Raw genomic sequence first — 53,599 nt, forward strand, 5'->3', positions numbered from 1 at the left:
AACCCGGGGATACCCCGGGATTTATACATCGACGCGGTTTCCCCCCGGCTCGCGCCGCGCTTAGCCGGGCTACGGGTGCGGGCTGTAGCCCGGGTAAGGCGTTTACGCCGCAACCCGGGGATACTCCGGGATTTATTACATCGACGCGGTTTCCCCCCGGCTCGCGCTGCGCTTAGCCGGGCTACGGGGTTGTGCGGTCTGCGGGCGGTAGCCCGGCTAAGGCGTTTACGCCGCCAGCCGGGAATACCCCATCTTACGCTTCGTCGTGCTCTTCCCACGCCAGCGCGCGTTTTACCGCTTTCTTCCAGCCGCTGTAGCGATAGTTACGCTCGGTGGTTTCAATCCCCGGACGGAACTCGCGTTCGATGACCGCTTTCTCCTGCAGTTCATCCAGGTTTTGCCAGAAACCGACCGCCAGACCGGCCAGATAGGCTGCGCCCAGCGCGGTGACTTCGCGGACTTCCGGGCGTTCCACGCGGGTGCCGAGAATATCGGACTGGAACTGCATCAGGAAGTTGTTGGCGACCGCGCCGCCGTCAACGCGCAGGGCGTGCAGACGGATCCCGGAGTCAGCCTGCATCGCTTCCAGCACGTCGCGGGTCTGATAGGCAATCGACTCCAGGGTGGCGCGAATAATATGGTTGGAGTTCACGCCGCGGGTCAGGCCGAAGATCGCGCCGCGGGCATACGGGTCCCAGTACGGGGCGCCGAGGCCGGTAAACGCCGGAACGACGTACACGCCGTTGGTATCCTTCACTTTGGTGGCGAAATATTCGGAATCGAACGCGTCGCTAATCAGCTTCATCTCATCGCGCAGCCACTGAATAGAGGCGCCAGCCATAAACACCGCGCCTTCCAGCGCATAGTTCACCTCACCGCGCGGGCCGCAGGCGATAGTCGTCAGCAGGCCGTGCGTTGACGTCACCGCTTTCTCGCCGGTATTCATCAGCATAAAGCAGCCGGTACCGTAGGTGTTTTTCGCCATCCCCTCTTTCACGCACAGCTGGCCGAACAGCGCCGCCTGCTGGTCGCCCGCGATGCCGGCGATCGGAATACGCGTCCCGCCCTTACCGCCGATGTTGGTCTGGCCGTACACTTCGGAAGATTTGCGCACTTCCGGCAGCATGGCGCGCGGGATATCCAGCGCGTCGAGCATTTTGTCGTCCCAGTCCAGCTCGTGGATATTAAACAGCATGGTACGCGAGGCGTTGGTGTAGTCGGTTACGTGAACGCGTCCCTGGGTCATTTTCCAGATAAGCCAGGTGTCTACGGTGCCGAACAGCAGCTCGCCGCGTTTAGCGCGTTCGCGCGCGCCTTCGACGTGGTCGAGGATCCACTTCACTTTGGTGCCGGAGAAGTAGGGGTCAACCACCAGGCCGGTGGCCTTGCGGATGTACTCTTCCATGCCGTCGCGCTTGAGCTGTTCGCAGATCTCGGCGGTACGGCGGCACTGCCAGACGATGGCGTTATAAATCGGCTTTCCGGTTTCGCGCTCCCAGACGATGGCGGTTTCACGCTGGTTGGTGATGCCGATCGCCGCGATTTCATCGGAGCTGATATCGGCTTTTGCCAGCACTTCGACCAGCGTAGAGCTTTGCGATGCCCAGATCTCCATCGGGTCGTGTTCAACCCAGCCTGGACGCGGATAAATTTGTTCGAATTCTCGCTGAGAAACGCTGACGATATTGGCATCGTGATCCATTACCACGGCGCGGGAGCTGGTGGTGCCCTGGTCGAGCGCTACGATATATTTTTTGTCGGTCATAGTATGAGTCCCGTAGTCAGATTACAGCGAAGCTTTGTGTTGCGTCGTAGAGTGGGATGCGGCTTCTTTCTCTTCGACGACGCAGGTGTCGCAAGGCAGGTGGCGGCCAATCAGCTTGCGGTAGCAGAATGCGCCCAGCGCAGCACCGACGATTGGCGCACACAGCGGCACCAGGAAATAAGGAATATCTTTGCCGCCGGTGAAGGCGACGTTGCCCCAGCCTGCCAGCCAGGCGAAGGCTTTCGGTCCGATATCACGCGCCGGGTTCATGGCGAAGCCGGTCAGCGGGCCCATGGATGCGCCGATGACGGCGATCAGCAGACCAATCAGCAGCGGCGCCAGCGGGCCACGCGGCACGCCGTTACCATCGTCGGTCAGCGCCAGAATGACGCCCATCAGGATAGCGGTAATCACCATTTCTACCGCGAAGGCCTGCACAAAATTGATATGCGGATTCGGATAGGTGGAGAAAATGCCTGCCAGCTCGAGACTTTCGACGCTACCGCGCACCATATTGTGGGTATGTTCGAAATCGAAGAAAAGATTGTAATAAAGCCCGTAAACTAAAGCCGCAGCGCAAAAGGCGCCAGCGAATTGCGCAACGATAAATGGAACAACTTTACGACCGTCAAAGCAGGCGAACAGCCACAGCGCGATGGTGACCGCCGGGTTAAGGTGCGCACCGGAAACCCCTGCGGTCAGGTAAATCGCCATGGCGACGCCCAGACCCCAGATGATGCTGATTTCCCACTGACCGAAGCTGGCTCCCGCGACCTTAAGCGCAGCGACGCACCCAACGCCGAAAAAGATCAACAACCCGGTACCGAGGAACTCTGCGATGCACTGGCCTTTTAGTGTTGATGTTTGGCTCATAATCGAATCCTGAAGCGTAGTGATGATTATTGTATGTGTGAAGGTCGCAGGCGACCACGCTGCCATGTAGGCATAGTGTTAATTTATCGTTAACGAACAAAAACGAGAAATATCGAAATTCAAATGTGTGTACCACGTCAAGAAAATGAGCGTTTTCGCGCCATAAACGCGTGTTCGGCCTTTTGCGGGAGCGTTTCACCGCACATTTTTTTACGTGTTGATTAACAATTACGAAAAAGTACCGGGTAAAAGCGGCGAACGGACCAGGTAAAGGCTGAAAAGTGTTGCAAACCGCAATCTACGCGGGTTGTCGCTGGACAGGGGAGGCGGGGCTTCATACAATCGACTACATCACCACTGTAGTGCGCTAATTTTCGTTAAGGCGTCAACGCGTATACGAAACGGACGGTTTCTATCAACGCCTTGCAAGTTCAGGAGAGGTATGACGATGTCATTAGAAGTGTTTGAGAAATTAGAATCTAAAGTTCAGCAGGCGATTGATACCATCACTCTGTTACAGATGGAAATCGAAGAGCTGAAAGAGAAGAACAACACGCTGGCGCAGGAAGTACAGAGCGCGCAGCACAGCCGTGAAGAGCTTGAGCGTGAAAACGGTCAGCTGAAAGAACAGCAGCAGGGCTGGCAGGATCGTCTGCAGGCGCTGCTGGGCCGCATGGAAGAAGTCTGATGCTTCCCGCCCCCTCCCGTTCGGGAGGGGGCAAACTCTCCCCCGCTCTATATACTCACAAGTTATAGCCAATCTTTTTTTATTCTTTAATCATCAGTCCGCTTTCTGGCACGCTTAATCCATCACAACACTACATAAAGAGAGCGGTGCGATGAATAAGTGGGGCGTGGGGTTAACTCTGTTGCTGGCATCCGCCAGCGTTCTGGCAAAAGACATTCAACTATTAAACGTTTCTTACGATCCAACGCGCGAGCTGTACGAACAGTACAACAAAGCCTTTAGCGCGCACTGGAAACAAGAAACCGGCGACAACGTGGTGATTCGTCAGTCCCACGGCGGCTCCGGCAAACAGGCGACCTCGGTGATCAACGGCATTGAAGCCGACGTGGTGACCCTTGCGCTGGCCTATGACGTCGATGCGATTGCCGAGCGTGGCCGAATCGACAAAAACTGGCTGAAGCGTCTGCCGGATAACTCCGCGCCGTATACCTCAACCATTGTGTTCCTCGTACGCAAAGGCAACCCGAAGCAGATTCACGACTGGAACGATCTGATTAAACCGGGCGTGTCGGTGATTACCCCGAACCCGAAAAGCTCCGGCGGCGCGCGCTGGAACTATCTGGCGGCATGGGGCTATGCCCTGCACCAGAACAATGGCGATCAGGCGAAGGCGCAAGAGTTCGTAAAAGCGCTGTTTAAGAACGTCGAAGTACTGGATTCCGGCGCCCGTGGCGCGACCAACACCTTCGTGGAACGTGGGATCGGCGATGTGCTGATTGCCTGGGAAAACGAAGCCCTGCTGGCGACCAACGAACTGGGTAAAGACAAATTTGAGATCGTGACCCCGAGCGAATCGATTCTCGCCGAGCCGACGGTTTCCGTGGTGGATAAAGTGGTCGACAAGAAGGGCACTCGCCAGGTGGCGGAAGCGTATCTGAAGTACCTCTACTCGCCGGAAGGCCAGGAGATTGCGGCGAAGAACTTCTATCGTCCGCGCGATCCTGAGATAGCGAAAAAATACGCGAATGAGTTCCCGAAACTGAAGCTGTTCACCATCGATGACGTGTTTGGCGGCTGGACGAAAGCGCAGAAAGAGCACTTTTCCAACGGCGGCACCTTCGACCAGATCAACCAGCGTTAAATAGCCTCCCCTTATCCCCGCTTGCGCTGCGCTTAGCGGGGATACAACTCTTGTCGCCCGGACAGGCGTAAGCCGCGACCCGGGGCTTAGAAGTCTGGTAGCGCCGCCTCCGGGAAAACACACCGAACCTCTTCCTGTTTTCATTTGGTCATCAAACTGCGTTACTCTTCCGTTTCTGGCTGAGACAGGAAAAAATAATGCGAAGAGTACGATACCTTTTATTAGCGCTGCTGGTGGTCGTTGTGGCGGCGATGGCCGGCGGCTACTACTGGCTTCATTCCGGCAACCCTGATGCGTTGCGCAAAATTGTTCTGCAACAGTGCGTCCCCAATCAACAGCAGCACCAGAATCCCGCGCCCTGTGCGGAAGTGAACCTCAAGGGCGGCTATGTGCTGTTTAAAGACCGCAATGGCCCGCTGCAGTATCTGCTGATGCCGACTTACCGTATTAACGGCACCGAAAGTCCGCTGCTGCTTAATCCCCTGACGCCGAACTTCTTCTGGCAGGCCTGGCAGGGGCGCGAAATCATGAGCCAGCATCGTGGTTCCGCCGTATCGGATGACGCGGTCTCCTTGACCATCAACTCGCGCAGCGGACGCACGCAAAATCATTTCCATATCCATATCTCCTGCCTGCGTCCCGATGTCCGTACCCAGCTGGACAAGGACGCACCCGCTATCAGCAGCCGCTGGTTGCCGCTGCCCGGTGGACTACTGGGCCACGAATATCTGGCGCGTCGGGTCACTGAAACGGAGCTGGCGCAGCGCAGCCCGTTCCTGATGCTGGCCGAAGAGGTGCCGGAAGCGCGTGAACATATGGGCCGTTTTGCGCTGGCGATGGCAAAGCAGAGCGATGGCTCGCTGGTGCTGCTGGCCACCGAGCGTAACCTGCTAACGCTTAATCGCGCATCGGCGGAAGAGATTCAGGATCACAGCTGCGCAATCCTGCAATAGCCCCACCATATCTGGCGTTTACCTGTCTTATCGTCCGTCGTATTCTTGCTGAAAAAATCGACAGGAGACAGGTATGTCGCTCTGGTTGTCCCACCCTCTGTTCCTTCCTTCTATCATCGTCGGCATCACTATTCTCCTCTGGGCGACTTCGCTACTGCCGGAGTTTATGACTGCGCTGCTGTTTTTTGCCGCAGCGATGATCGCCAAAATCGCGCCGCCGGAGGTCATTTTCGGCGGCTTTGCCTCATCGGCGTTCTGGCTGGTGTTCAGCGGATTTGTGCTGGGGATCGCGATACGCAAAACCGGGCTGGCGGACAGGGCGGCCCGGTCGCTCTCGTCGCGGCTGACCGACTCCTGGCCGCTGATGGTCGGCAGCGTGGTGCTGCTCAGCTATGCGCTGGCGTTTGTGATGCCGTCCAATATGGGGCGTATCGCGCTGCTGATGCCGATTGTGGCGGCAATGGCCAGGCGTGCCGGCATTGAAGAGGGGACGCGCCCGTGGTTTGGCCTGGCACTGGCAGTGGGGTTCGGGACCTTCCAGCTGTCTGCCACCATCCTGCCCGCCAACGTCCCGAATCTGGTGATGAGCGGCGCGGCGGAGGGATCTTATGGTATCCATTTGAATTATCTTCCCTATTTACTGCTGCATACGCCGGTGCTCGGCTGGCTCAAAGGGGCTGTGCTGATCGCCCTGATATGCTGGCTGTTTCCCGGAAAACCGCACCCGCCGCGCGACATGACGCCGCTGCCGCCGATGAGCCGCGATGAGAAGCGCCTGGCGTGGCTGCTGGTGGTAGTGCTGACGCTCTGGGTGACGGAGAGCTGGCACGGCGTGGGGCCGGCCTGGACGGGGCTGGCGGCGGCGGTGATAACGCTGCTGCCGCGGGTCGGTTTTATCAGCGGCGAGGAGTTTTCCAGCGGCGTGAATATCCGCACCTGTATTTACGTCGCCGGGATTTTGGGGCTGGCTATCACCGTGACGCAAACCGGTATCGGCGGCGTGGTGGGGAATGCCCTGCTGCAGATTATGCCGCTGGATAAAGAGAGTCCGTTCACCAGCTTTCTCGCATTGACCGGCATTACCAGCGCGCTGAACTTTATCATGACCGCTAACGGCGTACCGGCGCTGTATACCACCTTCGCGCAGAGCTTCTCCGATGCCACCGGCTTCCCGCTGCTGAGCGTGATTATGATTCAGGTGCTGGGGTACTCCACGCCGCTGCTGCCGTATCAGGCGTCACCGATTGTCGTGGCGATGGGGCTAGGGAAAGTGCCTGCGCGGGCGGGAATGCTGCTGTGTATCGCGCTGGCGGCGGTAAGCTATTTGATTCTGCTGCCGCTGGACTACCTGTGGTATCAGGCGTTGGGGAAACTGTAGCGAGGTAAAAAAACCGGCTTGCGCTGTGCTGAGCCGGGCTACAAATATTGCAGATTTCTGGTCAGTAGCCCCGGTTGCGAAGCGCGACCGGGGATAGCCTTTAAAGCGAATTACGCTTTTTTCGCGGCTTCTGCTGCTTTAACGATCACCGCGAAAGCGTCAGCTTTCAGGGATGCGCCGCCAACCAGCGCGCCGTCGATGTCCGGCTGGGTGAACAGCTCTGCTGCGTTGCCCGCGTTAACGGAACCGCCGTACTGGATGATCACTTGTTCAGCCACTTTCGCATCAGCTTTAGCGATGTGGTCGCGAATGAATTTGTGTACAGCCTGAGCCTGAGCCGGGGTAGCGGATTTGCCGGTACCGATCGCCCATACGGGTTCATAAGCGATAACTGCGCCTTCGAACGCCGCCGCGCCCTGGGTTTTCAGAACGGCGTCGATCTGACGCGCGCACACTTCTTCCGTTTTGCCCGCTTCGTTTTCCGCTTCGGTTTCACCGATGCACAGAACCGGGATCAGACCCTGCTCTTTCAGTACCGCGAATTTCCTGGCGATAAACTCGTCGGACTCTTTGTGGTAGGTACGGCGCTCGGAGTGGCCGATGATGATGTATTCAGCGCCGATGTCTTTCAGCATTTCGGCAGAGGTTTCGCCAGTGAACGCGCCGGACAGGTTCAGGTCAACGTTCTGCGCGCCCAGGTGAATGTGGCTGCCCGCAGCGGCTTGTTTAGCCAGGTCGATGTACATCTCAGGCGGAGCAATGGCAACTGCACACCCGGTTACGCCAGCCAGTTCGGTACGCAGGTTCGCGACCAGTTCGTTTACCATGTGGCGGCTGCCGTTCAGTTTCCAGTTACCCATCACTAAAGGATGTCGCATTTTTATTCTCCACGCTTTAAAGCGAATTAAGGAATATAGCCGCCCCCGCGGGCAGCATGGTCTGTGAAACAGTATAGAGATTCATCACTGGAAAGGCTTTGCTTTTTGTCATTTATTGTTGTTTTCCAGCGTTTCAGATAGCGCCAGCTTAATCGGTTCAACAGCGAAGGTCAGCCCCTTTTCGCCGTTGTCCGCCACTACATAGCGCACAGCACCTTCCGTTTCGGAGAAGTAACGTTTGCCTTTTCCGGCGGTCAGCAGTTTCTGCAGCTTCTGCTGGCTTTGCGTCAGGCTGAGCGTGGGTACGAACGCGCGCATCACGGCGCTCATATACTCCTGGGCTCTCGCTTTCGCCGCTTTCTGCTGCGGCCCCTGAATCGGTAGCCAGGTGATCTGCATCGATTTAATTTTGAGCGTGCCGCGTTCAAGCGCGGTCGACGCGTAAAGGTTCTCATTGATCTTCGTGGCGGCGCGGGTCAGGTTTGCCTGGTCTTTGCTGGCGGCGACGGCGCGAAATTCATTGAGCGATAGCTTCGGGTTATCGTTGTTGAATTTTTCCCGAAACTCGCTGATGGAAATATCAAAGGCCGGCGCGCCGGAGAGAAGATAGGGCGCCGTAGCGCTGGCGTCTGACTCGGCGGACAACGCTTTTTGGCCGACGGATAATGCCGCCAGCCCAATTAAACATAAGGTTGCCCACTTCTTCATGCCCATCTTCCCTTTTTTTATCTGCTGACGATTAAAACGAGAACCGTCACGCTTGTCAAAAAGTCACGCCTTCAGGGTAAACTACGTCGGTGATGATGATAAGGAATAAAACATGACCCTACAGCAGTGGCTATTCTCAATTAAAGGGCGGATTGGACGTCGCGACTTCTGGATCTGGATCGCTATCTGGATAATGACCATGAGCGCGCTGTTCACGCTGGCCGGTAGTAACCTACTCAATTTACAGACGGCGGCTTTTATTCTGGTGTGTCTGCTGTGGCCGACGGCGGCGGTGACCATTAAACGCCTGCACGATCGGGGTAAATCCGGGCTCTGGGCGCTGCTGATGATTCTGGCGTGGATGCTGCTGGCGGGCAACTGGTCGATGCTGCCTGGGGTCTGGCAGTGGGGCGTCGGGCGGTTTATACCGACGCTGATTATCGTCATGATGCTGATCGACCTGGGCGCGTTTGTCGGTACCCAGGGCGCGAATAAATTTGGTAAAGAGACGCTGGACGTGCGCTGGAAAGCGGAATCCTGATTACCAGTAGTGTTCGGCGGTCATATGACCCGGCCGGCGACGCAGGTGCTTGCTCATCTGCCGGGTCTCTTTCAGCAGCTGCTGGGTGTCGCGCACCATCTGCGGGTTACCGCACAGCATGACGTGGCTGCTCTCGGCGTTCATCGGCAGGCCGACGGCCTCTTCCAGCGCGCCGGTTTCAATCAGGAACGGGATACGTCCCGTGAGCATGCCCGGCGCGGTTTCCCGGCTCACGACCGACTGGATGCGCAGTTTGCCCGCATAGCGCGCTTCCAGCGCCTGCATCTGCGGCAGATAGCTGAGGTCGGCGGCATAGCGCGCGGCGTGCACCAGTACCAGGTTTTTAAAGCGATCCAGGTCCTTCCCTTCTTCCAGAATTGACAGGTACGGGCCAATCGCCGTGCCGGTGGCGAGCATCCATAGGGTGTCGCAATCCGGTACCTCTTCCAGCACGAAGAAACCGGCGGCTTCGCTGACCACCTGGACTTCATCGCCCGGCTTCAGAGCCGCCAGCCGCGGGCTGAGCTTGCCCTCCGGAACCGTCACCAGATAGAACTCAAGATCGGGGTTGCTGGGGGCGTTGACGTAGGAATAGGCGCGCTGCACGCGTTCTCCGTCTACGTCCAGCCCCAGTTTGGCAAACTGCCCAGCGGTGAAGGGCGCAACCGGCGCGTGAACGGTGAGGCTAAACAGTGCATCAGTCCAGTTCTGTACTTTTACCACTTTGCCCGTAACCCAGTTTGCCATAGCGACTCTCCTCTCAATCCTGTTAACGTATCTTCACCGCGACGAGAGCAGATTTCCAGCCCGAAAAGGCTGGAAAGCTCTATTGATCAAATGTTTTTACAGGATGTGCAGCTGAATATCCGGGTCTTTGCGATCGAGATAATGAATCGATTGAATACGGCGGATGGTGCGGGATTTACCGCGGATCAGCAGGGTTTCGGTGGTGGCCATATTGCCTTTACGGGTGATACCGTCCAGCAGATCGCCCTTGGTGATGCCGGTTGCCGAGAAAACCACGTTGTCGCTGCGCGCCATATCGTCCAGGCGCAGCACTTTGCCTGCTTCAATGCCCATCGCCTGACAGCGTGCCAGCTCGTTTTCGCCGATGCGGCGGTTCTCTTCGCTGTCGCCCTTCACGTGGTGACGCGCCAGCAGACGGCCGTTCATATCGCCGTCCAGCGCGCGGATCACCGCAGCGGAAACGACGCCCTCGGGCGCGCCGCCGATACCGTACATGACGTCAACTTCGCTGTCCGGCATGCAGGTCAGAATAGAGGCGGCAACGTCGCCGTCGGGGATGGCGAACACGCGCACGCCCAGCTTTTGCAGCTCAACAATGACGTCGTCATGGCGCGGCTTGGCTAAGATGGTGACCGTTAATTCACTCAGCGGCTTATTCAGCGCGCGGGCGATGTTATGCAGGTTCTCCGCCAGCGGCAGGTTCAGATCGATGGTGCCCTTCGCTCCCGGGCCGACAATCAGCTTTTCCATGTACATATCTGGCGCATTCAGGAAACAGCCCTTATCGCCTACCGCCATGACCGCCAGCGCGTTCGCCTGGCCCATCGCCGTCATGCGGGTGCCTTCAATGGGATCGACGGCGATATCTACCGCATCGCCGTGGCCGGTACCGACGCGCTCGCCAATGTACAGCATCGGCGCTTCGTCGATTTCGCCTTCGCCAATCACGATAGTGCCGTCGATGTTGATCAGGTTGAGCATAATGCGCATGGCGTTGACGGCGGCGCCGTCGGCGGTATTTTTATCACCGCGGCCTAACCATTTGTAGCCTGCCAGCGCGGCAGCTTCGGTGACGCGCGAAAATTCGATGGCCAGTTCTCGTTTCATAATCCACTCATCTGAATAAAAATTATGCGCAGCGTGGCGAGATGACGTTCGCGCTACGCGTTGGAATAGCGTTCGGTTTCCGGCATCCAGCGCTCTATCAGCGCCTGTGCCTGCTGGGGATAGCGTTCGTGAATATGGCGGGCGATGCGCTGAACTTCCGGGATCATGGTCTGATCGCGCAATAAGTCCGCGACTTTAAATTCAGCGTTGCCGGTCTGACGGGTGCCGAGCAGCTCGCCGGGGCCGCGAATTTCCAGGTCTTTTTGGGCGATGACGAAACCGTCATTGCTATCGCGCAGAACCTGCAGGCGCTTCTGGGCGGTTTTTGACAGCGGCGATTTATAGAGCAGCACGCAGTGGGAGGCTATCGCACCGCGCCCGACGCGCCCTCGGAGCTGGTGCAGCTGCGCCAGCCCCAGACGCTCCGGGTTTTCGATGATCATCAGGCTGGAGTTGGGCACGTCCACGCCGACTTCAATCACCGTGGTGGCGACCAGCAAATGCAGCTCGCCCTGCTTGAACGCGCTCATTACCGCCTGCTTCTCGGCGGATTTCATACGCCCGTGCACCAGGCCGATATTCAGCTCCGGCAGGGCGAGCTTCAGCTCTTCCCAGGTGGCTTCCGCCGCCTGAGCTTCCAGCAGATCCGACTCTTCAATCAGCGTACAAACCCAGTAGGCCTGGCGACCTTCGTGAGTGCAGGCGTGACGTACGCGGTCAATAATATCGCTGCGTCGCGTATCCGGAATGGCCACCGTCGTAACCGGCGTTCGGCCCGGCGGCAGTTCATCAATGACCGAGGTGTCGAGGTCGGCATACGCGGTCATCGCCAGGGTGCGCGGAATCGGCGTGGCGGTCATAATCAGCTGGTGCGGGTGAAATCCCTGCTGTTGCCCTTTCTCCCACAGCGCCAGCCGCTGATGGACGCCAAAACGGTGCTGCTCGTCGATAATCACCAACGCGAGGCCGTTAAACTGGACCTGCTCCTGAAAGATGGCGTGGGTGCCGACAATCATCTGTACCTGTCCGCTGGCGATAGCCTCCTGCTGCGCCAGGCGCGCTTTGCCTTTTTGTTTGCCAGCCAGCCAGCCCACCTCAACGCCCAGCGGTTCGAACCAGCTGCGGAAGTTATTGGCGTGCTGTTCAGCCAGCAGCTCGGTCGGCGCCATCAGCGCTACCTGTTTGCCGTGGGCGATGGCGCGCAGGGCGGCAAGCGCGGCGACCAGGGTTTTACCGGAGCCCACGTCCCCCTGCACCAGACGCATCATCGGCACGTCCAGCGCCATATCGCGCTCGATTTCAGCCGTGACGCGCGCCTGCGCGCCGGTCGGCGTAAAGGGGAGGGAGGCCAGCAGCTTATCTTTTAGCGTGTCGTTAGCGCTGAGCGCGAGGGCGTGATAGCGCTGGGCGCCTGCCCGCAGCGCCAGCATGCTGAGGTTATGCGCCAGCAGCTCTTCCAGGATTAAGCGCCGCTGAGCCGGATGTTTGCCGCTTTCCAGCTCGCTAAGCTGTAACGTGGGCGGCGGGCGATGTAGCGTGCGCAAGGCGTCCGGCAGGCTCATCATCCCCTGCGCCAGCTCAGGCGGCAGTAGCTCGGCGATCGCGCAGGTTTCAAGCAGCTCCAGCGCCTGGTCGGTGAGCTTACGCAGCGTAGCCTGCTTGATGCCTTCAGTGGTGGGATATACCGGGGTCAGCGTTTCCTGTAAATCAGGGGTACTCATGTCGCCCTGAACCCGATATTCCGGATGGATCATCTCCGCCCCGTGCTTACCGCGCTTCGCCTCACCGTAGGCCAGCACGCGGCGCCCGGTTGCCAGGCTATTTTTCATCGCCGCGCTGAAGTTAAAAAAGCGCATGGTGAGGATGCCGGAGCCGTCGCTTATCTGGCAGGTCATCATCCGGCGGCCGCCGAAAGTGATGTTGCAGTTGAGGACTTCGCCTTCAACGGTGGCGTAAACGCCGGGCAGCAGTTCGCCGATGTGATACAGATGGGTGCGGTCTTCGTAGCGTAGCGGCAGGTGCAGAAGCAGATCCTGTACCGTATGCAGGCCGATTTTTGCCAGCTTACTGCTCTGGGCCGCGCCAACGCCCGTCAGGGAATTGAGCGGCACCGCATCCAGCAGACGGCCCTGCATGATTACTTCGCCGCCTGCATGGTGGCCCACCACGCGGCATCGGCTTCGACTTCGCCCTGCTCGTTGACGTGGGGGTAGGGAAGTCCCTTGCGTTTGGCGACCTTCGCCAGCACCGGATAGCCGCCTTCAAACAGCAGGCGCTGCTGGTCTTCTTCCGGCAGCATACTGTTCTCGCGCCGGTACATGCCGGCGTTCTGCCGCTGGCGCTGGGCTTCGTAGAGGATAAGCGCTGAGGCGACGGAAACGTTCAGCGACTGCACCATGCCAATCATCGGAATGATGATGTCCTGGTCCGCCAGGTCTAACGCTTCCTGCGTAATGCCGGTTTTCTCCTGCCCCATCAGGATACAGGTGGGACGGGTATAGTCGATTTCACGGAAATCGACGGCGTTATCAGAGAGATGGGTCGCCAGGATCTGCATGCCCTGGCCTTTTAAATGGGTGACGGCCTCGCCAATAGTACGGTGGGTTTTGACCTGTACCCAGCTATTGCTGCCGGCGGCCGCGGAGGCCATGGTACGCATACGGCTACCGGGCCAGATGGCGTGCACTTCATGCACGCCAACGGCGTCTGCGGTACGAATGACCGCAGAGACGTTATGAGGCTTATGGACCTGCTCCATGCAGACTGTCAGGTCAGGCTGGCGCCTGGCGAGCATCTCGCAGATACGCGCATAACGCTGTAAATTCATGATACTTCCATCCTTCGAATGACTCTTTAATCGCTGCGGATTACGCGGCCCATTCCTGGGCCGCTGTAAGCAGCGTTCAAATCTGCTCCCGGCAGATTTGTCATTCGCTTGCCGCCTTGACGCAATTCGAATGATTTTGTGGAAGAGCTAGTTTCGGTTACGGGTGACTTTTATTACATCCGGCATGACGCGAATTTTGCGCATGATATTCGCCAGATGCACGCGGTCGCGCGCGGTAAGGCGAATAAAGGCGCTGTAAACGCGGCCATCTTTCTCTTCCGTATTCAGGCTTTGAATATTGGAAGAAGCGGTGTTGATCGCCGCGGTAAGATTCGCCAGGGCACCCTGATGGTTGAACATATCCACCTTGATTTCGGTGATAAATTCCTGCGCCGTCTCTTTGTCCCACTCGACCGCCATAAATTTCTCCGGCTCTTTCTGATAGCCGCGAATGTTACGACAGGACTCATGGTGAATAACCAGGCCTTTGCCCGGGCTGACGTGCGCGATAATCGGGTCACCGGGGATCGGACGGCAGCATTTGGCGAAGGTGATCAGCACGCCATCCGCGCCTTTAATCGGCAGATGATTATGGCCGACAGGCGCTGGCTGTACAGGCACGGCGGTGGTTTCACCCTGCTGCAGGTTTTTTGCTACCACGACGCTCATGGCGTTGCCGAGGCCGATTTCGGCCAGCAGATCGTCAAGCGTGGTCAGCTTCATGCGCTCAAGTTCACGCTGAATGTTCTCGGGCGGGATCTCGGCCAGCTTGCGGCTACCGCCGAGGGCGTGATTGAGCAGGCGGCGCCCGAGGCTTACGGAGTCGTCGCGCTTAAGGTTTTTCAGCAGCTGGCGAATTTTGGCGCGCGCTTTCGAGCTGACGACAAAGTTCAGCCATGCGGCGTTCGGACGTGCGCCCGGCGCGGTGATGATTTCCACCGTCTGGCCGCTGGAGAGCGACTGCGACAGCGGATACGGCTGGCGGTCGACGCGGGCGCCGACGCAGGCATGGCCGATGTCGGTATGCACCGCGTAGGCGAAATCCACCGGCGTCGCGCCGGCGGGCAGTTCGACAATGCGCCCTTCCGGGGTGAAAACGTAAATCTCATCCGGGAACAGATCGGATTTCACGCTCTCAATAAATTCAAATGAACTACCGGCGCTCTGCTGGAGCTCCAGCAGGCTCTGCATCCAGCGCTGGGCGCGGATTTGCGCCGTGGTGCTGCTCTCGCCGCCGTGCTCTTTATAAGCCCAGTGCGCCGCCACCCCCATTTCCGCCATCTGGTCCATGTCTTCGGTACGAATTTGTACCTCAACCGGGACGCCGTGCGGGCCGATCATCGAGGTGTGCAAAGATTGATAGCCGTTCGCCTTTGGAATGGCAATATAGTCTTTGACGCGACCCGGACGCGGCTTGTAAAGGCTGTGCATCTGGCCAAGCACGCGGTAGCAGGTGTCGGAATCATGGACAATCACGCGGAAAGCGTAGATATCCATAATCGAGTGAAAGCGCTGCTCTTTGAGCACCATCTTGCAGTAGATGGAGTACAAATGCTTTTCGCGACCGCTAACGCGACAGGGAATTCCCGCTTCCTGCAGGCGACCTTCGATTTCGGAGAGGATCTTTTGAATCATCTCCTTACGGTTGCCGCGCGCCGCTTTAACCACCTCTTTAATGACGCGGTAGCGGTTAGGATACAGCGCCTCAAAGCCCAGCTCTTCGAGCTCGGTTTTGATGTGATGGATACCTAAACGGTGCGCCAGAGGGCTGTAGATTTCCAGCGTTTCGCGGGCGATGCGGCGGCGCTTGTCCGGGCGCAATGAGCCCAGCGTGCGCATGTTATGGGTGCGGTCAGCGAGCTTGATAAGGATGACGCGGATATCCTGCACCATCGCCATAATCATTTTGCGAAAGTTTTCAGCCTGGGCCTCTTTCTTGTCGCGAAACTTAAGCTTATCAAGTTTTGACACCCCCTCTACCAGTTCAGCAACGCTTTTACCGAAAAGCTGCTCCATGTCCTGGTAGGTGGCGGGGGTATCTTCTATCACGTCGTGCAGCAGAGCGGCCATTAGCGTTTCATGGTCGAGTTTCATCTCGGCCAGGATACAGGCTACCGCTACCGGGTGCGTGATATAGGGTTCACCGCTTGAACGTGTCTGGCCCTCGTGAGCGTCACGTGCAACGAGATAAGCCTGCCGAAGACGTTTAATTTGCTCTTCGGGCAGGTAGTTTTGAATCAGCTGATTCAGGCTTTCAAACAGATACAAGGGCGACCCGCAGTGTGATTAACGACGACCTTCAGCAATAGCGGTAACGGCTTGTAATTCAGCGGCTTCCTGCTCTTGCTGTTCCTGGCGCTCACGAACGTCGAGGATCTTGTTGTTGATCAGACCTTCTTCGATTTCGCGCAGTGCGATAACGGTAGTTTTATCGTTTTCTTCCGGTACCAGCGGATCCTTTCCGCCTACCTGCATCTGACGAGCGCGACGCGCGGCGACCAGTACCAGGTCAAAACGGTTACCAATTTTCTCTACAGCGTCCTGAACAGTTACGCGTGCCATACTTAAAATGCTCCACAGGTGAAGAAATGACTGGGCATGATACTGAATGTGGGTTCAGTCTGCCAACAGTTTGGTGATTAAAGCGCCATGTCGCTGCTTTTGGCGGCTCATGCGCAGACGTTCGGCGCGAATAATAATTTTCAGATCGCTCAGCGCGGTATCAAAATCATCATTCACAATCAGGTAATCATACTCCGCGTAATGGCTCATTTCTGCAACTGCCTGCGCCATACGTTTTGCGATAACCTCTTCGCTGTCCTGACCGCGGCCGCGCAGGCGACGATCAAGCTCATCTTTTGACGGCGGCAGGATAAAAATGCTGCGCGCGCCGGGCATTCTGTTGCGGATTTGCTGCGCGCCCTGCCAGTCGATATCGAGGAAGACGTCGACGCCGGTCGCCAGTACCTGCTCGATAGCTTCGCGAGAGGTGCCGTAATAGTTGCCAAAGACTTCTGCATGTTCAAGAAAAGCGTCTCTGCCAATCATCGTCCTGAATTCGTCGTGATTCACAAAGAAATAGTGTTCACCGTGCACTTCACCCGGGCGCGGAGCGCGCGTGGTATGCGAAACAGAAACCTGAGAGTCGTACAACGGTTGGGTTTTTAATAAAGCCTGAATCAGGCTGGATTTACCCGCGCCGCTAGGGGCGGAAACAATATAAAGCGTGCCTTGAGCCATGAGTGTCTTTTGTATGTGGTGGTCGAAATAGAGCTTACATACGAGCCTATTATACACGGCGGCACCGCGTGACGCAGTTCCTGTCACACTTTTTGCGTTCTTTCTTTCATTTTGCTTGCCGTTTCCCTGATTTCTCCGGGCGTTGCAGAAACAACGCAGAAAACCTGGATGCCTGCTCGCAGCGTTAAAAATCCCTCCTCGCGGACGAAAATACGCCTGCGGCACAATTGGTGACGAGAAAACAGGAGGGCATCGCGATGCAAAATGGAGTCTGGGCGCTGGTGCTGTGGATGCTGGTGGGAGACGGGCAGGCAGCCTGCCCCGCATGGCCGCAGGCCAGGGCCGATCGGGAGATTGAACGTCTCAGCCAGCAGATAACGGAATGGAAAAACGCCTACTGGCAGCAGGGGAGCAGTACGGTAAGCGATGAGGTCTATGACCAGCTTGCGGAGCGGCTGGCGTACTGGCGGCGCTGCTTCACCGGCGAGGCTCCCGCTCACGACGCGTCTCCTCCCCTAAAAGGGGAGGCCAGACATCCGGTGGCGCACACCGGCGTGCGTAAACTGGCAAATCAAGCCGACGTGGCGCGCTGGATGCGCGGTCAATCCGGCCTGTGGGTGCAGCCTAAAGTTGATGGCGTCGCGGTCACGCTCGTGTATCGGCAGGGGCGTCTGACCCAGGCGATAAGCCGGGGTAATGGCCTGGCCGGGGAAGACTGGACGGCCAGGGTCTTGCAGATCCCCTCCGTGCCTAAAGTCTCTGACGGCGTACTGGCGAATAGCGTTCTACAGGGTGAGCTGTTCCTGCTCCGCGAGGGGCACGTGCAAAAGCAGATGGGCGGCATGAACGCGCGGGCAAAAGTTGCCGGCATGATGATGCGCCAGCAGGCTGCGGCGGATCTTAATCAACTGGGTCTCTTTATCTGGGCATGGCCCGATGGGCCGCAGGATATGAAACAGCGGCTGGCGCTGCTGCGGCAGGGCGGCTTTATTTACAGCGCGCTTTTTTCGCACCCTGTCGCGGATGCGCAGCAGGTTGAACAGTGGCGCCAGCGCTGGTTCACTTCACCGCTGCCTTTTGCCAGCGATGGCGTTGTGGTGCGGCGGGAAAAAGCATCTCCCGGGCGCTTCAGGGTTCCGGGTCAGGGCGATTGGGTTATCGCCTGGAAATACCCGCCCGCCTCACGCGTCATGGAGGTTCGCCGTATCAGCTTTAGCATCGGGCGCAGCGGTAAAATAGCCGTGGTGGCGCATCTGGAGCCGCAGATGCTGGACGATAAGCGCGTGCAGCGGGTGAGCGTCGGTTCGGTATCCCGCTGGTACAATCTGGATATCGGTATTGGCGACCAGCTGCAAATCAGCCTTGCCGGACAGGGAATACCGCGCATCGATTCGGTCGTCTGGCGCACGGCTCAGCGTAATAAACCCCAGCCACCGGCGGCGCGTTTCAATGCCTTAACCTGCTATTTTGCCACGCCCGAGTGTGCGGAACAGTTTCTTTCGCGGCTGGTCTGGCTCTCATCCCGATCGGTTCTCGATATTGACGGCGTGGGAGAAGCGCTATGGCGGTCCCTGCATGACGCGCGCAGCATGGAGCATCTCTTTTCATGGCTGGCGTTTACGCCGGAGCGGCTGCAAGCCATACCGGGGGTCTCGACGCTGCGCGGGCAGAGGCTGTGGCACCAGTTCAATCTTGCGCGCGAACGGCCTTTTCTGCGCTGGATCCAGGCGATGGGAGTCCCTATACCGAAGACGGCGTTTGCCCGGCTGAAGGAGGATGACTGGCGACGGATGCAGGAGCGAAACGAAGAGCAGTGGCGGCGCCTGCCGGGGATCGGGGCGGAAAGAGCGCGGCAGCTGGTGACGTTCTTACATCACCCGGATGTTGCCGCACTGGCGAAGTGGCTAAGCGGGCAACGCGTTCCGGGATTCTGAAAGCATTAATGTGCGCTATGGTTGTAGTTAAATACCGGCAGGCCCAGCTTCCAGCGCAGCGCCAGCATGCGGGCGGTAAAGCCGAACAGCAGGGTGGAGATCACCACCACATCGTGGTTGCTGACGTAATGCTGAAGCGCGATGTATAAAATCGCGGCGGCGAATGACACTCCGGCGTAAAGCTCTTTCTGGAACACCAGCGGGATACGCTTGCAGAACATATCGCGCAGCACGCCGCCAAAAACGCCGGTGATGACGGCGGCAATGGAGGCGATGACCGGGCCCTGGCCCATATCCAGCGCGATCTGGGCGCCAATAATAGAGAACACGATCAGGCCGAGCGCATCAAGCACCAGAAACAGGCGGCGCAGATGCGGCATCACCGGCGCGGCAATCGTGGTCAGGACCGCAGCAATGGCGACAATAATGACGTACTCGGGGTGCTGCACCCAGCCCAGAGGATAGTGGCCGAGCAGAATATCGCGCACTGAACCGCCTCCGAGGGCCGTCGCGGTGGCAATGATAATGACGCCAAACGTATCCATACGGCGGCGCCCGGCAGCCAGCGCGCCGGTCATGGCTTCCGCCGTAATCCCAATCAGATAAAGAATATGAAGCAGCATAAATCCCCCACGGTGATGGCGGAAGGTTAACGATTTGTGCGCAAGATCACGATTGAGATTTTCTAAAGTGAATGAATTTAACCTGATTAAACTAATGCATGATCGATTTAAATCGGCTGAATTTAACGGTTCGTTTGTCATTTATTCATTTTTAGTGATTATAAAAAGTAATGTGAAAGCCGTCGATGCGTATCGATATTGAAAACGCGATGAATACCTGTTGTTTAACTCTCGACCTTTATCCTTTTATTTTCCTCCTTCAGGGCCTGAGAAAATGACTGCAGAAGCTGGCAATAAAAACTATCTCACCCGCCTGATTGCCGTTGTGCTGACGGGGCTACTTGCCGGCCTGTCAGGCATGGTTCTGGCGCTGATTTTACACGCGATTCAGCACCTGGCCTTTGGCTACAGCCCCGGGCAGATCGTGAGCGCGGAGTCATTTCTACAGGGCGTCACGGATTCATCCTGGCCTCGTCGCCTCTCGGCAATCGTCGCGGGGGGAGCCATCGCAGGATTCGGCTGGTGGCTCCTTGGGCGCTATGGGCAGAAGCGAGTCTCAATAGCGTCAGCGGTGGCAAATCCTTCGGTGGCAATGCCTGCGGGTACTACAACGATTCATGCCCTGTTGCAGATCGTCACCGTGGCGCTGGGCTCTCCGCTTGGCCGCGAAGTCGCTCCGCGGGAAATGGGCGCGCTGGGGGCAGGGATGGTGGCGCGTAAGCTGGGACTGCTGGCGGATGAAACCCGAACGCTGGTTGCCTGCGGCGCCGGTGCGGGCCTGGCGGCGGTGTATAACGTTCCGCTGGCCGGTGCGTTATTCAGCCTTGAGGTAATGCTGCTGTCGTTTAGCTGGGAGAAAACGCTGGCGGCGATTATCACCTCGGCGATTGCCGCGTGGACGGCAACGCTCGGGTTAGGCGAGGAATCGCAATACCATTTTACTTCCGACATCCTGCCGCATTCATTTCTCTGGTGGGCGATTATCGCTGGCCCCATTCTTGGCGCCGGGGCCTGGCTCTTTCGCAAAGCGACCAGCACGGCTCGCTCGCACGTTCGAAGCAACTGGCAGATGCCGGTTTTCTGTCTGCTGGCGTTTTCCCTGCTTGCCGCCCTCAGCCTCTATTTCCCCCAGCTTCCGGGAAACGGTAAAGGGCCTATGCAGCTGGCTCTCAGCGATGAACTGGGCTTTCCCGGGGCGGCGATGCTGCTGGCGCTGAAAATGGTGGTGATTCTGGCGGTGCTGCGCGGCGGCGCGGAGGGCGGGCTGCTGACGCCGGGGCTGGCGGTCGGCGGCCTGACCAGCCTGCTGCTGTGTATGCTCTGGCAACAGCTGCTTCCCGGCGGAGATTACGGCAGTTTTGCTCTCGTCGGCGCGGCGGCGTTTCTCGCTGCATCCATGCAGATGCCGCTCACGGCGGTCGCGCTGGTGATGGAGTTCACCCACATGGATCACAGCTATCTGGTCCCCACGCTGCTGTGCGCCGCAGGGGCATTTTTAACCTGCCGGATATTGGATAAGAACTATTCCTTCTGAAACGCAGCGAAAATAAAAGGCCATGATTTACCATGGCCTTTTGTCCGTGCGTGGGTTGGCGAGCGAAAAACCGTTACTCGATGTTCTGAATCTGCTCGCGCATTTGTTCGATCAGCACCTTCAGCTCAATGGCGGAGTTCGTCACTTCGGCATTGATTGATTTAGACGCCAGGGTGTTCGACTCGCGGTTGAACTCCTGCATCATAAAGTCGAGGCGGCGACCGACCGCTTCTTTCTTCTTCAGGATATTCCACGTCTCTTTCACGTGCGCTTCCAGACGATCCAGCTCTTCGGCGACGTCTATACGCTGCGCCATCAGCACCAGCTCCTGCTCGAGGCGGTTGTTTTCCAGCTGCACTTCCGCATCTTCCAGCTTGGCAACCAGACGCTCGCGCTGCCACTGCAAAATTTCCGGCATATGGGCACGTACTTTAGCCACCTCGGCCGTCACGCCATCGAGACGCTGTTCAATCAGCGCTTTCAGCGCCTGGCCTTCGGTTTCGCGGGCGACGATAAAGTCATCCAGCGCACCGTTCAACGCGCCCAGAATTTCGGCGGCAATGGCGTCCAGATCCTGTTCATGGGCCGACATCACGCCAGGCCAGCGCAGAATATCGACCGGATTGATTTCGCCTTCGTCGCTCTGCATTTTGACCCAGTTGGCGGCGTTAACCAGCTGCTTTGCCAGTTTTTCGTTAAGGATCAGCTCACCCTGCGCGCTCGGGTCCTGCTCAAAACGCAGGGTACATTCGACTTTACCGCGGGTCAGACGGGAGCGAATACGTTCACGCACCACGGGCTCCAGGCTACGGAACTGCTCCGGCAGGCGGAAGTAGGTTTCCAGATATCGTTGGTTTACCGAGCGCAGTTCCCACGCGGCGCTACCCCATTCACCCTTGATTTCACGCCGGGCGTAGGCGGTCATACTGCGGATCATAGACGTTCCTGTTTTTAAAGGAGAGTGGGGTGGATTATAGCTTTCGAGGCCTTATCAGGATAGGAATAAGCGCGCATTATCCGTATAATGCGCAGCCACATTCGTTTCAAGCCGGAGAACATCATGCGTCCAGCAGGCCGTAGCGCTAATCAAGTGCGCCCAGTAACCCTGACCCGTAACTACACAAAACACGCAGAAGGCTCCGTGCTGGTCGAATTTGGTGACACGAAAGTATTGTGCACCGCTTCTATTGATGAAGGCGTGCCGCGCTTTCTGAAAGGCCAGGGCCAGGGGTGGATCACCGCCGAATACGGCATGCTGCCGCGTTCTACCCACACGCGTAACGCGCGTGAAGCCGCAAAAGGTAAGCAGGGCGGACGCACCATGGAAATCCAGCGCCTGATCGCGCGTGCGCTGCGCGCTGCGGTTGACCTGAAAGCGCTGGGTGAGTTCACCATCACTCTGGACTGCGATGTGCTGCAGGCAGACGGCGGCACCCGTACCGCGTCTATCACCGGTGCCTGCGTGGCGCTGGCCGATGCGCTGAATAAGCTGGTCGCGGCCGGTAAGCTGAAAACCAACCCGATGAAAGGAATGGTGGCGGCGGTCTCCGTAGGCATCGTGAATGGCGAAGCGATTTGCGATCTGGAATACGTTGAAGATTCCGCGGCGGAAACCGATATGAACGTGGTGATGACCGAAGATGGCCGCATCATTGAGGTGCAGGGTACGGCGGAAGGCGAGCCGTTCACCCATGAAGAACTCCTCACCCTGCTGGCATTGGCCCGGGGGGGTATCGAATCCATTGTCACGACGCAGAAGGCGGCGTTGCAAAACTAGTTTTTAAGGCGACTGAGAAGTCGCCTTTTTTTTGTCCGTAGAAAAGTAAGATGAGGAGCGAATCCATGAAACCGTATCAGCGCCAGTTTATTGAGTTTGCGCTTAACAAGCAGGTACTTAAGTTTGGCGAGTTTACGCTGAAATCCGGGCGCAAGAGCCCCTATTTCTTCAACGCCGGCCTGTTTAATACCGGGCGCGATCTGGCACTGTTAGGCCGTTTTTACGCCGAAGCGCTGGTGGATTCCGGGATTGATTTTGACCTGCTGTTCGGCCCGGCCTATAAAGGCATCCCTATCGCCACTACCACGGCGGTCGCGCTGGCGGAACACCATGACCGCGATCTGCCTTACTGCTTTAACCGCAAAGAGGCGAAGACTCACGGCGAGGGCGGAAACCTGGTGGGGAGTGCGCTGCAGGGCCGCGTGATGCTGGTGGATGATGTGATTACCGCAGGCACCGCGATTCGGGAATCGATGGAAATTATTCAGGCCAACGGCGCTGAGCTGGCCGGCGTACTGATCTCTCTGGATCGTCAGGAACGCGGACGCGGCGAAATCTCCGCGATTCAGGAGGTTGAGCGCGACTACGGCTGTAAAGTAATTTCCATCGTGACGCTGAAAGACCTGATTAGCTATCTGGAAGAGAAGCCGGAAATGGCTGAACACCTGACTGCCGTTCGCGCCTATCGCGAAGCGTACGGCGTATAAACATCTGCCCGGCAGGCAACGGTCTGTCGGGTCGATTGCTGGCAAAACGGCCAGCCGAGGCGAGAAGAGCGCCTGGGTATCAATGCGGATAATGCCGGGCATTCCTGCGGGAAGAGATGCAGCCCTTCGGGCTGCACAGAGACCGGCGAGAATTATTTCAGCTGGGCGGCGACCAGCGGCCAGCGGGCGTCAAAATCGTCCGTCGGGCGATATTTAAACTCGCTGCGCACAAAGCGCGAGAGCATCCCTTCGCAGAATGCCAATAGCTGGCTGGCCAGCAGGGCTTCATCGACGGTATAGCCTTCGCCTTCGCGCATTTTCTTTTCACGCAACACCTGACGCAGCTGAACTTCAATGCGCTCGAACAGCTGATTGATGCGGTCCTGAAGCCGGTCCTGTTCAAACATCAGCGCATGGCCGGTCAGAATTCTTGTCAGCCCAGGATTACGCTCGCCAAACCCAAGAATCAACAGCACAATCAGACGCAGGCGCGCTGAGGTGTCTTTTTCATCTTTTAAAATCAAATTGATGCGCGTAATCAGGCTGTCTTCGATAAATTCAATCAGGCTGTCAAACATGCGGGTCTTGCTCGGGAAGTGCCGATACAGAGCCGCTTCGGATACGCCAACGGACGCCGCCAGTTTCGCTGTGGTAATGCGCTGACTTCCATCGCTGGATTCAAGCATTAGCGCCAGAGATTGAAGTATTTCTTCGCGACGATTCCTTTTCGCAGTTTGTTTTTCTGCCATGTTTTAAAATACCCCTGAAAAAAAGCACTTGTCAGGCAGGCACCCACAAAGCGACCGCAAGCTGTTGCCTGCGGTGATGTTATTGCATTAGTGCGCTTTGCGATGCTGGTTCCACTTCATCCTTCAGGCAGCCCTTTTGCCGGCAGCGCCCCGAAAGAGTTTTGTCTATCGCCGGGCTTATTGACGCCCTGAGTGACCGAAGCCGCCTTCGCCGCGATCGGTGGCGTCAAAATCTTCCACCAGGTTAAATTCTGCCTGCACAACGGGCACAAACACCATTTGCGCGATACGCTCGCCGGGTTCGATGCTGAAGCTCTGCTGGCTGCGGTTCCAGACGGAAACCATCAGCTGGCCCTGATAGTCAGAATCAATCAGACCGACCAGGTTACCCAGTACGACGCCGTGCTTATGGCCCAGTCCGGAGCGCGGGAGAATCACCGCCGCCAGAGAGGGATCGGCAATATGAATCGCCAGACCGGTTGGCACGAGGGTCGTTGCGCCAGGAGCCAGCTCTACGGCGTCATCGAGACAGGCTCGCAGGTCAAGTCCGGCGGAGCCGGAGGTGGCATAGGTCGGCAGCGGAAATTGCTGACCAACACGCGGGTCCAGAATCTTAACGTCGATTTTTTTCATCATAACGGGTAACGATCTCGTCGAGTAATAATTGGCCCAGGAGTTCCTTGCGCTCAAGTGGTAAGCGCTTATCTCCCTCCTGCCAGAAAAGGTGTAATGCATTGCTGTCGCTGTTAAATCCCTGATTTGGCTGAGAAACATCATTGGCGCAAATCAGATCAAGATTTTTGCGGGCTCGCTTTTGCCGTGCGTATTCTTCCACATTATTTGTTTCGGCGGCAAACCCAACGACGTAAGGGCGGTTGGCCTTAAGCGCGGCGACCCCTGCGACGATATCCGGATTTTTAACCATTTTCAGGGTTAATTCATCACCTTGTTTTTTGATTTTTTCTTCGGCGATGGCGACCGCACGGTAGTCAGCGACCGCCGCACAGCCAATAAAAATATGCTGCTGAGGCGCGCTGTTTTGCACCGCGGCTTCCATTTCCAGCGCGGTGGTGACATCAATTCTGTGTACAAACGGCGGCGTAGGCAGCGAAACCGGGCCGCTCACCAGCGTGACGTTAGCCCCGCGGCGCGCGGCGGCGGCGGCAATCGCGAAGCCCATCTTACCAGAACTGTGATTGGTGATATAACGCACCGGATCCAGCGGCTCGCGGGTGGGGCCCGCGGTAATCATGATGTTCAGATGTTGCAAATCTTTGACAGGCGAGAAATGCTGCGCGGCCATATCCACAATGGTCAGCGGGTCCAGCATCCGCCCCGGGCCAACATCGCCGCAGGCCTGGCTGCCGCTGTCCGGGCCCCAGACCAGCAGACCGCGGGCGGCAATGACGTCCAGATTATGCTGAGTGGCGGCGGCGCGATACATCTGCTGATTCATGGCGGGCACGACGGCGACCGGCGAGGGCGTAGCGAGACAAATCGTCGAAACGAGATCGTTGGCCATCCCTGCCGCGACGCGAGCGATTAGGTCGGCGGTGGCGGGGGCAAGAATGACCAGGTCGGCCCATTTCCCCAGCTCAATATGGCCCATCGCCGCTTCGGCGGCCGGGTCGAGCAGGCTGTCGGAAACCGGATAACCGGATACCGCCTGTAGACTTAATGGCGTAATGAAGGCTTTTGCGGCTTCCGTCATGGCGACGCGGACATCCGCGCCGCGGTCACGCAGGCGGCGCACCAGTTCCGGCGTTTTATAGGCAGCAATGCCGCCGCTCACGCCAAGAACGATCTTTTTACCAGCCAGACTCATCATGATTTTTTCCTGTTGCGGTACACCAGAATTCGCGCATCTTATCACAATCCTGACGGCATCGTGTGCCTCGCGCAGATACACTTTGCGAGGCGCTACGCAGGGATAAAACTTGCGTCTCGGCGGCGCAAAAAGGCTGTGCCAGGATAGCGCGCAGTGGGAAGGAGATGCCGCGATGGAAATACAAGAATCCCTCATGCCGAGGGAAAAGATGCAGCGCTACGGTATCGAAGTTTTGTCGGATATTGAGCTGTTGGCGCTATTTTTACGTACCGGTACCCGCACGCAGGACGTGATGACATTTTCGCGGGAGCTGCTACAGCGTTTTGGCTCGCTGTACGGCCTGCTATCGGCGGAGGAGTCGCAGTTTGCTGAGGTGGAAGGCATTGGTCTGGCGAAATATGCGCAGCTAAAAGGGATTGCTGAACTGGCGCGACGCTATTTTAGCCTGCGAATGACGGAAGAACCCTCGCTGGTTACCCCGTCGATGACGCGGGAATTTCTGCAAAGCCAGCTGGCCGACGAAGAGCGTGAGATCTTCATGGTGATCTTTTTAGATAATCAGAACCGGGTATTGAAACATAGCCGCCTTTTTTCTGGTACTCTTAGCCACGTTGAGGTGCATCCGCGAGAAATCGTACGCGAAGCCATCAAAGTGAACGCCGCCGCGGTGATCCTGGCACATAATCATCCATCCGGTAGTCCTGAGCCGAGCAAGGCCGACAGGTTGATTACCGAAAGAGTGATAAAATGTTGTCGATTCATGGATATACGTGTGCTGGATCACCTTGTTATTGGCCGCGGAGCGTACGTATCTTTTGCTGAACGCGGCTGGATTTAGCCCCGATCGCGCGATCCATCGGGATCTTTGTCTGTTCGGGACTTGAGCACATCGCCGAGTCAGCGTATACTACGCCACCTTTGAGAATCTCGGGTTTGGCATTTGGGCCTGGCAATCGAGAGTTCGCTTAGAACTGCGATGACCGGGCTGTAAAGCCTGACGAGGCGCCAATACCCCATACGAAGCTCGAGCTAATTTGATTTTTGGAGAATAGACATGTCCCGAGTCTGCCAAGTTACTGGCAAGCGTCCGGTGACCGGTAACAACCGTTCCCACGCACTGAACGCGACTAAACGCCGTTTCCTGCCGAACCTGCACTCTCACCGTTTCTGGGTTGAGAGCGAGAAGCGTTTTGTCACCCTGCGCGTATCTGCTAAAGGTATGCGTGTTATTGATAAGAAAGGCATCGATACAGTTCTGTCCGAACTGCGTGCCCGTGGCGAAAAGTACTAAGTACTTAGAGGAAATAAGTCATGGCTAAAGGTATTCGTGAGAAAATCAAGCTGGTTTCTTCTGCTGGTACTGGTCACTTCTATACCACCACGAAGAACAAACGTACTAAGCCGGAAAAACTGGAACTGAAAAAGTTCGATCCAGTTGTCCGTCAGCACGTTTTATACAAAGAAGCTAAAATCAAATAATTTTAGATTCCTTGTAAAGAAAAACCCCGCCTCGGCGGGGTTTTTTGTTATCAAGACTACGCTACCGTCTACACCGTTGGCGCTGGCGAACGTTTACCCCCTGCGCCAGGCGGAAGAGCATGCTGAACAATAATTGCCCTGAACCTCGTTGCTGAACGCGGTAAGATAGTGCATCCTGCCGTTTTTGTTCGAGAAAAGAATGCCTGAATTACCTGAAGTAGAAACCAGCCGCCGCGGCATTGAGCCGCACCTGGTGGGAGCCACCATCCTGCACGCCGTTGTGCGCAACGGGCGCCTGCGCTGGCCCGTTTCTGAAGAGATCTATCGTCTGAGCGACGTTCCGGTGCTCAGCGTACGCCGCCGCGCTAAATATCTGCTGCTGGAACTGCCCGACGGCTGGATTATCGTCCACCTTGGGATGTCGGGAAGCCTGCGTATCCTGAGCGAAGAGCTGCCCGCGGAAAAACACGATCACGTGGACCTGGTGATGAGTAACGGCAAGGTGCTGCGCTATACCGACCCGCGTCGTTTTGGCGCCTGGCTGTGGACCAAAGCGCTGGAAGGGCATCCGGTGCTGGCGCATCTGGGGCCGGAGCCGCTGAGCGATGAGTTCAACGCCGATTATCTGCAGGCGAAGTGCGCGAAGAAAAAAACCGCGATTAAGCCCTGGCTAATGGATAATAAGCTGGTGGTCGGGGTGGGCAATATCTACGCCAGCGAATCGCTCTTTTCGGCGGGCATTCACCCCGACAGGCTGGCCTCTTCACTGTCGCGCGAGGAGTGCGAGCAGCTGGTGAAAGTGATTAAGCTGGTCCTGCTGCGCTCCATCGAACAGGGCGGGACGACGCTGAAAGATTTCCTGCAAAGCGACGGTAAACCGGGCTACTTTGCCCAGGAGCTGCAGGTGTATGGCCGCAAGGGCGAGCCGTGCCGCATTTGCGGGACGCCGGTTATCGGCAGTAAACACGCCCAGCGGGCGACGTTTTATTGTCGCCAGTGCCAGAAGTAAAGTGCGGGGGTTGCCGTGAACCCGGCTTGCGCTGCGCTTAGCCGGGCTACAGGGCTGCGCTTGGTCCGGTAGCCCGGACAGATGCGCAGCATCGCCTCCGGGAAGAGCCTAGACGGCGCAGGATTACAGCTTCTTCAGCAGCGCCTGGTGAACGTTTGCCGGCAGAAAGTGAGAGACGTCGCCCTGGTGGCGCGCCACTTCTTTCACCAGCGAAGAGGAGATAAACGACCACTCTTTGCACGGCATCAGAAACACGCTCTCCAGCGTCGGCATCAAATGACGGTTCATATGCGCCAGCTGCATCTCATATTCAAAATCTGCCACCGCCCGCAGGCCGCGAATTAAAATATTCGCCTGCTGCGCGCGGGCAAAATTGGCCATTAAATCGCTGAAGCCAATAACCTCAACGTTGACCAGATGCGCCGTTGCCTGGGTGGCCAGCGCGATGCGCTCGTCGAGAGTGAACATCGGCTTTTTGCTCGGGCTGGCGGCGATAGCCAGCAGCACCTTATCGAACATGCTGGCCGCGCGGGTGACGATATCGATATGGCCGTTGGTGATAGGGTCGAAGGTTCCCGGATAGATCGCTTTTGTGCTCATAATGACACTTTCTCCGAGTAGCCGCGGCTCAGGGCCCACAGCTCGGTGTATTTATTAAACGTGTATTGCGCGTTGACCACCGCCAGCAGCCAACCTTGTTTCCCATCCAGAATGCCCCCGCGCAGCAGCAGCGTTTTCACAAAGGCGCCCAGCGTATGGCCGAAGATAGCGGCCAGCGAGGTCTTTTTGCCTCTCTGATGGCGCTCCTGCGCCCAGGCGGCGGCGTAGGCCAGCTGCTTTTGCTGAAAGCCGGAGAAATCACGGCAGGTCAGATGCAGCAGGTCGCCCGCGAGTTCGATAACCCGCGCGCCCTGGGCGTCGAGAGATTCGTGGACCAGATTATCGTTATAGCGGTAACGGTCGCGTTCGTACAGGCGCATCACGCGGTCGGGGTACCAGCCGCTGTGGCGCATAAAGCGGCCAAGGAAATAGTTGCGCCGGGCGATGCTGTATATCGCGCCGGTTTGCGGCGCGGCCAGCACGCTGCGGATAGACTGCGCAAGCTCCGGAGTGACGCGCTCGTCGGTATCGATCATCAGCACGTAGTCGCCGGTGGCGTAGGCCTGGGCGCGCTGGCGCTGAATACCGTAGCCCTGCCAGTCGCGATCGACATGCACCTGAACGCCCTGGCTGCGGGCGAGTTCGACGGTGTTGTCGCTGCTGCCGGAATCCAGCAGCACTATCTCATCGGCCCAACTTACCGACGCCAGACAATCAGGCAGCAGATCCGCCGCGTTTTTGGCAATCATCACGACCGAGAGTCGAGGCGACATTAGTGGCTCCGCTGCGGCAGATAGGGTTGCAATAACTGTAGCAGACGGGAAAGCGCGCCCTGGTTTTGGTGCAGAACTTCCACCGCATGGCGACCGTACCACAGACGGTAATCTTCATCGGTCAGCAGGTTAGACACCTGCGTTACCAGCGAGTCGGCGTCGGTGACGGTAATCAGTCCATCGTCCTGCTGCAGCTTGGCGCAGATATCTTTGAAGTTGAACGTGTGCGGACCCATCAGTACCGGTATCGCATGGGCGGCGGGCTCCAGCGGGTTATGGCCGCCGCGCTCCACCAGGCTACCGCCGACAAACGCGAGGTCGGCAATACCGTACAGCAGCATCAGCTCGCCCATGGTATCGCCAATCACCACCTGGGTACTGTTCGACGGGATTTCGCCGGTGCTGCGCAGGGTGTAGCTCATTCCCGCTTTCTGCACCATCTCGCGGGCGTCGCCGAAGCGCTCCGGATGGCGCGGGACAAGGATCAGCAGCAGGTTGGGGAAACGCTCCAGCAGCTGCTTATGCGCCTGAAGAATAATTTGTTCTTCGCCGTCGTGGGTGCTGGTGGCAATCCATACCTGGCGATGCGGCGCCCACTGGCGGCGCAGGGTGATGGCGCGAGCCGCCAGCTCTGGCGTGACCGAAATATCAAACTTCAGGCTGCCGGTGACCGCCAGCTGATTGCGTTTCAGGCCAAGAGCGATAAAGCGGCTGGCGTCTTCTTCATTCTGCGCGGCGATAAGGGTAATGCGGCTCAGCAGCCGACGCATAAATTTCCCCAGTTTGGCATAGCCTTTCGCCGAGCGTTCGGAGAGGCGGGCGTTGGCGATTACCAGCGGGATTTTACGCTTGTGCAGCGTGGCGACCATGTTCGGCCACAGTTCGGTTTCCATGACGATAACCAGCTTCGGCTGAACGGTATTGAAGAAACGGTTCATCGCGCCGGGCAGATCGTAAGGCAGATAGACGTGATGCACGTCTTTGCCGAAAGCGGACATGGCGCGTTCAGAGCCGGTTGGCGTCATGGTGGTGACGGTGATCGGCAGATAGGGGTAACGGTGGCGTAGCGCGCGCACCAGCGGAATCGCCGCCAGCGTTTCACCTACGGAAACGGAATGCAGCAGGATGCCACCCGGTTCTACCTTGTTCTGGCAGAAGCCATAACGTTCCTTCCAGCGTTTACGATAGGCAGGGGCCTTACGGCTGCGTAACAGCAGTCGCAGCCACACCAGCGGCTGAATGAGGTAAAGTAGGGCGGTATAAAGCAATTCCAAGCGATTTATCCGTATTTATGTTTTTGCGGGCAAATTCTAAGCATTTAACCCGCGTAAAGCTATCTCTTTGGCGGAAACTAAGGGATTCAGTATTAAGCCGCGTCGCGATAGCGCTTGATGCGCAGATAGCGGCGTCCAAGACGCCAGCGTAGACGGAACGTACGGGCGTTTTTCCAGATCAGGCGCCAGATACCGCGGTCAAAGAACTCTTTAATGATAATATGCTTTTTTGACTCATCTTTCATGCTATCGAAGGTATGAATAATTCCCAGCCCCTCTTTGGCGATCTGCCAGCGGCAGGCGGAAATATCGCGAACCTTGTCCGGATAACGCTGGTTGATGGCGTCCAGCATCTCAAGAATCTTCATATAGTGGCGCGCTGAACGCATCAGCGTGTCGTCGTTGTCCGGCTTATGCGACACCGATTCCGAGTGAATATAGTAATCGTAGAACTGCTCGCTGGTGTACTGCACGCGTTCTGCCGCCAGCAGCACTTCGGTGGTCCAGGGAATATCCTGATGGCGCAGGCCAGGCTCAAAGTGGAAGCGGTGGCTGGCGATAAACTCCCGGCGGTAGATATTCAGCCAGGTGACATGCAGGAACTTACGAGAATCCAGCGCCTGCTTTAACCAGACGTGGCCGGGCAAAACGCCGGTCGACTGCAGCCGGTCCAGCGGAAAAATAGGATGGATATCTTTTTTCGTCTCGTAGACGTAGCGGCCGTTGCAGGTGGCGACGTCTAGATTGCCCTTTTCCGCCATCTCCAGAAGCGTACGGTACATGCCAGGGTAAAGCTTATCGTCGATATCCGGGAAGGTCAGGTACTTACCCGTCGCCGCGGCGAGGCCGGTATTGCGCGCCACCGACACGCCCTGGTTTTCCTGCTCCAGCACGAGCACGTTTTGCAGGCGCTCTTTCCACTGGTCGATAACCGCAAGGCTACCGTCCGTCGACCCGTCGTTCACCAGGATCAGTTCATAGCTTTCCAGCTGCTGTTGCTCAAGGCACTCAAAGAATTGCGCAAGGAATTTTTCGCCGTTATAGACGGCGGCTACGATGCTTAGTAAAGGCGTTTGACTCATAACTCATTCGATCCTGGTTGAATAACGGCGTCAGGCGCTGCGCAGCTGACGATACTGCTGACAAATCGATGCCACGCTGAACTTCTCCAGCGCCGCTGCGTCGATGGCCGGCGGGCTATGGTAAATGCTTTGCATCGTCTGAGCCAGCGCCGGGCTGTTGAGATCCGCCAGGCCACGCGACAGCTCGCCGGTGAGGATCTCGGTCACGCCGCCCGGGCAGCGGGTGCTGGCGACCGGCGTATCCAGCAGCAGCGCCTCAACCACCACGTTGCCAAAGCCTTCGCTATCGGAGCTGAGGACCAGCATCCGCGCCCCTTTAATCCACGGCAGCGGGTTTTTCTGGAAGCCCTTAAACAGGACGCGATCGGCAACCTGTAGCTGCTGCGCCAGCTGGCGCAGGCGCTGCTCTTGTTCCGGTTTTCCCTGCCCCAGCAGCACCAGCGGCGCATCGATACCGCTTTGCGCATACGCCTCAATCAGGCGGTCGTGGCGTTTACCGGGATGAAAGCGGCCCACGTGGATAATATAGTCGCCGTCGGGGCGCTGGCTGGGTTCTTCGGCCGCGGCGCGCAGAGCGGGGATATCAAACGGGTTATAGATGGTTTTCAACTGGGCCGGGCGAATGGCGAACTGCTCGACCAGGTCTTGACCTACCGCATCGGAGACGGCGACGACGTTGCGTCCCCGGTAAACGCGCCCGATTTTCTGCTGTTTCAGCCAGCGGTCAAAACCGCTGCGGTGTCCGAGATAGGACGCGGAGAACACGCCGTGCAGGCAAAACCAGACGTTGCGCCCGTTCAGCAGGCGGCTGCGGGAGACAATGCGGTCGGTTTTATGCAGATTCGAGAGCACCAGATCGAAACGGCCCTGCTGTTCTGCTTTCTCGATTGCCGCATCAAGCTGGCGCGCGCGCCGGGACAGCTCCGTCAGCTTGCGCCACGGCTTGCGGCAGCGATCGGCGATGACCTGATAATCCAGCCCTTCCGGCAGCGGATAATCGCAGACGTCGCGCAGGGAAAAAAGCGATACCTGTTCACCCTGGCTAAGAAAATGCGCTGCCAGCGTCAGCACGACTTTTTCCGCGCCGCCGCCGGGCAGGCCGTCGATAACAAACAGTATGCGCATCGTTATTTCACCAAATCCTGATAGAGGGAGAGCAGCTGCGCCGAGAGGCGTTCGCTGGTGCAGGTCATGATGCGCTCGCGGGCGCGTTCGCCTTGCGCAGAGCCTAACGCCCGGGCGGGCAGGGCGCTAACCGACTCCTGCAGGGCCGGGATATCCAGCGCATCGCAAACGTAGCCATTGCTGCCCTGAACAATAAACTCCGCGCCGCCGCAGCCGGTAGTCGTAATCACCGGCAGGCCGCAGGCCATCGCTTCGAGAATGACGTTGGGAAACGGATCGTACAGCGTCGGCAGCAGCAGGCCGTCGGCCATCTGATAGAACGGCAGGGTTTCCGACTGCATGCCGAAGAAGCGCACCCGCTCCTCGCAGTTCAGCGTTTTCGCCAGCTGCTGATAGCGGCCCTGCTCTTTATCTTTGCCCACCACCAGCAGGTAGCGGTTGGTCGGCGCGATGGCGCGGATCGCCGCATCCAGCCCCTTGCGCTCAAAGCCGGAGCCGACGTAGATCAGGCAGGTCGCCTGGCGCGGCAGATTCCATTTGGCGCGCAGCGCGACAAAGGCTTCTTCCGTCGGCGGCAGAAAACGCTGGTTATCGATAGCGTTATAGATAACGTGGATTTTTTCCGCCGGCAGGCCGAAGTCTTCAATAATCTCGCGCTTAATCATCTCCGCGTTGCAGATAACGCCGCGCAGGTGCGCGTCCTGGTACATGTCGCGCTCGGCCTGCATCACATAGCGATGGTAGCGGTCGGCAAACAGCAGGCGGCTTTTCCAGCCGGGCAAAATGCGCGAGCGCTGCTGCAGCCAGCGGCGGTGCACGCCGTCTCCGGCGCGGTACAGGTCGCAGCCGGGGATACGCTCGTGGCTTTGCACCAGATCGAAGGCTTCGCGCTGCCACAGCTGGCGGGCGGCGTCGGCAAATCCTCGCTCGCGGCTGATCCGCCCCCATTTGCGCGGATTGCAGATGTGGATGTTCCACTCGGGCTTCACCGGCCCCTGCCATTCGCGGGTGATGACGTTCAGTTCAAGATCGCTGTCGTCGAGGGCTTCCAGCGCGCGGGAGACAAACCGCTCCGCGCCGCCGTCCGGGCGATACTTCTGGCGTACCAGAGCCAGCCTGAATTTACTCATGCCAGTACCTTTTTCGCCGCCGCGATAACCGCGTCGGTGGGGATTAAATCGAGAAAGCGTTCGTTGGTGTTGGTATCAATGTCGTCAGGATCGGGAATCGATCCGAAATCACCCGCCCAAATCACCTCGCCCTGCGCCTGCCATGGACGCCAGAAGGTGAGCTTGGAGGGGCCGAATAGCGCCACCAGCGGCGTACCGAGCGCGGCGGCCATATGCATCGGCACGGAGTCGACGCCGATAAACAGGCGGGCATGGTCGATGACGGACGCCAGCTGGCGCAGGGTGAGCAGCCCGGCGAGGGAGTGCAGGCGAGCATTGGGGCAGCCCGCCATAATGGTGTCGATCATCTGCTTCTCTCTGGCGTCAGGGCCGGAGGTCAGCACGACCGGGTAGCCTGCTTCAGAAAGCGCGTTTATCAGGGCGCTCATCCGCCCTTCGCGCCAGCACTTAAAGAACCAGCGGGAGGTTGGCTGAATGACGATATAGTTATCCTGAAATCCTGCCGGCAGCAGCGCGCGGCTGGCGCGCCAGTCCTGCTCGCTGTAGCCCATCGTCGCCGGCGCGTCAGCAATATCCAGCCCAAGCGGCGCCAGAATCGACAGATTCTGCTGCACGGTATGCAGCTGGTTATGCCGCTCGGTTGAGGCGAGGGCGGTATGGCAAAAACGCCAGGCCGGGTGGCGACGCTTCGGAAAGTCAAAGCCGATACGGATGGCCGCCCCGGTCAGTTTGGTGATGATCGCGCTGGGCCACTGATCGGCAAGATTGAGCACCATATCGTAGCGCTGCTGGCGGAGCATGCGAATCAGCCGCCACTCCATCTTCAGCTGATGGCCGGCGCCCTGTTTTTTCCAGCGCCGGTCAATGCCGTAAATGTGGCGGATATCCGTATTCGCTGCGAGCATATCCCGGGTTTCTTCATAAAGCAGCACATCCACGCAGGCGGCGGGATATTGCTGCTTAAGCGCGTGAATAAGCGGCGTTATCAATAACATATCGCCATGATGGCGAAGCTTAATAACCAGGATTCGCGCCGGGTTCACGCGGCCGGAAGTGCGGGTTTCAGGCGTCATTCTCTATTCTTCATTCAGGGGCAGGGCTCCGATTCTAGGGGATCAGATAGATTGAGAGAAGCCTTGTCTTGCTCTACCATGACCCGATACGTATGGCCTGAGGACGTTTTCGTGCACAAACCCGCATTTCTCATCACGATTGATACAGAGGGTGATAACCTCTGGCAAAAACATGACAGCATCACCACCGAGAATGCGCGCTATCTACCGCGTTTTCAGCAGCTTTGCGAAAAGTATGGTTTTAAACCGGTCTGGTTGACCAACTATGAAATGGCCATCGACCCGGTTTATATCGAATTTGCCAAAGATGCGATCGCCCGGGGAACCGCGGAAATCGGTATGCATCTCCACGCGTGGAACAGCCCGCCGACCGATCCGCTCACCGATGACGACTGGCGACATAAACCGTATTTGATCGAGTACAGCGATGCGGCGATGCGGGCAAAAGTCGACTATATGACCCGCCTGCTGGAGGACACCTTTCAGACCAAAATGGTCAGCCATCGCGCCGGGCGCTGGGCGTTTGACGAGCGCTACGCGCGTCTGCTGGTGGAGTATGGCTATCTGGTGGATTGCTCGGTTACCCCGAGGGTGAACTGGAAGACGGCGAAAGGCGCGCCGCAGGGCGACGGTGGTACCGATTACCGTCATTTCCCGCAGCACGCCTATTTTCTTGACGAGAATGATATCCGTCGTGAAGGGCAATCATCGCTGCTGGAAGTGCCGATGAGCATTCAGTACAAGCATTCCGCGTGGATGAATAGCCTGAAGCAGGGCTACGATCGCCTGCGCGGCAAAGTACGCTCGCCGTCGGTACACTGGCTGCGTCCGATGGGCGGCAACGTTGAGACGATGAAAAAAGTGGTCGAACAAACGTTGACTCAGGGTAATGACTACGTCGAATATATGCTCCACTCTTCAGAGTACATGCCCGGCGGCAGCCCAACGTTTAAAAACGAGCAGGATATCGAGCGCTTATATGCCGATCTGGACGCTTTTTTCAGCTGGCTGGCGCCGCAGGTGAAGGGAATGACGTTGGCGGAGTACTACCAACAGAAACTCACACAGCGATAAAAGATCACAACCAGGTACCGTATGCGTATCGTGAAGCAGTTTACGCGGAAGAAAAATGCCTTCTTCCGCGAAATTAAGTTTAATTTAATTAACTATCGTTACAGAAATAAAAGCGCACGCCAGCCCTTTAATTCCGCGAAGATTCAGCATGTTTTATTATTGCGCCTGGATGACAAAGTTGGGGATATGGTCGTAACGACCGGCTGCGCAAAGCTTTTAGCTGACCGGGGTTATAAGGTTTCGGTGCTTACCGGGCCGGTCTGTAAGCAGATGCTTGCCGGTGCGGATTTTCTTGAGCAGGTTTATTTATATCAGCCGCGGATGCCGTTAAACGCACTGCGTGCGGCAGGATTTGACGCGGTCGTTGATTTTGATGACGTGAAAACCTACGAGCGTTTTAAACTGCTGGCTGATTTACGCCCTGGCTGCGTTATCGGTTTTAATAAACAAGAATATAAGCTTTACGATCACTCCATCCCTTTTCTGGACAGCAGCAGCCATATTTCCGCGCGCTATAAAGCCGTCGCCAGGCTATTTGGTATAGAACACCCTCATTACCACTATCATCTGCCCGGCGATGCTTTTGAGCGGGAAAGAGTCAAAACACTGCTGGATCAGCACAAGGGGAGTCAGCTCTGTATTGCCATAAACCCGTTTACCGCCTCAACGGATAAAGACTTTTGCCGTCATCAGGTTTCTGCTCTGATTGAACGCTTATATACGCTCCCTTATAAAATCAGCGTCGTGATGGTCGGGCATAGCGAGAAAATTCGTCAGCTTAATCTGGAAACGGCGCTGCATCTGCCAGATAGCAATATTAATTCAGCGGTTGAGATTGTTCGCCACTGCGATCTGGTGATTACGGCGGATACCGCCATCGTGCATATTGCTCGCGCGTTCGACAAGCCCATGGTGGCGGTTTACAACAAACGTAAACTCAAAGATACCGGTTTGCCGGGCTATACCATTTGGGCGCCGGGTTATGACAAGGCCAGACAAATTGTCTGCGAAGAGACTAACGTCGCCGACATGACCATTGACGCGGTCTGGCCGGTCATCAAAGCGCAGGTGGATGCCCTGATCGCCGCTCGCCAGCAGGCATAAAAAAGGGCCCGCTGCGGGCCCTTCTCTTAGCGTTTCGCCTTCAGGCTGCCGCTCAGCGCGATGCCCAGCGGCAGCCAAAACAGCGGCCAGCTTTCGCGAGGGTTGCTGATGATAAACATGCCCTGCGAGGCCATAAAAATCAGCGCATAGATAAAAATCGCCAGCCCGTAGCGGCCATCCTGCTGTTTACGCCATGCCTGCCATAACCCTCCGGCAATCACCGCCAGCAGCAGCGCCAGGCCGATTATGCCGCCTTTCAACAGAGCACCAAGATAGACGCTGTGGGTGGTAGTGATATGCTCGCCGCTGTAGTTGGTAAAGTTCAGCTCGTAGTCAAAGCCCCGACCCAGCCACGGCTGGCTGGCCACTTCCTGGAGCGTATGGTGCCAGATACTCAAGCGCAATCCGCTTTGGGTGCCCAGCTCTTCAAAGCGCGCCAGCAGCAGGTCTCCCGTTGGCGTAAAGAAGAAAAGCGCGCCCAGAACCAACGCTAACGCGGCGACAATCAGAAGGTTGCGGCGGGTAAAGACGTGCAGGTGCAGGGTGCAAACAAACGCCACCAGCAGCGCGATAATCGGGCCGCGGCTTTGGGTCAGAAACAGCATCACCAGCATGATGGCCATCGGCACATACAGCAGGTGGCTGCCTTTCTCCTTCAGCAGCATCGCGCAAATAAGGATGCCGATACCGCAATAGCCCGCCAGGTCGATCACGTTGGTCGGGCCGGGATTCTCCGGCGAAACCAGGCGTTCCTTGAGGACCAGCGTGAAGTCGATCGCCATCGTCCAGACGGAGAGCACCGTGATCCCGGCCACGACGCTCAGCAGCGCCAGATGTCGGGTCCGGGGATGGCCAAGTAGCGTTGTCAGCAGCAGAAGATAGAAAATTAAATAGGTGCCATGGGTCAGAGGGGAATCGATATGCTGCGGCGTCTGCCCCCAAATATTGCTCAGCGCATAGTACACGCAGAATACCACCAGCAGGCTATAAACCGGCCACCGCTGGCGGATGCTTTCCGCTATTGCCTGACGGTTGTCTTTGTTAAGCAGTGAAAGCAAAAAGAGCAAAATAGATAAATGAAGGAGGTTATTTGTCCGGGTTGATACGCAGAAAATAGCGCTAAAAAACAGAAACAAAGTGAAGAAAACGGTGTAGCCCTGTCTGGCGTAATTACTTATTTTTAAAGTACTCATCAAAAGAAACCTTTTCGAAAATCGTTTCCGGAACCGCGCTTTCTAACGAGAAGTTGACGACCCGAATATGGTTTTGTTGCAGCACGTTGGCAGCGTGCGAAAAGGACGGCATGACCAGGTCATCCACCTTATTTGCCAGCCAGGAGGGGAGTTTATCCTGTTCCGTTTCGTAGAATCGCGGCTGGTTGAAATTACTCATATCCAGCCCGCTTATCAGAATGGTTTTAAATCCCAGCCACATCAGAATTTGCAGTGCCCAGTAGACCACGGTTCCGGCATCGAAAATGCCGTGACGAATGTCGGTGCTAAAGCAAATATCCTGCCTTTGCGGATGAAAGCGTAGCGCGGGGACGCCGCGCCAGGCCTGCTGTATCGCGTTTTTGGCGACTTTAGGCTGATAAATTTTATAACAGGCGTCTTCAATTAATGCCAAACGACAGCGAAGCTCTGCGCCGTGGCGGTCGAGGATTTTGGCGATACCGTGCATGGTGGTGAAGAGCACGAGATCGGGTTGGCTAATCACCGAACGGATCACGTCCGGTTTTTTATCGTAAAACTCCATATCCACGATGGTATAGAGCGAAAATTTAATTTTATCAGAGAGATGCCAGGCGCCGTTCACCCCCATCACCGGAATACTTTTCGGCAGCAGCGTAAAATCGATGCGGCGCGTAGAGGGGCCGGTGGCGGTCAGCAGCACCTCGCCCTGAGCGCTATCCTTCAGTTCGCTGAGATTGACCAGCGGAACCGCTTTCCCTTTGTATTTCAGGGTGCGGATTTCGCCGCTCGCCGCGCGCGTGATATGGGTAAACGGCCAGAGATTTTCGTTATGGCGAAAGGCGCGTCGATGCGTGTAGCGATAGATCTGCTTAAATAATGAACCCATTAAGCCAGTTCCTGAGATTTCAACAGTTGCCGAACCCGGGACGCGGGAATATCGCCCGTGCTGCTGCCGCTTTCCGGGCGCACCACGTGCTGATTTTTACCGTAGCCGCCAATCAGCCCCGGATCGGTCGGGCCGTACAGCGTGAAGTTCGGTTTATCGAGCGCGGCGGTGAGATGGCTCAGCCCCGTGTCGACGGAAACGACCCCGCGCGCGCCGGCCAGCACCTGGGCTACCTGCTCCAGGCTCATGCGCGGCAGGACGTCGACAAAATCGTGCCCTTCCGCCAGGCGTCCGGCCCGCGCCTCTTCATGGGGGGCGCCCCACGGCAGTTTGATGCGTACGCCGCTGTCGGCAAGCAGGGCGATAAGCGCCCGCCAGTTCTCTTCCGGCCAGTGTTTATCATCGCGCGTTGTGGCGTGGAGGAACACCAGATACGGCGCAGCGGACGGGTCAGCCTGACGCAAAAAATGGCGGGCGATCGCGTAGTCGCCCTGGGTTTCCGGCTTCGCGTAGCCGAGGCTTTTCGCGAACAGCTCGCGGGTGCGCTCAACGGCGTGCTGCTGTTTAGCGATATGGTGACGACGGTTGTAAAACAGGCTCGCCAGCGGCTCGCGGGCGGTCTGCCAGTCCATACCGTGCTTCACGCCGCGGGCCAGTCGGGTGACCAGCGCGGCGCTCTTCACCAGCCCCTGGGCATCGATGATAGCGTCGTACTTTTCCGCGCGCACGGCCTCGCGGAACGCCTTGCGCTCGGCTTTGATCGGCGCGGAAAACCACGCCTTACGCCAGCGGCGAATCGCCACCGGGATGACCCGGTCGACGCTCTCATGCCAGGAAGGGATCTGCGCGAAGCCTTCTTCAACCACCCAGTCGAAACGAATGCCGGGAAAGGCCAGCGCGGCGTCGCTCAGCGCGGGCAGCGTGTGCAGCACGTCGCCCATGGACGAGGTTTTTACGATCAGTACCCGCATCCGTCAGGCTTCCTCTTGTTCCGTTTTTTCCAGCAGCAGGTCGTTTAATTCTTCCAGTACGCGCTGCGGCGTAATGTCGATCAAACTCTGATGATAGCCTTCGGCGGCGTCGCCTTTACGCACTTTGTGGTAGCCGCTGATCAGGCGGATCACGCGCGCTTTGTGCGACAGCGGTGGAGTGAAGTCCGGGCTGCTGGGCCCGTAGAGCGCCACCAGCGGACGGTCCAGTGCCGCGGCGACGTGCATCAGGCCGGAATCGTTGCTGACCACCGCTTTACAGGCGGCGATCAGAATAACGGCCTGCTCAAGCTGGGTTTCGCCGGCCAGATTGCGGCACCATGCCTGCTGTTCGGTCGTGAGCGCGGCGAGGATTTCATTGCCCGCTTCGTGGTCTTTCGCGGAGCCAAACAGTACGATCTGAAAGCCTTCGTCGATCAGCTGTTTCGCCAGCTCGGCGTAGTGATAGTGCGGCCAGCGTTTTGCCGGGCCGAACTCTGCGCCGGGGCAGAAGCCGATAATCGGGCGCTCGGCTGAGAGATTAAACGCGCTGCAGGCCTGCGATTTTTCGCCTTCATGCACCTGCAGCTGCGGCCAGAGCAGCGGCTGCGGCAGATCTTTCGCGCAGCGCATCACGCCTTTGTCGTAGGCCAGACCGACGTAGCGTTCGACCATCAGCGGCCAGGCGTCTTTATCCAGCTTACGGGCGTCGTTCAGCAGGCCGTAGCGCATTTCGCCGAGCCAGCCTGTGCGATGCGGTATTCCCGCAAAGAACGGCACGAGGGCCGATTTAAACGAGTTGGGCAGCACGAAAGCGCGATCGTAGCGACGTTCGCGCAGGCTGTGCCCAAGCTTACGCCGTTCACCGATTTCCAGCGCGCCGTGGCCGAGCGGCATCGGGATCGCTTCGTTGACTTCCGGCATGCGCGATAGCAGCGGACGGCACCATGCGGGCGCCATCACGTCGATTATCGCCTGGGGATAGCGCGCCCTGAGCGTACGGTAAAGACTTTGCGACATCATCATGTCGCCCACCCATGACGGGCCAACCACCAATATTTTCATTCATTCCATCCTTCAAGCTGTCTCTGCGTTGGCTGCCTGCGTTCCCTCCGGTCACTGACTTTAGTCAGCTCCCGGAGAATCACTGAGTTGCCGCCTTGATACCGCTCGAATGATTTTATGAATTCGCATGATTGTCGCGATTGAGCCAGGCCATATATTCCGTTACGCCTTCGGCAACGGTCTTAAACGGTTTATCGTAGCCCGCTGCGCGCAGGTTAGTCAGATCCGCCTGAGTAAACGCCTGATAGCGGCCTTTGAGTTTATCCGGGAACGGAATGTACTCGATGCTGCCTTTCTGGTGATAAGCCAGCGTTGCGTCTGCAACGGCCTGGAAAGACTCCGCGCGCCCGGTGCCGAGGTTGAAGATGCCGGAAACGCCGTTTTCCCAGAACCACAGGTTCACCGCCGCGACGTCGCCGACGTAGACGAAGTCGCGCTTGAAGCCGTCGCTGCCTTCGAACAGTTTCGGACTTTCGCCATTATTCAGCTGGGTGTTCAGATGGAAAGCGACGCTGGCCATGCTGCCTTTATGACCTTCGCGCGGCCCGTAGACGTTGAAATAGCGGAAGCCGACAATCTGCGAGTTCGCTTCCGGCAGGATCTGACGGACGTATTCATCAAACAGAAACTTGGAGTAGCCGTAAACGTTGAGCGGCTGCTCGTATTCGCGGGATTCAATAAAGTCGCTGGTGCGGCCGCCGTAGGTCGCTGCGGAAGAGGCGTACAGGAACGGGATTTCACGCTCCAGACAGTAGTGCAGTACCTCTTTGGAATACTGATAGTTGTTATCCATCATGTACTTGCCGTCCCACTCCGTGGTGGAAGAGCAGGCGCCTTCATGGAAAATAGCGTCGATATCGCCGAACTCTTCGCCCGCCATAATCTGGATCAGAAAGTCTTCTTTATCCATGTAGTCGGCAATGTTCAAATCCACCAGATTGATGAATTTGGTCCCGTCTTTCAGATTATCTACGACCAGAATGTCGGTAATACCCTGGTCATTCAGCGCCTTAACGATATTGCTGCCGATAAAGCCTGCGCCGCCGGTAACGATGATCATAACTGTAACCTTTGAAGTTGGTAGTCCAGAGACAATCCGGACATGAATACTCCTATCATATCACTACATCGGAAAGGCTTCAGCCATTCGCCGATAAGGTAGAGAGGGACTCGTGATTTATGCTGCAAATAATTCATGCAGTAATGCATCATCTCGTATCAGCGTATAGCTTTAGGTAATATGTGCCAAATTTTGCCGAATCTGGAGAGTTGCAATGCGTGGGGATTTCTACAAACAGTTAACCAATGACCTGGATACCGCGCGTGCGGAAGGGTTGTTTAAAGAAGAACGGATCATCACTTCGGCGCAGCAGGCGGATATCACCGTCGGCGGCAGCCAGGTCATTAACTTCTGCGCCAATAACTATCTCGGCCTCGCGAACCACCCGGAACTGATTGCCGCCGCGAAAAGCGGGATGGACAGCCACGGCTTCGGCATGGCCTCCGTGCGCTTTATCTGCGGTACCCAGGACAGCCACAAAGCGCTTGAGAAGAAGCTGGCCGATTTTCTCGGTATGGAAGATGCGATTCTGTACTCCTCCTGCTTCGACGCCAACGGCGGCCTGTTTGAAACCCTGCTCGGCGCAGAGGACGCGATTATCTCCGATGCTCTGAACCACGCGTCGATCATCGACGGCGTGCGCCTGTGTAAAGCGAAGCGCTTCCGCTATGCCAACAACGATATGCAGGAGCTGGAAGCCCGTCTGAAAGAGGCGCGTGAAGCCGGCGCGCGCCATGTACTGATCGCCACCGACGGCGTGTTCTCCATGGACGGGGTGATCGCCAACCTGAAGGGCGTCTGCGATCTGGCGGATAAGTACGACGCGCTGGTGATGGTCGATGATTCGCACGCCGTGGGTTTTGTGGGTGAAAACGGCCGCGGCTCCCATGAGTACTGCGACGTGATGGGCCGCGTCGACATTATCACCGGTACGCTGGGTAAAGCGCTGGGCGGCGCGTCCGGCGGCTATACCGCCGCGCGTAAAGAAGTCGTCGAGTGGCTGCGCCAGCGCTCGCGTCCGTATCTGTTCTCCAACTCGCTGGCGCCGGCGATTGTCGCCGCCTCCATCAAAGTGCTGGAGATGGTGGAAGCGGGCAGCGAGCTGCGCGATCGTCTGTGGGCTAACGCGCGCCTGTTCCGTGAAAAAATGACCGCGGCAGGGTTTACCCTTGCGGGCGCCGATCACGCCATTATCCCGGTGATGCTCGGTGAAGCCACCGTGGCGCAGCAGTTCGCGCGCGAGCTGCAAAAAGAAGGTATTTACGTCACCGGATTCTTCTACCCGGTGGTACCAAAAGGCCAGGCGCGTATCCGTACCCAGATGTCTGCGGCGCATACCCCTGAACAAATTGAACGTGCGGTGGAAGCCTTTACCCGCATCGGTAAACAACTGGGCGTCATTGCCTGAGGGTGTGAGATGAAAGCGTTATCCAAACTGAAGGCGGAAGAAGGCATCTGGATGACCGACGTACCGGAACCGGAAGTCGGCCACAACGATCTGCTGATTAAAATTCGCAAGACCGCGATTTGCGGTACCGACGTGCATATCTACAACTGGGACGAGTGGTCGCAAAAGACCATTCCGGTTCCGATGGTGGTGGGGCATGAATACGTCGGCGAAGTGGTGGGTATCGGTCAGGAAGTTCGCGGCTTTAAGCTGGGCGACCGCGTTTCCGGCGAAGGGCATATCACCTGCGGCCACTGCCGTAACTGCCGCGCCGGGCGTACGCATCTGTGCCGCAATACGACGGGCGTCGGCGTCAACCGTCCGGGCTGTTTTGCCGAATATCTGGTGATCCCGGCGTTTAACGCCTTTAAAATCCCCGACAATATCTCTGACGATCTGGCGTCGATTTTCGATCCGTTTGGCAACGCCGTGCATACCGCGCTTTCATTCGACCTCGTCGGTGAAGATGTGCTGGTTTCCGGCGCCGGCCCGATTGGCGTGATGGCCGCCGCGGTGGCGAAACACGTTGGCGCGCGCAACGTCGTGATTACCGATGTTAACGAATATCGCCTGGAGCTGGCGCGCAAAATGGGCGTCACCCGGGCGGTGAACGTGGCGAAAGAGAACCTTAACGATGTGATGGCCGAGCTGGGCATGACCGAGGGTTTCGACGTGGGTCTGGAGATGTCCGGCGCGCCGCCGGCGTTTCGCACCATGCTCGATACCATGAACCACGGCGGGCGTATTGCCATGCTGGGTATTCCGCCATCGGATATGTCTATCGACTGGACCAAGGTGATTTTCAAGGGGCTGTTTATCAAAGGGATTTATGGTCGCGAAATGTTCGAAACCTGGTACAAGATGGCCGCGCTCATCCAGTCCGGGCTCGATCTGTCGCCGATCATCACCCACCGCTTTGGCATTGATGATTTCCAGCAGGGCTTTGACGCGATGCGCTCCGGCCAGTCTGGCAAAGTCATTCTCAGCTGGGATTAATTCCGCCCCGGTCAGGATGGTAAAAAAGCGCCCACGGGCGCTTTTTTGAGAGTTATCCTACAATTTTGTGATACTTAATCCACTCCGCACTTTTTCTAAATCGCTTTCTCGCCTATTCGTTTATACAGTCAGTTTAACCATGGTTTAACCCTATAAAGATTATGCTTAAACTTTCTGTATGCTTATTGACCTGTAATTCATCTCGCTTATTACGGGAGGTATTACCGCCGCTGCTCAGGGTGGCTGATGAATTTATCGTCATCGATTCAGGCAGTACGGATGCTACGCTGCAGATTTGCCAACAGTTCGGTCTCTCCGTTCACCATCATCCTTATACCGCTCACGGTACGCAGATGAATTATGCGACCTCTCTGGCCCGCCACGACTGGGTGCTGTGTGTGGACAGCGATGAGATCCTTGACGACGAGGTGGTGGCGGCAATTCTGGCGCTCAAGGCCGGCGATGAGCCGGACCCCGCCTGCGCATGGCGTCTGCCGCGCTACTGGTTCGTGCTGGGTGAAGAGGTGCGCACCATTTATCCGGTATCATCGCCGGATTTCCCGGTTCGCTTGTTTAACCGCTCCGTCGCTAGGTTCAACGATCGGCCGGTAGACGATCAGGTGGTTGGCTTTACGCACTCTGCCCGGCTACCGGGATTCGTGCGCCACGATACCTTCTACTCCCTGCATGAAGTGTTTAGTAAGCTCAATAGCTACACCACGCGGCTGGTTAAACACCAGAAAATCAGGCCGTCTCTTGCGCGCGGAGCGATCAGCGCGATTGGCGCTTTCTTTAAGTGGTATCTGTTCAGCGGAGCGTGGCGAAAGGGCAAGGTTGGCGTGGTCACCGGGCTTTACGCGACCTTTTACAGCTTTCTTAAATACTTTAAAGCCTGGTATGCCCATCAGGACAAGCCGGAATCCGCGGCGGATAAGCACACGGACTCCCGGACGATTTAGTTGGTAGGCTTATCCCAGCCCTGCCACTTCAGCTGGTAATACTGCACCAGCGTGCTCTGAGTGATGCTTTCGCTCAGAATGGTAAAGAAGCGGCTGGCGTTGACCGGCTCCGGCGGACGCTTAGATTTGCACTGTTTCACGCCGCGGAACGGATTGCGCGACGGCTGAACGGACGGCGGCGCGGTGTTCGGCGTTGAGGTATCCACCTGCGGCTCGTTGAGCAGGCTGCTCGGGCGAACCAGAGTGATATCCGGCGGCAGGTTATACACCATCTGCTGCAGCACGCGCACCGTCGTCGGGTGCGGGTGGCCGATAGCAATGGCGGAACCGTTGCGCCGCGCCAAAGCGATAGCGCGGTTGAACTGATAGCGGATATCCGCTTCGTTTTGGGTATCGTCGAGGAAAACCTTACGCTTAATCACCTTTACGCCGGTGCCCTGCGCCGCGCGCATGGCCTGGGTATTGCCGATGGTGACGCTATCGAGGAAGTAGAGATTGTAGCGCTCGAGCGCCTGCATCACCTTCTGCATGCCGAAGAGATTCGACGTCATGGCGCTGCCCATATGGTTATTCAGCCCCACGGCGTACGGAACCTTACCGTAGGCTTCACGGATAATGCGCTCTATCTCGCTGCTGTTCATATCCGGGCGGAGGGTGTCTTTTTCCAGCGGCTGTTTGCTGAGCGGCGCCATTGGCAGGTGGATGAGCACCTCGTGGCCGAGATTATGCGCTTTGGTCGCCATTTCTCGGGCGTGGGGCGCATTAGGAAGGACGGCAACGGAGATCGTCGCTGGCAGCGCCAGCACCTGGTTTTCCGTTTGTGGACGATAGCCAAAGTCGTCGATAACAATGGAGAGTTTGCCGGCAAATACCGGCGACGCCATAACCAGCGTACCGGTTACCGCGAGTGCAATTCTGCGAAATTGAAGCAAAACTTATCTTCCCAACCACGGCTGTGGATTGACCGCCTGACCCTGGCGGCGAATTTCGAAATAGAGCGACGGACGGCCCTGACCGCCGCTGCTGCCTACGAGAGCGATCGGCTGGCCCGCCCGGACCTGAGTGCCGACGCTGACCAGCGCGCTTTGGTTATAGCCGTAAAGACTCATGTCGCCTTTGCCGTGTTCAACGACCACCACCAGACCATAGCCCTGCAGCCAGTCGGCGAGAATAACCCGACCATCGGCAACGGCTTTGACCTCGGTGCCTTCAGACGCAGCGATAACCATCCCCTTCCAACGTAGTTCACCTTGCAGCTGTTCGCCATAGCGATGGAGAATTGAGCCGCGAACCGGCCAGAATGCCTGGCCGCGCGGTGAGCCAAGTCCGCCGGTGCGGGACATCAGCGAGCGTTCGCTTTCGGTAGGTTTGTAGGTGGTGCCTTTACGCGAGGCTTCCTGCTGGCGATCGCGCACATCCTGCGCTTCGCGGGCTTCGCGATCCGCCCGCGCTTTGGCCGCCGCCGCCGCCTGGGCGATACGGCCGCGCAGGCGTGATTCGTTAGCCCGCATCTCGCTGAGCTGCTGCTGGCCTTGCTGAATGGAGGATTCCAGGCTGGCGAGGGTCTTTTTACGTTCGTTGCGCGCCTGCTCCAGCTTGCTCTGCTGGGCGCGCTGTTCGTACACCAGGGTTTGCTGCTGGCTCTGTTTCTCTTCCAGCATCGATTTTTGCACCGCCACGTCTTCGCGGGTTTTCTTCAGCTGGGCGATGGTTTCCTGGCGCGCCTGGTTCAGATAGCCAAAGTAGGCCTGCAGGCGCTGATTACGCTGCCCCTCTTCGCCGCTGAGGATCATCTGGATGCCGGTATGCGGCCCCTGACGAAACGCGGCGTCGAGCTGCGCGGAAAGGTTACGCTCCTGCGAGGCGCGCTGACGCTCCAGCTTGGCCAGCGCGGCGTTCATTTCGTCGATCTGCTTATTCAGCTGGTTCAGCGTTTCCTGGGTTTCGCGCAGCTTGCGCGCGGCGGCGGAGATGGCCTCCTCCTGCGCTTTTAGCTGGGCGACCAGGGAAGCGCGCTGCTGCTGCTGTTGCTTAATCGCCCGCTGTTTAGCGGCGATATCGGCCTGAATGGATTTAAGCTGGTCGCGATCGTCGGCGTGAGCAGATGCGGCGCACAGCAATACGCCAGCGCTAAGCGCGCTGGCGTAAAAGACGGATCGAACTGCCGTTGCGATCCATGTAGTTGAATACGTCGCCTTTCCCCTCATGGGGAAGGATTATTCCACGATGAACAGCGGCTTGCCAGTCATCTCTTGCGGGATTTCCATTCCCATCAGCGTCAGCATGGTCGGCGCGATGTCGGAAAGTTTGCCGCCGTTGACCGCTTTGACGTTTTTATCGCCAACGTAAATCAGCGGAACCGGCAGGTTGGTGTGCGCGGTGTGCGCCTGGCCGGTGGCCGGATCGCGCATCTGCTCGGCGTTGCCGTGGTCTGCGGTGATCAGCAGCTGTCCGCCAACGGATTCAACGGCTTTGCTCACCTGGTCGATGCAGTCATCCAGCGCTTCGACCGCTTTAACGGCGGCTTCCATTACGCCGGTGTGGCCAACCATATCGCCATTCGGGTAGTTACAGATGATGGTGTCGAACTGACCGCCCTTGATGGCGGCAACCAGTTTTTCGGTCAGCTCAGCGGAGCTCATTTCCGGCTGCAGATCGTAGGTGGCGACCTTCGGTGAATTGATCAGAATGCGCTCTTCGCCTTTGAACGGCTCTTCAACGCCGCCGTTGAAGAAGAAGGTCACGTGAGCGTATTTTTCAGTTTCGGAGATGCGCAGCTGGGTTTTGTCGTTCTTCGCCATCCATTCGCCGAAGGTGTTCACCAGAGATGCCGGCGGATAAGCGCAGGCGACTTTAATGTCCGCGGCGTATTCGGTTAGCATGACGAAATCGAGGTTTACCACTTTCTTACGGGCGAAGCCGTCGAAATCGGCGTTAACGAAGGCGCGGGTAATTTCGCGCGCGCGGTCGGCGCGGAAGTTCATGAAAATCAGCGCATCGCCGTCTTCCATCGCCGCATCGGCCTGGCCTTCAGCGCGAATAACGGTCGCTTTCACGAACTCATCGTTTTCATCGCGCGCATAAGCGGCCTGCAGGCCCGCAACGGCGGTATCGGCCTGGAACTCGCCTTTTGCCAGGGTCATCAGATCGTAAGCCTGCTCAACGCGGTCCCAACGGTTGTCGCGGTCCATGGCGTAGTAGCGGCCAACGATCGAGGCAACGCGGCCTTTGCCCAGCGCGGCAAATTTGTCTTCGAATTTCGCCAGCGTCTTTTCAGCGCTGCGCGGCGGAGTATCGCGGCCGTCGAGGAAGGCGTGCAGATAGATTTTATCCGCGCCGCGTTCGGCTGCCAGCTCAACCATCGCCATGATGTGGTCTTCGTGGCTGTGGACGCCGCCCGGAGACATCAGGCCCATGATATGCACGGCTTTGCCTGCGGCAACGGCTTTATCGACCGCGCCGGTCAGTACCGGGTTGGCGAAGAAGGTACGTTCTTTGATTTCAACGTCCAGGCGGGTGAGATCCTGATACACGATACGGCCCGCGCCGAGGTTGACGTGGCCCACTTCGGAGTTGCCCATTTGACGATCCGGCAGACCGACTTCCAGGCCTGAAGCATCAATCAGGGTATGCGGACGTTTCGCCCACAGTGCGTCCATAACAGGGGTTTTGGCGCTGTAAATAGCGTTATCCTGCTGGTCTTCACGATAGCCATAGCCATCCAGAATGACCAGTACCATAGGTTTTTTAGAAACCGACATTGCGACAACCTCATGCTCAAAGACAGAAAATTTGCGTAATTTTACTACAGCTGAATCGATCAAATCACCGTAAAAGATCAAAGAAAGAGGGCGGCCAGAGCGCATTGCCGCGGCGAGAGCGGTTTTTTTTCGTGACGGGCCGCAGAAAATACATTACATCGCGCTCACTGGCTGTATTTGCCGCAATGCACAGGTATACTCCTTCCCTGGTTTTTTTATCACTTAGTCGGGAGTTGTAACCCCCCATGCAAGAAATTATGCAATTCATCAGCCGTCACCCCGTCCTGAGCATCGCGTGGGTCGCGCTGCTGGTGGCGGTGCTGTTCACCACCTTTAAAGGGCTGATGTCGAAAGTTAAAGTCATCACCCGCGGTGAAGCGACGCGCCTGATCAACAAAGAAGATGCCGTGGTTGTCGATCTGCGTCAGCGTGACGATTTCCGTAAAGGCCACATTGCGGGTTCTATTAACCTGCTGCCGAGCGATATCAAAGCAAATAACGTCGGCGAGTTGGAAAAGCACAAAGCACAACCCATTATAGTGGTAGACGGCTCAGGTATGCAGGCGCAAGAACCCGCCAGCGCGCTGAACAAAGCCGGTTTTGAAAAGGTCTTCGTACTGAAAGAAGGCATCGCTGGCTGGAGCGGCGAGAACCTTCCGCTGGTACGCGGTAAATAATTTACCCGCGTCTTTATGGCGTAGCGCGGTTTTCCCTGCGGCGGCTATTCGTCAGCGGGAAAACAACGCCTGCGGCGTAAAACTCTCGGGGGTAAAAACAGGAGTGAAGTCATGGCCAATATTGATATCTATACCAAAGCGACCTGCCCGTTCTGCGTACGTGCAAAAGCGCTGCTGAACAGCAAGGGCGTGACGTTCAACGAGTTGCCTATCGATGGCGATGCTGCGAAGCGTGAAGAGATGATTCAGCGCAGCGGTCGAACGACGGTTCCGCAGATTTTTATTGATGCGCAGCACATTGGCGGCTGTGACGACTTGTACGCGCTTGATTCACGTGGTGGACTCGATCCCCTCCTGCGCTAATTTTTGCGCTCATCCCCATTGGACGGGCGTACTTAAGGACAACACGAAAGGGTTTTACTATGTCAGAACAAAACAGCACCGAAATGACTTTCCAGATTCAGCGCATCTACACCAAAGATATTTCTTTTGAAGCGCCGAACGCGCCGCAAGTTTTCCAGAAAGATTGGCAGCCGGAAGTTAAACTTGATCTGGATACCGCTTCCAGCCAGCTGGCTGAAGGCGTGTATGAAGTGGTGCTGCGCGTGACCGTAACCGCCTCTCTGGGCGAAGAAACCGCATTCCTGTGCGAAGTACAGCAGGGCGGTATTTTCTCCATCGAAGGCATCGACGGCACCCAGATGGCGCACTGCCTCGGCGCATACTGCCCGAACATTCTGTTCCCGTACGCGCGTGAGTGCATCACCAGCCTGGTTTCCCGCGGCACCTTCCCGCAACTGAACCTTGCGCCAGTGAACTTCGATGCGCTGTTTATGAACTATCTGCAGCAGCAGGCTGGCGAAGGTGCTGAACAACATCAGGATGCCTGATGAACGCGCTTAACGCTGCAATGACTGTGATCGGTGCCGGCTCTTACGGCACCGCTCTTGCCATCACCCTGGCAAGAAATGGCCACCACGTTGTGCTGTGGGGCCATGACCCGAAACATATTGCGACGCTGCAGCACGACCGCTGCAACGCCGCATTTCTTCCTGACGTTCCTTTCCCCGACACGCTGCATCTGGAAAGCGATCTGGCGACCGCGCTGGCGGCCAGCCGCGATATCCTCGTCGTCGTGCCGAGCCACGTTTTCGGCCAGGTGCTGCGGCAGATTAAACCGCTGATGCGCCCCGACGCTCGCCTGGTATGGGCGACGAAAGGTCTGGAAGCGGAAACCGGGCGCCTGCTGCAGGACGTGGCCCGTGAAGCGCTGGGCGACGCGATCCCCCTGGCGGTGATTTCCGGCCCGACCTTCGCGAAAGAGCTGGCGGCAGGCCTGCCGACGGCGATCTCGCTGGCGTCGACGGATCCGCAGTTCGCTGACGATTTGCAAAGCCTGCTGCACTGCGGCAAGAGCTTCCGCGTCTATATCAACCCGGACTTTATCGGCGTACAGCTCGGCGGGGCGGTGAAAAACGTCATCGCTATCGGCGCCGGCATGTCTGACGGCATCGGCTTTGGCGCCAACGCGCGTACCGCGCTGATTACCCGCGGGCTGGTTGAGATGTCGCGCCTCGGGGAGGCCCTGGGCGCCGATCCGGAGACCTTTATGGGAATGGCGGGCTTAGGCGATCTGGTGCTCACCTGCACCGATAACCAGTCGCGTAACCGCCGCTTCGGCATGATGCTCGGTCAGGGCATGGATGTGCAAAGCGCGCAGGAGAAGATTGGCCAGGTGGTTGAAGGCTATCGCAATACCAAAGAGGTTCGCGTTCTGGCGCAGCGTTTAGGCGTCGAAATGCCAATAACCGAGGAAATTTATCAGGTATTGTATTGCGGAAAAATTGCGCGCGAGGCAGCATTGACCTTATTAGGTCGTGCACGCAAGGACGAGCGTAGCAACTAACTGCGATGGAACCTGGATCACCTGAATGACCCGGCCAGCAAAGAACTGGCCGGTCATTATTATATCGTCTGGAGTCAGCAATGCCGTGTGAAGAACTGGATATCGTCTGGAATAATATTAAAGCCGAAGCTCGGGCTTTAGCTGACTGTGAGCCAATGCTCGCCAGTTTTTACCACGCCACGCTACTCAAGCACGAAAATCTCGGCAGCGCCCTGAGCTATATGCTGGCGAATAAACTGGCTTCTCCGATCATGCCCGCCATCGCGATTCGTGAAGTGGTGGAAGAGGCCTACGCCGCCGACCCGGAAATGATCGCCTCCGCCGCCTGCGATATTCAGGCGGTGCGAACGCGCGACCCGGCGGTGGATAAATACTCCACCCCGCTGCTCTATCTGAAAGGATTCCACGCGCTGCAGGCCTATCGTATCGGCCACTGGCTGTGGAATCAGGGGCGTCGGGCGCTGGCGATCTTCCTGCAAAATCAGGTTTCCGTATCGTTCCAGGTGGATATCCACCCGGCGGCGAAGATTGGTCGCGGGATCATGCTGGACCACGCCACCGGCATCGTCGTCGGCGAAACGGCGGTGATTGAAGACGACGTATCGATTCTGCAATCCGTGACCCTGGGCGGTACCGGTAAAACCAGCGGCGATCGTCATCCGAAAATTCGCGAAGGGGTGATGATTGGCGCCGGGGCGAAAATCCTCGGCAATATCGAAGTCGGACGCGGGGCAAAAATCGGCGCGGGTTCGGTGGTGCTACAGCCGGTGCCGCCGCATACTACCGCCGCAGGCGTTCCCGCCCGCATTGTGGGCAAGCCGGAGAGCGATAAGCCCGCGATGGATATGGATCAGCACTTTAACGGCATACACCATACCTTCGAGTACGGCGACGGTATTTGATTGATTTCCCGGAGGCGATGCTGCGCATCTGTCCGGGCTTGTATGATTACTCCGTCAG

Annotated in this window: 54 protein-coding genes; 23 read left to right on the plus strand and 31 right to left on the minus strand. The window is 57.5% G+C overall.

Going from position 1 to position 53,599, the window contains the following annotated elements:
• Positions 1–253 precede the first annotated feature (253 nt).
• Entirely contained in the window at positions 254–1,765 is a 1,512-nt protein-coding gene (gene glpK, locus ABLV30_RS24095) for a glycerol kinase GlpK (RefSeq protein ID WP_004126722.1), read from the minus strand.
• Between the two features lie 21 nt (positions 1,766–1,786).
• Complete coding sequence (locus ABLV30_RS24100; protein WP_048262751.1) at positions 1,787–2,638, minus strand: MIP/aquaporin family protein; 852 nt, start codon at positions 2,636–2,638, stop codon at positions 1,787–1,789.
• 442 nt (positions 2,639–3,080) lie between these two features.
• On the opposite strand from ABLV30_RS24100, the gene zapB reads away from it, so the two are divergent.
• From zapB to ABLV30_RS24120, 4 genes are all read left to right on the plus strand, one after another.
• On the plus strand, positions 3,081–3,326 hold the full coding sequence (gene zapB, locus ABLV30_RS24105; protein WP_009652751.1) for a septal ring assembly protein ZapB: 246 nt from the start codon (positions 3,081–3,083) through the stop codon (positions 3,324–3,326).
• A 151-nt stretch (positions 3,327–3,477) separates the two neighbouring features.
• Positions 3,478–4,467 (plus strand): sulfate ABC transporter substrate-binding protein, encoded by a 990-nt coding sequence (locus ABLV30_RS24110; protein WP_004126718.1) that lies wholly within the window; start codon positions 3,478–3,480, stop codon positions 4,465–4,467.
• A gap of 197 nt (positions 4,468–4,664) precedes the next feature.
• Positions 4,665–5,420: a CDP-diacylglycerol diphosphatase gene (locus ABLV30_RS24115; protein ID WP_009652756.1), complete on the plus strand. Its 756-nt coding sequence runs from the start codon at positions 4,665–4,667 to the stop codon at positions 5,418–5,420.
• A 73-nt stretch (positions 5,421–5,493) separates the two neighbouring features.
• Positions 5,494–6,798 (plus strand): SLC13 family permease, encoded by a 1,305-nt coding sequence (locus tag ABLV30_RS24120; protein WP_014227261.1) that lies wholly within the window; start codon positions 5,494–5,496, stop codon positions 6,796–6,798.
• Positions 6,799–6,908: 110 nt separating this feature from the next.
• On the opposite strand, the gene tpiA is transcribed toward ABLV30_RS24120, so the two are convergent.
• Together tpiA and ABLV30_RS24130 are read right to left on the minus strand one after the other, a co-directional pair.
• The gene (tpiA, locus tag ABLV30_RS24125; RefSeq protein ID WP_004855521.1) at positions 6,909–7,676 is read right to left on the minus strand and encodes a triose-phosphate isomerase; all 768 of its coding nucleotides are present in this window, start codon (positions 7,674–7,676) and stop codon (positions 6,909–6,911) included.
• 108 nt (positions 7,677–7,784) lie between these two features.
• The gene (locus ABLV30_RS24130; protein ID WP_004855520.1) at positions 7,785–8,384 is read right to left on the minus strand and encodes a DUF1454 family protein; all 600 of its coding nucleotides are present in this window, start codon (positions 8,382–8,384) and stop codon (positions 7,785–7,787) included.
• Between the two features lie 112 nt (positions 8,385–8,496).
• Between ABLV30_RS24130 and ABLV30_RS24135 the strand changes: the two genes are divergently transcribed.
• Positions 8,497–8,925, plus strand: a complete 429-nt coding sequence (locus tag ABLV30_RS24135; protein ID WP_004126694.1) for a DUF805 domain-containing protein — start codon at positions 8,497–8,499, stop codon at positions 8,923–8,925.
• On the opposite strand, the gene fpr is transcribed toward ABLV30_RS24135, so the two are convergent.
• From fpr to gmk, 7 genes are all read right to left on the minus strand, one after another.
• Positions 8,926–9,672 (minus strand): ferredoxin--NADP(+) reductase, encoded by a 747-nt coding sequence (fpr, locus tag ABLV30_RS24140; RefSeq protein WP_014227260.1) that lies wholly within the window; start codon positions 9,670–9,672, stop codon positions 8,926–8,928. It lies immediately after the preceding gene.
• Positions 9,673–9,768: 96 nt separating this feature from the next.
• Positions 9,769–10,779, minus strand: a complete 1,011-nt coding sequence (gene glpX, locus ABLV30_RS24145) for a class II fructose-bisphosphatase (RefSeq protein ID WP_014227259.1) — start codon at positions 10,777–10,779, stop codon at positions 9,769–9,771.
• Positions 10,780–10,832: 53 nt separating this feature from the next.
• On the minus strand, positions 10,833–12,914 hold the full coding sequence (gene recG / locus ABLV30_RS24150) for an ATP-dependent DNA helicase RecG (RefSeq protein WP_116280703.1): 2,082 nt from the start codon (positions 12,912–12,914) through the stop codon (positions 10,833–10,835).
• Between the two features lie 2 nt (positions 12,915–12,916).
• Positions 12,917–13,606 carry a tRNA (guanosine(18)-2'-O)-methyltransferase TrmH gene (gene trmH, locus ABLV30_RS24155; RefSeq protein WP_004855515.1) on the minus strand — a complete coding sequence of 230 codons (690 nt, stop codon included), beginning with the start codon at positions 13,604–13,606 and terminating at the stop codon, positions 12,917–12,919.
• Positions 13,607–13,753: 147 nt separating this feature from the next.
• Entirely contained in the window at positions 13,754–15,874 is a 2,121-nt protein-coding gene (gene spoT / locus ABLV30_RS24160) for a bifunctional GTP diphosphokinase/guanosine-3',5'-bis pyrophosphate 3'-pyrophosphohydrolase (protein WP_004855514.1), read from the minus strand.
• 18 nt (positions 15,875–15,892) lie between these two features.
• The gene (gene rpoZ / locus ABLV30_RS24165; protein WP_004106927.1) at positions 15,893–16,168 is read right to left on the minus strand and encodes a DNA-directed RNA polymerase subunit omega; all 276 of its coding nucleotides are present in this window, start codon (positions 16,166–16,168) and stop codon (positions 15,893–15,895) included.
• Positions 16,169–16,222: 54 nt separating this feature from the next.
• Positions 16,223–16,846 (minus strand): guanylate kinase, encoded by a 624-nt coding sequence (gene gmk / locus ABLV30_RS24170; protein WP_004126677.1) that lies wholly within the window; start codon positions 16,844–16,846, stop codon positions 16,223–16,225.
• Positions 16,847–17,103: 257 nt separating this feature from the next.
• Between gmk and ligB the strand changes: the two genes are divergently transcribed.
• On the plus strand, positions 17,104–18,780 hold the full coding sequence (gene ligB, locus ABLV30_RS24175; RefSeq protein WP_265801281.1) for an NAD-dependent DNA ligase LigB: 1,677 nt from the start codon (positions 17,104–17,106) through the stop codon (positions 18,778–18,780).
• A gap of 5 nt (positions 18,781–18,785) precedes the next feature.
• Here ligB and ABLV30_RS24180 read toward each other — a convergent pair whose 3' ends face one another.
• A complete protein-coding gene (locus ABLV30_RS24180; RefSeq protein WP_014227255.1) occupies positions 18,786–19,403 on the minus strand; it encodes a trimeric intracellular cation channel family protein in 618 nt (205 codons plus the stop codon).
• A gap of 274 nt (positions 19,404–19,677) precedes the next feature.
• Here ABLV30_RS24180 and ABLV30_RS24185 point away from each other — a divergent pair, with 274 nt between their 5' ends.
• On the plus strand, positions 19,678–20,937 hold the full coding sequence (locus tag ABLV30_RS24185) for a chloride channel protein (protein WP_257197090.1): 1,260 nt from the start codon (positions 19,678–19,680) through the stop codon (positions 20,935–20,937).
• 73 nt (positions 20,938–21,010) lie between these two features.
• On the opposite strand, the gene ABLV30_RS24190 is transcribed toward ABLV30_RS24185, so the two are convergent.
• Positions 21,011–21,874, minus strand: a complete 864-nt coding sequence (locus ABLV30_RS24190; protein ID WP_004126669.1) for a YicC/YloC family endoribonuclease — start codon at positions 21,872–21,874, stop codon at positions 21,011–21,013.
• Positions 21,875–21,997: 123 nt separating this feature from the next.
• On the opposite strand from ABLV30_RS24190, the gene rph reads away from it, so the two are divergent.
• Together rph and pyrE are read left to right on the plus strand one after the other, a co-directional pair.
• Positions 21,998–22,714: a ribonuclease PH gene (rph, locus tag ABLV30_RS24195; RefSeq protein WP_004106921.1), complete on the plus strand. Its 717-nt coding sequence runs from the start codon at positions 21,998–22,000 to the stop codon at positions 22,712–22,714.
• A gap of 65 nt (positions 22,715–22,779) precedes the next feature.
• Complete coding sequence (pyrE, locus tag ABLV30_RS24200; protein WP_004855508.1) at positions 22,780–23,421, plus strand: orotate phosphoribosyltransferase; 642 nt, start codon at positions 22,780–22,782, stop codon at positions 23,419–23,421.
• A 152-nt stretch (positions 23,422–23,573) separates the two neighbouring features.
• On the opposite strand, the gene slmA is transcribed toward pyrE, so the two are convergent.
• The 3 genes from slmA to coaBC all read right to left on the minus strand — a co-directional run bounded on the left by slmA (position 23,574) and on the right by coaBC (position 25,995).
• The gene (gene slmA, locus ABLV30_RS24205; RefSeq protein ID WP_004855507.1) at positions 23,574–24,170 is read right to left on the minus strand and encodes a nucleoid occlusion factor SlmA; all 597 of its coding nucleotides are present in this window, start codon (positions 24,168–24,170) and stop codon (positions 23,574–23,576) included.
• A gap of 177 nt (positions 24,171–24,347) precedes the next feature.
• Entirely contained in the window at positions 24,348–24,806 is a 459-nt protein-coding gene (gene dut, locus ABLV30_RS24210) for a dUTP diphosphatase (protein WP_004855506.1), read from the minus strand.
• Positions 24,784–25,995, minus strand: coding sequence for a bifunctional phosphopantothenoylcysteine decarboxylase/phosphopantothenate--cysteine ligase CoaBC (gene coaBC, locus ABLV30_RS24215; protein ID WP_014227252.1), 1,212 nt, complete (start codon positions 25,993–25,995; stop codon positions 24,784–24,786). Before coaBC ends, dut begins: the two co-directional genes overlap by 23 nt.
• A 175-nt stretch (positions 25,996–26,170) precedes the next feature.
• Here coaBC and radC point away from each other — a divergent pair, with 175 nt between their 5' ends.
• The 4 genes from radC to mutM all read left to right on the plus strand — a co-directional run bounded on the left by radC (position 26,171) and on the right by mutM (position 28,486).
• Positions 26,171–26,836: a DNA repair protein RadC gene (gene radC / locus ABLV30_RS24220; protein WP_004126657.1), complete on the plus strand. Its 666-nt coding sequence runs from the start codon at positions 26,171–26,173 to the stop codon at positions 26,834–26,836.
• A 216-nt stretch (positions 26,837–27,052) separates the two neighbouring features.
• Positions 27,053–27,289 carry a 50S ribosomal protein L28 gene (gene rpmB, locus ABLV30_RS24225; RefSeq protein WP_002436699.1) on the plus strand — a complete coding sequence of 79 codons (237 nt, stop codon included), beginning with the start codon at positions 27,053–27,055 and terminating at the stop codon, positions 27,287–27,289.
• A 20-nt stretch (positions 27,290–27,309) separates the two neighbouring features.
• A complete protein-coding gene (gene rpmG / locus ABLV30_RS24230; protein WP_003024094.1) occupies positions 27,310–27,477 on the plus strand; it encodes a 50S ribosomal protein L33 in 168 nt (55 codons plus the stop codon).
• Between the two features lie 199 nt (positions 27,478–27,676).
• On the plus strand, positions 27,677–28,486 hold the full coding sequence (gene mutM, locus ABLV30_RS24235; RefSeq protein ID WP_014227251.1) for a bifunctional DNA-formamidopyrimidine glycosylase/DNA-(apurinic or apyrimidinic site) lyase: 810 nt from the start codon (positions 27,677–27,679) through the stop codon (positions 28,484–28,486).
• 123 nt (positions 28,487–28,609) lie between these two features.
• Here mutM and coaD read toward each other — a convergent pair whose 3' ends face one another.
• The 7 genes from coaD to rfaQ form a co-directional block, all read right to left on the minus strand.
• Positions 28,610–29,086, minus strand: a complete 477-nt coding sequence (gene coaD, locus ABLV30_RS24240) for a pantetheine-phosphate adenylyltransferase (protein WP_004106901.1) — start codon at positions 29,084–29,086, stop codon at positions 28,610–28,612.
• The gene (locus tag ABLV30_RS24245; protein ID WP_046876802.1) at positions 29,083–29,859 is read right to left on the minus strand and encodes a glycosyltransferase family 2 protein; all 777 of its coding nucleotides are present in this window, start codon (positions 29,857–29,859) and stop codon (positions 29,083–29,085) included. Before ABLV30_RS24245 ends, coaD begins: the two co-directional genes overlap by 4 nt.
• Entirely contained in the window at positions 29,859–31,133 is a 1,275-nt protein-coding gene (gene waaA / locus ABLV30_RS24250; RefSeq protein ID WP_014227249.1) for a lipid IV(A) 3-deoxy-D-manno-octulosonic acid transferase, read from the minus strand. Before waaA ends, ABLV30_RS24245 begins: the two co-directional genes overlap by 1 nt.
• A gap of 92 nt (positions 31,134–31,225) precedes the next feature.
• A complete protein-coding gene (locus ABLV30_RS24255; protein WP_014227248.1) occupies positions 31,226–32,215 on the minus strand; it encodes a glycosyltransferase in 990 nt (329 codons plus the stop codon).
• Between the two features lie 30 nt (positions 32,216–32,245).
• The gene (locus tag ABLV30_RS24260) at positions 32,246–33,340 is read right to left on the minus strand and encodes a glycosyltransferase (RefSeq protein ID WP_048262739.1); all 1,095 of its coding nucleotides are present in this window, start codon (positions 33,338–33,340) and stop codon (positions 32,246–32,248) included.
• 2 nt (positions 33,341–33,342) lie between these two features.
• Positions 33,343–34,470, minus strand: a complete 1,128-nt coding sequence (locus ABLV30_RS24265) for a glycosyltransferase family 4 protein (RefSeq protein ID WP_032718809.1) — start codon at positions 34,468–34,470, stop codon at positions 33,343–33,345.
• Entirely contained in the window at positions 34,467–35,543 is a 1,077-nt protein-coding gene (rfaQ, locus tag ABLV30_RS24270; protein ID WP_265801288.1) for a putative lipopolysaccharide heptosyltransferase III, read from the minus strand. Before rfaQ ends, ABLV30_RS24265 begins: the two co-directional genes overlap by 4 nt.
• A gap of 111 nt (positions 35,544–35,654) precedes the next feature.
• Between rfaQ and ABLV30_RS24275 the strand changes: the two genes are divergently transcribed.
• Positions 35,655–36,617 carry a polysaccharide deacetylase family protein gene (locus ABLV30_RS24275; protein ID WP_004855488.1) on the plus strand — a complete coding sequence of 321 codons (963 nt, stop codon included), beginning with the start codon at positions 35,655–35,657 and terminating at the stop codon, positions 36,615–36,617.
• Positions 36,618–36,638: 21 nt separating this feature from the next.
• Positions 36,639–37,721, plus strand: a complete 1,083-nt coding sequence (locus tag ABLV30_RS24280) for a glycosyltransferase family 9 protein (protein WP_348865685.1) — start codon at positions 36,639–36,641, stop codon at positions 37,719–37,721.
• Positions 37,722–37,747: 26 nt separating this feature from the next.
• Here ABLV30_RS24280 and ABLV30_RS24285 read toward each other — a convergent pair whose 3' ends face one another.
• The 5 genes from ABLV30_RS24285 to rfaD form a co-directional block, all read right to left on the minus strand.
• Positions 37,748–38,914: an O-antigen ligase family protein gene (locus ABLV30_RS24285; RefSeq protein WP_014839788.1), complete on the minus strand. Its 1,167-nt coding sequence runs from the start codon at positions 38,912–38,914 to the stop codon at positions 37,748–37,750.
• Positions 38,892–39,800 carry a hypothetical protein gene (locus ABLV30_RS24290; protein ID WP_057174147.1) on the minus strand — a complete coding sequence of 303 codons (909 nt, stop codon included), beginning with the start codon at positions 39,798–39,800 and terminating at the stop codon, positions 38,892–38,894. The genes ABLV30_RS24285 and ABLV30_RS24290 overlap by 23 nt, the downstream gene beginning before the upstream one ends.
• Positions 39,800–40,771, minus strand: coding sequence for a lipopolysaccharide heptosyltransferase RfaC (gene rfaC, locus ABLV30_RS24295; RefSeq protein WP_025107811.1), 972 nt, complete (start codon positions 40,769–40,771; stop codon positions 39,800–39,802). Before rfaC ends, ABLV30_RS24290 begins: the two co-directional genes overlap by 1 nt.
• Before the next feature lie 3 nt (positions 40,772–40,774).
• Positions 40,775–41,833: an ADP-heptose--LPS heptosyltransferase RfaF gene (gene rfaF, locus ABLV30_RS24300; RefSeq protein WP_014227240.1), complete on the minus strand. Its 1,059-nt coding sequence runs from the start codon at positions 41,831–41,833 to the stop codon at positions 40,775–40,777.
• Positions 41,834–41,948: 115 nt separating this feature from the next.
• Positions 41,949–42,893, minus strand: a complete 945-nt coding sequence (gene rfaD, locus ABLV30_RS24305) for an ADP-glyceromanno-heptose 6-epimerase (RefSeq protein WP_014227239.1) — start codon at positions 42,891–42,893, stop codon at positions 41,949–41,951.
• A gap of 214 nt (positions 42,894–43,107) precedes the next feature.
• Here rfaD and kbl point away from each other — a divergent pair, with 214 nt between their 5' ends.
• From kbl to ABLV30_RS24320, 3 genes are all read left to right on the plus strand, one after another.
• A complete protein-coding gene (gene kbl, locus ABLV30_RS24310; RefSeq protein ID WP_014227238.1) occupies positions 43,108–44,301 on the plus strand; it encodes a glycine C-acetyltransferase in 1,194 nt (397 codons plus the stop codon).
• A gap of 9 nt (positions 44,302–44,310) precedes the next feature.
• Positions 44,311–45,336, plus strand: a complete 1,026-nt coding sequence (tdh, locus tag ABLV30_RS24315; RefSeq protein ID WP_004855475.1) for an L-threonine 3-dehydrogenase — start codon at positions 44,311–44,313, stop codon at positions 45,334–45,336.
• 161 nt (positions 45,337–45,497) lie between these two features.
• Complete coding sequence (locus tag ABLV30_RS24320) at positions 45,498–46,295, plus strand: glycosyltransferase family 2 protein (protein WP_048262731.1); 798 nt, start codon at positions 45,498–45,500, stop codon at positions 46,293–46,295.
• Here the strand turns inward: ABLV30_RS24320 and ABLV30_RS24325 are convergent.
• Genes ABLV30_RS24325 through gpmM form a run of 3 tightly spaced genes read right to left on the minus strand, consistent with a single transcriptional unit; the run spans position 46,292 to position 50,056 of the window.
• Positions 46,292–47,227 carry a divergent polysaccharide deacetylase family protein gene (locus tag ABLV30_RS24325; protein WP_048262728.1) on the minus strand — a complete coding sequence of 312 codons (936 nt, stop codon included), beginning with the start codon at positions 47,225–47,227 and terminating at the stop codon, positions 46,292–46,294. The two genes, ABLV30_RS24320 and ABLV30_RS24325, sit on opposite strands and share 4 nt — an antisense overlap.
• A 3-nt stretch (positions 47,228–47,230) precedes the next feature.
• On the minus strand, positions 47,231–48,502 hold the full coding sequence (gene envC / locus ABLV30_RS24330) for a murein hydrolase activator EnvC (RefSeq protein ID WP_025107808.1): 1,272 nt from the start codon (positions 48,500–48,502) through the stop codon (positions 47,231–47,233).
• A gap of 9 nt (positions 48,503–48,511) precedes the next feature.
• Positions 48,512–50,056, minus strand: a complete 1,545-nt coding sequence (gene gpmM / locus ABLV30_RS24335; RefSeq protein WP_014227235.1) for a 2,3-bisphosphoglycerate-independent phosphoglycerate mutase — start codon at positions 50,054–50,056, stop codon at positions 48,512–48,514.
• A 245-nt stretch (positions 50,057–50,301) separates the two neighbouring features.
• On the opposite strand from gpmM, the gene ABLV30_RS24340 reads away from it, so the two are divergent.
• From ABLV30_RS24340 to cysE, 5 genes are all read left to right on the plus strand, one after another.
• Entirely contained in the window at positions 50,302–50,733 is a 432-nt protein-coding gene (locus tag ABLV30_RS24340; RefSeq protein WP_004126582.1) for a rhodanese-like domain-containing protein, read from the plus strand.
• Between the two features lie 111 nt (positions 50,734–50,844).
• Positions 50,845–51,096: a glutaredoxin 3 gene (grxC, locus tag ABLV30_RS24345; RefSeq protein ID WP_004106850.1), complete on the plus strand. Its 252-nt coding sequence runs from the start codon at positions 50,845–50,847 to the stop codon at positions 51,094–51,096.
• Between the two features lie 59 nt (positions 51,097–51,155).
• Positions 51,156–51,623 (plus strand): protein-export chaperone SecB, encoded by a 468-nt coding sequence (gene secB, locus ABLV30_RS24350; protein WP_004106849.1) that lies wholly within the window; start codon positions 51,156–51,158, stop codon positions 51,621–51,623.
• Positions 51,623–52,639, plus strand: a complete 1,017-nt coding sequence (gpsA, locus tag ABLV30_RS24355) for an NAD(P)H-dependent glycerol-3-phosphate dehydrogenase (protein ID WP_004855462.1) — start codon at positions 51,623–51,625, stop codon at positions 52,637–52,639. The genes secB and gpsA overlap by 1 nt, the downstream gene beginning before the upstream one ends.
• An 80-nt stretch (positions 52,640–52,719) precedes the next feature.
• Complete coding sequence (gene cysE, locus ABLV30_RS24360; protein ID WP_004106845.1) at positions 52,720–53,541, plus strand: serine O-acetyltransferase; 822 nt, start codon at positions 52,720–52,722, stop codon at positions 53,539–53,541.
• The last annotated feature ends 58 nt before the right edge of the window (positions 53,542–53,599 follow it).

The sequence above is a fragment of the Klebsiella sp. CN_Kp113 genome (genome assembly GCF_040064585.1).
GTDB lineage: Bacteria > Pseudomonadota > Gammaproteobacteria > Enterobacterales > Enterobacteriaceae > Klebsiella > Klebsiella michiganensis.

Excerpts from the sequence above, each read along its gene's own strand:
- glpK (WP_004126722.1), bottom strand. The coding sequence starts at position 1,765 with ATGACCGACAAAAAATATATCGTAGCGCTCGACCAGGGCACCACCAGC.
- ABLV30_RS24100 (WP_048262751.1), bottom strand. The coding sequence starts at position 2,638 with ATGAGCCAAACATCAACACTAAAAGGCCAGTGCATCGCAGAGTTCCTC.
- zapB (WP_009652751.1), top strand. The coding sequence starts at position 3,081 with ATGACGATGTCATTAGAAGTGTTTGAGAAATTAGAATCTAAAGTTCAG.
- ABLV30_RS24110 (WP_004126718.1), top strand. The coding sequence starts at position 3,478 with ATGAATAAGTGGGGCGTGGGGTTAACTCTGTTGCTGGCATCCGCCAGC.
- ABLV30_RS24115 (WP_009652756.1), top strand. The coding sequence starts at position 4,665 with ATGCGAAGAGTACGATACCTTTTATTAGCGCTGCTGGTGGTCGTTGTG.
- ABLV30_RS24120 (WP_014227261.1), top strand. The coding sequence starts at position 5,494 with ATGTCGCTCTGGTTGTCCCACCCTCTGTTCCTTCCTTCTATCATCGTC.
- tpiA (WP_004855521.1), bottom strand. The coding sequence starts at position 7,676 with ATGCGACATCCTTTAGTGATGGGTAACTGGAAACTGAACGGCAGCCGC.
- ABLV30_RS24130 (WP_004855520.1), bottom strand. The coding sequence starts at position 8,384 with ATGAAGAAGTGGGCAACCTTATGTTTAATTGGGCTGGCGGCATTATCC.
- ABLV30_RS24135 (WP_004126694.1), top strand. The coding sequence starts at position 8,497 with ATGACCCTACAGCAGTGGCTATTCTCAATTAAAGGGCGGATTGGACGT.
- fpr (WP_014227260.1), bottom strand. The coding sequence starts at position 9,672 with ATGGCAAACTGGGTTACGGGCAAAGTGGTAAAAGTACAGAACTGGACT.
- glpX (WP_014227259.1), bottom strand. The coding sequence starts at position 10,779 with ATGAAACGAGAACTGGCCATCGAATTTTCGCGCGTCACCGAAGCTGCC.
- recG (WP_116280703.1), bottom strand. The coding sequence starts at position 12,914 with ATGCAGGGCCGTCTGCTGGATGCGGTGCCGCTCAATTCCCTGACGGGC.
- trmH (WP_004855515.1), bottom strand. The coding sequence starts at position 13,606 with ATGAATTTACAGCGTTATGCGCGTATCTGCGAGATGCTCGCCAGGCGC.
- rpoZ (WP_004106927.1), bottom strand. The coding sequence starts at position 16,168 with ATGGCACGCGTAACTGTTCAGGACGCTGTAGAGAAAATTGGTAACCGT.
- gmk (WP_004126677.1), bottom strand. The coding sequence starts at position 16,846 with ATGGCTCAAGGCACGCTTTATATTGTTTCCGCCCCTAGCGGCGCGGGT.
- ligB (WP_265801281.1), top strand. The coding sequence starts at position 17,104 with ATGCAAAATGGAGTCTGGGCGCTGGTGCTGTGGATGCTGGTGGGAGAC.
- ABLV30_RS24180 (WP_014227255.1), bottom strand. The coding sequence starts at position 19,403 with ATGCTGCTTCATATTCTTTATCTGATTGGGATTACGGCGGAAGCCATG.
- ABLV30_RS24185 (WP_257197090.1), top strand. The coding sequence starts at position 19,678 with ATGACTGCAGAAGCTGGCAATAAAAACTATCTCACCCGCCTGATTGCC.
- ABLV30_RS24190 (WP_004126669.1), bottom strand. The coding sequence starts at position 21,874 with ATGATCCGCAGTATGACCGCCTACGCCCGGCGTGAAATCAAGGGTGAA.
- rph (WP_004106921.1), top strand. The coding sequence starts at position 21,998 with ATGCGTCCAGCAGGCCGTAGCGCTAATCAAGTGCGCCCAGTAACCCTG.
- pyrE (WP_004855508.1), top strand. The coding sequence starts at position 22,780 with ATGAAACCGTATCAGCGCCAGTTTATTGAGTTTGCGCTTAACAAGCAG.
- slmA (WP_004855507.1), bottom strand. The coding sequence starts at position 24,170 with ATGGCAGAAAAACAAACTGCGAAAAGGAATCGTCGCGAAGAAATACTT.
- dut (WP_004855506.1), bottom strand. The coding sequence starts at position 24,806 with ATGATGAAAAAAATCGACGTTAAGATTCTGGACCCGCGTGTTGGTCAG.
- coaBC (WP_014227252.1), bottom strand. The coding sequence starts at position 25,995 with ATGAGTCTGGCTGGTAAAAAGATCGTTCTTGGCGTGAGCGGCGGCATT.
- radC (WP_004126657.1), top strand. The coding sequence starts at position 26,171 with ATGGAAATACAAGAATCCCTCATGCCGAGGGAAAAGATGCAGCGCTAC.
- rpmB (WP_002436699.1), top strand. The coding sequence starts at position 27,053 with ATGTCCCGAGTCTGCCAAGTTACTGGCAAGCGTCCGGTGACCGGTAAC.
- rpmG (WP_003024094.1), top strand. The coding sequence starts at position 27,310 with ATGGCTAAAGGTATTCGTGAGAAAATCAAGCTGGTTTCTTCTGCTGGT.
- mutM (WP_014227251.1), top strand. The coding sequence starts at position 27,677 with ATGCCTGAATTACCTGAAGTAGAAACCAGCCGCCGCGGCATTGAGCCG.
- coaD (WP_004106901.1), bottom strand. The coding sequence starts at position 29,086 with ATGAGCACAAAAGCGATCTATCCGGGAACCTTCGACCCTATCACCAAC.
- ABLV30_RS24245 (WP_046876802.1), bottom strand. The coding sequence starts at position 29,859 with ATGTCGCCTCGACTCTCGGTCGTGATGATTGCCAAAAACGCGGCGGAT.
- ABLV30_RS24255 (WP_014227248.1), bottom strand. The coding sequence starts at position 32,215 with ATGAGTCAAACGCCTTTACTAAGCATCGTAGCCGCCGTCTATAACGGC.
- ABLV30_RS24260 (WP_048262739.1), bottom strand. The coding sequence starts at position 33,340 with ATGCGCATACTGTTTGTTATCGACGGCCTGCCCGGCGGCGGCGCGGAA.
- ABLV30_RS24265 (WP_032718809.1), bottom strand. The coding sequence starts at position 34,470 with ATGAGTAAATTCAGGCTGGCTCTGGTACGCCAGAAGTATCGCCCGGAC.
- rfaQ (WP_265801288.1), bottom strand. The coding sequence starts at position 35,543 with ATGACGCCTGAAACCCGCACTTCCGGCCGCGTGAACCCGGCGCGAATC.
- ABLV30_RS24280 (WP_348865685.1), top strand. The coding sequence starts at position 36,639 with ATGCGTATCGTGAAGCAGTTTACGCGGAAGAAAAATGCCTTCTTCCGC.
- ABLV30_RS24285 (WP_014839788.1), bottom strand. The coding sequence starts at position 38,914 with ATGAGTACTTTAAAAATAAGTAATTACGCCAGACAGGGCTACACCGTT.
- ABLV30_RS24290 (WP_057174147.1), bottom strand. The coding sequence starts at position 39,800 with ATGGGTTCATTATTTAAGCAGATCTATCGCTACACGCATCGACGCGCC.
- rfaC (WP_025107811.1), bottom strand. The coding sequence starts at position 40,771 with ATGCGGGTACTGATCGTAAAAACCTCGTCCATGGGCGACGTGCTGCAC.
- rfaF (WP_014227240.1), bottom strand. The coding sequence starts at position 41,833 with ATGAAAATATTGGTGGTTGGCCCGTCATGGGTGGGCGACATGATGATG.
- rfaD (WP_014227239.1), bottom strand. The coding sequence starts at position 42,893 with ATGATCATCGTTACCGGCGGCGCAGGCTTTATCGGCAGCAATATCGTT.
- kbl (WP_014227238.1), top strand. The coding sequence starts at position 43,108 with ATGCGTGGGGATTTCTACAAACAGTTAACCAATGACCTGGATACCGCG.
- tdh (WP_004855475.1), top strand. The coding sequence starts at position 44,311 with ATGAAAGCGTTATCCAAACTGAAGGCGGAAGAAGGCATCTGGATGACC.
- ABLV30_RS24320 (WP_048262731.1), top strand. The coding sequence starts at position 45,498 with ATGCTTAAACTTTCTGTATGCTTATTGACCTGTAATTCATCTCGCTTA.
- envC (WP_025107808.1), bottom strand. The coding sequence starts at position 48,502 with ATGAGGGGAAAGGCGACGTATTCAACTACATGGATCGCAACGGCAGTT.
- gpmM (WP_014227235.1), bottom strand. The coding sequence starts at position 50,056 with ATGTCGGTTTCTAAAAAACCTATGGTACTGGTCATTCTGGATGGCTAT.
- ABLV30_RS24340 (WP_004126582.1), top strand. The coding sequence starts at position 50,302 with ATGCAAGAAATTATGCAATTCATCAGCCGTCACCCCGTCCTGAGCATC.
- grxC (WP_004106850.1), top strand. The coding sequence starts at position 50,845 with ATGGCCAATATTGATATCTATACCAAAGCGACCTGCCCGTTCTGCGTA.
- secB (WP_004106849.1), top strand. The coding sequence starts at position 51,156 with ATGTCAGAACAAAACAGCACCGAAATGACTTTCCAGATTCAGCGCATC.
- gpsA (WP_004855462.1), top strand. The coding sequence starts at position 51,623 with ATGAACGCGCTTAACGCTGCAATGACTGTGATCGGTGCCGGCTCTTAC.
- cysE (WP_004106845.1), top strand. The coding sequence starts at position 52,720 with ATGCCGTGTGAAGAACTGGATATCGTCTGGAATAATATTAAAGCCGAA.